This is a genomic window from Rhodococcus sp. T7, from assembly GCF_009872365.1.
Taxonomy (GTDB): domain Bacteria; phylum Actinomycetota; class Actinomycetes; order Mycobacteriales; family Mycobacteriaceae; genus Rhodococcus_F.
Genome location: NZ_WXYH01000333.1, coordinates 112,654 through 169,888 on the forward strand (window position 1 = coordinate 112,654; position 57,235 = coordinate 169,888).

Annotated in this window: 52 protein-coding genes (2 of these 52 running past the window's edge); 37 read left to right on the plus strand and 15 right to left on the minus strand. The window is 67.5% G+C overall.

Annotated features, from left to right (window positions below; translation table 11 throughout):
* The 6 genes from MLGJGCBP_RS29840 to MLGJGCBP_RS29865 all read right to left on the minus strand — a co-directional run.
* Positions 1–1,494, minus strand: the start of a protein-coding gene (locus MLGJGCBP_RS29840; RefSeq protein WP_160100103.1) for a protein kinase domain-containing protein. Its footprint begins 1,800 nt before the window's first position; the window shows 1,494 of its 3,294 coding nt (coding positions 1–1,494); the start codon lies at positions 1,492–1,494; its stop codon lies off the left edge, out of view.
* 164 nt (positions 1,495–1,658) lie between these two features.
* Positions 1,659–2,393: an SDR family NAD(P)-dependent oxidoreductase gene (locus MLGJGCBP_RS29845; protein WP_160100105.1), complete on the minus strand. Its 735-nt coding sequence runs from the start codon at positions 2,391–2,393 to the stop codon at positions 1,659–1,661.
* A complete protein-coding gene (locus MLGJGCBP_RS29850) occupies positions 2,393–3,235 on the minus strand; it encodes an alpha/beta fold hydrolase (RefSeq protein WP_160100107.1) in 843 nt (280 codons plus the stop codon). The genes MLGJGCBP_RS29845 and MLGJGCBP_RS29850 overlap by 1 nt, the downstream gene beginning before the upstream one ends.
* A gap of 47 nt (positions 3,236–3,282) precedes the next feature.
* Positions 3,283–5,187 (minus strand): flavin-containing monooxygenase, encoded by a 1,905-nt coding sequence (locus tag MLGJGCBP_RS29855; protein ID WP_160100109.1) that lies wholly within the window; start codon positions 5,185–5,187, stop codon positions 3,283–3,285.
* 49 nt (positions 5,188–5,236) lie between these two features.
* Positions 5,237–6,043, minus strand: coding sequence for an alpha/beta fold hydrolase (locus MLGJGCBP_RS29860; protein ID WP_160100111.1), 807 nt, complete (start codon positions 6,041–6,043; stop codon positions 5,237–5,239).
* Entirely contained in the window at positions 6,036–6,929 is an 894-nt protein-coding gene (locus MLGJGCBP_RS29865; RefSeq protein ID WP_236581461.1) for an ABC transporter ATP-binding protein, read from the minus strand. The genes MLGJGCBP_RS29860 and MLGJGCBP_RS29865 overlap by 8 nt, the downstream gene beginning before the upstream one ends.
* Before the next feature lie 326 nt (positions 6,930–7,255).
* Here MLGJGCBP_RS29865 and MLGJGCBP_RS29870 point away from each other — a divergent pair, with 326 nt between their 5' ends.
* From MLGJGCBP_RS29870 to MLGJGCBP_RS29935, 14 genes are all read left to right on the plus strand, one after another.
* Positions 7,256–8,086: an SDR family NAD(P)-dependent oxidoreductase gene (locus MLGJGCBP_RS29870; protein WP_160100115.1), complete on the plus strand. Its 831-nt coding sequence runs from the start codon at positions 7,256–7,258 to the stop codon at positions 8,084–8,086.
* A 41-nt stretch (positions 8,087–8,127) separates the two neighbouring features.
* Positions 8,128–8,997, plus strand: a complete 870-nt coding sequence (locus tag MLGJGCBP_RS29875; RefSeq protein ID WP_087560445.1) for an ABC transporter permease — start codon at positions 8,128–8,130, stop codon at positions 8,995–8,997.
* Positions 8,998–9,235: 238 nt separating this feature from the next.
* Positions 9,236–10,138, plus strand: a complete 903-nt coding sequence (locus MLGJGCBP_RS29880) for a LysR family transcriptional regulator (protein ID WP_087560444.1) — start codon at positions 9,236–9,238, stop codon at positions 10,136–10,138.
* A 167-nt stretch (positions 10,139–10,305) separates the two neighbouring features.
* Positions 10,306–12,525, plus strand: coding sequence for an acetate--CoA ligase family protein (locus MLGJGCBP_RS29885; RefSeq protein ID WP_268960783.1), 2,220 nt, complete (start codon positions 10,306–10,308; stop codon positions 12,523–12,525).
* Between the two features lie 23 nt (positions 12,526–12,548).
* Positions 12,549–14,087 (plus strand): acyl-CoA carboxylase subunit beta, encoded by a 1,539-nt coding sequence (locus MLGJGCBP_RS29890; protein ID WP_087560442.1) that lies wholly within the window; start codon positions 12,549–12,551, stop codon positions 14,085–14,087.
* Between the two features lie 10 nt (positions 14,088–14,097).
* Positions 14,098–15,474, plus strand: coding sequence for an acetyl-CoA carboxylase biotin carboxylase subunit (locus tag MLGJGCBP_RS29895; protein ID WP_160100119.1), 1,377 nt, complete (start codon positions 14,098–14,100; stop codon positions 15,472–15,474).
* Between the two features lies 1 nt (position 15,475).
* Complete coding sequence (locus MLGJGCBP_RS29900; RefSeq protein WP_124391633.1) at positions 15,476–15,697, plus strand: biotin/lipoyl-binding carrier protein; 222 nt, start codon at positions 15,476–15,478, stop codon at positions 15,695–15,697.
* 20 nt (positions 15,698–15,717) lie between these two features.
* A complete protein-coding gene (locus MLGJGCBP_RS29905; protein WP_160100209.1) occupies positions 15,718–16,716 on the plus strand; it encodes an NADPH:quinone oxidoreductase family protein in 999 nt (332 codons plus the stop codon).
* A 144-nt stretch (positions 16,717–16,860) separates the two neighbouring features.
* Positions 16,861–17,907, plus strand: a complete 1,047-nt coding sequence (locus MLGJGCBP_RS29910; protein WP_160100121.1) for an ABC transporter substrate-binding protein — start codon at positions 16,861–16,863, stop codon at positions 17,905–17,907.
* An 8-nt stretch (positions 17,908–17,915) separates the two neighbouring features.
* Positions 17,916–18,977 carry a phosphotransferase family protein gene (locus MLGJGCBP_RS29915; protein ID WP_160100123.1) on the plus strand — a complete coding sequence of 354 codons (1,062 nt, stop codon included), beginning with the start codon at positions 17,916–17,918 and terminating at the stop codon, positions 18,975–18,977.
* Positions 18,978–20,207: an acyl-CoA dehydrogenase family protein gene (locus tag MLGJGCBP_RS29920; protein WP_160100125.1), complete on the plus strand. Its 1,230-nt coding sequence runs from the start codon at positions 18,978–18,980 to the stop codon at positions 20,205–20,207.
* 206 nt (positions 20,208–20,413) lie between these two features.
* Positions 20,414–21,430 (plus strand): PDR/VanB family oxidoreductase, encoded by a 1,017-nt coding sequence (locus MLGJGCBP_RS29925; RefSeq protein WP_160100127.1) that lies wholly within the window; start codon positions 20,414–20,416, stop codon positions 21,428–21,430.
* A 10-nt stretch (positions 21,431–21,440) separates the two neighbouring features.
* On the plus strand, positions 21,441–22,658 hold the full coding sequence (locus tag MLGJGCBP_RS29930) for a cytochrome P450 (protein WP_236581445.1): 1,218 nt from the start codon (positions 21,441–21,443) through the stop codon (positions 22,656–22,658).
* Positions 22,659–22,699: 41 nt separating this feature from the next.
* Complete coding sequence (locus MLGJGCBP_RS29935) at positions 22,700–25,381, plus strand: helix-turn-helix transcriptional regulator (RefSeq protein WP_160100131.1); 2,682 nt, start codon at positions 22,700–22,702, stop codon at positions 25,379–25,381.
* On the opposite strand, the gene MLGJGCBP_RS29940 is transcribed toward MLGJGCBP_RS29935, so the two are convergent.
* Entirely contained in the window at positions 25,368–26,024 is a 657-nt protein-coding gene (locus MLGJGCBP_RS29940) for a histidine phosphatase family protein (protein ID WP_160100133.1), read from the minus strand. The two genes, MLGJGCBP_RS29935 and MLGJGCBP_RS29940, sit on opposite strands and share 14 nt — an antisense overlap.
* Before the next feature lie 119 nt (positions 26,025–26,143).
* Here MLGJGCBP_RS29940 and MLGJGCBP_RS29945 point away from each other — a divergent pair, with 119 nt between their 5' ends.
* The 8 genes from MLGJGCBP_RS29945 (at position 26,144) to MLGJGCBP_RS29980 (ending at position 34,089) form a co-directional block, all read left to right on the plus strand.
* Positions 26,144–27,145, plus strand: a complete 1,002-nt coding sequence (locus MLGJGCBP_RS29945; RefSeq protein ID WP_201453232.1) for a LysR family transcriptional regulator — start codon at positions 26,144–26,146, stop codon at positions 27,143–27,145.
* A gap of 188 nt (positions 27,146–27,333) precedes the next feature.
* Entirely contained in the window at positions 27,334–28,647 is a 1,314-nt protein-coding gene (locus tag MLGJGCBP_RS29950) for an MFS transporter (RefSeq protein WP_160100135.1), read from the plus strand.
* Positions 28,644–29,834 (plus strand): CaiB/BaiF CoA transferase family protein, encoded by a 1,191-nt coding sequence (locus MLGJGCBP_RS29955; RefSeq protein ID WP_201453233.1) that lies wholly within the window; start codon positions 28,644–28,646, stop codon positions 29,832–29,834. The genes MLGJGCBP_RS29950 and MLGJGCBP_RS29955 overlap by 4 nt, the downstream gene beginning before the upstream one ends.
* 46 nt (positions 29,835–29,880) lie before the next feature.
* On the plus strand, positions 29,881–31,029 hold the full coding sequence (locus tag MLGJGCBP_RS29960) for an acyl-CoA dehydrogenase family protein (protein WP_160100137.1): 1,149 nt from the start codon (positions 29,881–29,883) through the stop codon (positions 31,027–31,029).
* A 61-nt stretch (positions 31,030–31,090) separates the two neighbouring features.
* Entirely contained in the window at positions 31,091–31,855 is a 765-nt protein-coding gene (locus tag MLGJGCBP_RS29965) for an SDR family NAD(P)-dependent oxidoreductase (protein ID WP_160100139.1), read from the plus strand.
* Positions 31,852–32,631 (plus strand): crotonase/enoyl-CoA hydratase family protein, encoded by a 780-nt coding sequence (locus MLGJGCBP_RS29970; protein ID WP_160100141.1) that lies wholly within the window; start codon positions 31,852–31,854, stop codon positions 32,629–32,631. The genes MLGJGCBP_RS29965 and MLGJGCBP_RS29970 overlap by 4 nt, the downstream gene beginning before the upstream one ends.
* Positions 32,632–32,661: 30 nt before the next feature.
* Positions 32,662–33,825, plus strand: coding sequence for a thiolase family protein (locus MLGJGCBP_RS29975; RefSeq protein ID WP_160100143.1), 1,164 nt, complete (start codon positions 32,662–32,664; stop codon positions 33,823–33,825).
* Positions 33,826–33,849: 24 nt separating this feature from the next.
* Positions 33,850–34,089 carry a hypothetical protein gene (locus tag MLGJGCBP_RS29980; protein ID WP_160100145.1) on the plus strand — a complete coding sequence of 80 codons (240 nt, stop codon included), beginning with the start codon at positions 33,850–33,852 and terminating at the stop codon, positions 34,087–34,089.
* A gap of 20 nt (positions 34,090–34,109) precedes the next feature.
* Here the strand turns inward: MLGJGCBP_RS29980 and MLGJGCBP_RS29985 are convergent, their stop codons facing one another.
* Both MLGJGCBP_RS29985 and MLGJGCBP_RS29990 read right to left on the minus strand, forming a co-directional pair.
* A complete protein-coding gene (locus MLGJGCBP_RS29985) occupies positions 34,110–34,721 on the minus strand; it encodes a TetR/AcrR family transcriptional regulator (protein ID WP_012689589.1) in 612 nt (203 codons plus the stop codon).
* Between the two features lie 161 nt (positions 34,722–34,882).
* Positions 34,883–35,833, minus strand: a complete 951-nt coding sequence (locus tag MLGJGCBP_RS29990; RefSeq protein WP_160100147.1) for a hypothetical protein — start codon at positions 35,831–35,833, stop codon at positions 34,883–34,885.
* 153 nt (positions 35,834–35,986) lie between these two features.
* Here MLGJGCBP_RS29990 and MLGJGCBP_RS29995 point away from each other — a divergent pair, with 153 nt between their 5' ends.
* The 7 genes from MLGJGCBP_RS29995 to MLGJGCBP_RS30025 all read left to right on the plus strand — a co-directional run bounded on the left by MLGJGCBP_RS29995 (position 35,987) and on the right by MLGJGCBP_RS30025 (position 43,000).
* Positions 35,987–37,138, plus strand: coding sequence for an acyl-CoA dehydrogenase family protein (locus MLGJGCBP_RS29995; RefSeq protein WP_160100149.1), 1,152 nt, complete (start codon positions 35,987–35,989; stop codon positions 37,136–37,138).
* Positions 37,139–37,251: 113 nt separating this feature from the next.
* Positions 37,252–38,046: an enoyl-CoA hydratase-related protein gene (locus MLGJGCBP_RS30000; protein WP_160100151.1), complete on the plus strand. Its 795-nt coding sequence runs from the start codon at positions 37,252–37,254 to the stop codon at positions 38,044–38,046.
* Positions 38,047–38,075: 29 nt separating this feature from the next.
* A complete protein-coding gene (locus MLGJGCBP_RS30005; protein WP_160100153.1) occupies positions 38,076–38,810 on the plus strand; it encodes an SDR family NAD(P)-dependent oxidoreductase in 735 nt (244 codons plus the stop codon).
* 25 nt (positions 38,811–38,835) lie between these two features.
* Positions 38,836–40,497, plus strand: coding sequence for a class I adenylate-forming enzyme family protein (locus MLGJGCBP_RS30010; protein ID WP_160100155.1), 1,662 nt, complete (start codon positions 38,836–38,838; stop codon positions 40,495–40,497).
* An 11-nt stretch (positions 40,498–40,508) separates the two neighbouring features.
* Positions 40,509–41,651 (plus strand): acyl-CoA dehydrogenase family protein, encoded by a 1,143-nt coding sequence (locus tag MLGJGCBP_RS30015; RefSeq protein ID WP_160100157.1) that lies wholly within the window; start codon positions 40,509–40,511, stop codon positions 41,649–41,651.
* 90 nt (positions 41,652–41,741) lie between these two features.
* Complete coding sequence (locus MLGJGCBP_RS30020) at positions 41,742–42,404, plus strand: TetR/AcrR family transcriptional regulator (RefSeq protein WP_160100159.1); 663 nt, start codon at positions 41,742–41,744, stop codon at positions 42,402–42,404.
* Complete coding sequence (locus tag MLGJGCBP_RS30025; RefSeq protein WP_160100161.1) at positions 42,401–43,000, plus strand: hypothetical protein; 600 nt, start codon at positions 42,401–42,403, stop codon at positions 42,998–43,000. The genes MLGJGCBP_RS30020 and MLGJGCBP_RS30025 overlap by 4 nt, the downstream gene beginning before the upstream one ends.
* Here MLGJGCBP_RS30025 and MLGJGCBP_RS30030 read toward each other — a convergent pair.
* Entirely contained in the window at positions 42,997–43,230 is a 234-nt protein-coding gene (locus MLGJGCBP_RS30030; protein ID WP_087560418.1) for a hypothetical protein, read from the minus strand. The two genes, MLGJGCBP_RS30025 and MLGJGCBP_RS30030, sit on opposite strands and share 4 nt — an antisense overlap.
* A 256-nt stretch (positions 43,231–43,486) precedes the next feature.
* Here MLGJGCBP_RS30030 and MLGJGCBP_RS30035 point away from each other — a divergent pair, with 256 nt between their 5' ends.
* Together MLGJGCBP_RS30035 and MLGJGCBP_RS30040 are read left to right on the plus strand one after the other, a co-directional pair.
* The gene (locus tag MLGJGCBP_RS30035) at positions 43,487–45,028 is read left to right on the plus strand and encodes a GAF domain-containing sensor histidine kinase (RefSeq protein ID WP_160100163.1); all 1,542 of its coding nucleotides are present in this window, start codon (positions 43,487–43,489) and stop codon (positions 45,026–45,028) included.
* A 64-nt stretch (positions 45,029–45,092) separates the two neighbouring features.
* Positions 45,093–45,512 carry a LytR/AlgR family response regulator transcription factor gene (locus MLGJGCBP_RS30040; protein ID WP_160100165.1) on the plus strand — a complete coding sequence of 140 codons (420 nt, stop codon included), beginning with the start codon at positions 45,093–45,095 and terminating at the stop codon, positions 45,510–45,512.
* On the opposite strand, the gene MLGJGCBP_RS30045 is transcribed toward MLGJGCBP_RS30040, so the two are convergent.
* Positions 45,490–46,167: a response regulator gene (locus MLGJGCBP_RS30045; protein ID WP_160100167.1), complete on the minus strand. Its 678-nt coding sequence runs from the start codon at positions 46,165–46,167 to the stop codon at positions 45,490–45,492. The two genes, MLGJGCBP_RS30040 and MLGJGCBP_RS30045, sit on opposite strands and share 23 nt — an antisense overlap.
* A gap of 288 nt (positions 46,168–46,455) precedes the next feature.
* Here MLGJGCBP_RS30045 and MLGJGCBP_RS30050 point away from each other — a divergent pair, with 288 nt between their 5' ends.
* Positions 46,456–46,749 (plus strand): hypothetical protein, encoded by a 294-nt coding sequence (locus MLGJGCBP_RS30050; RefSeq protein WP_160100169.1) that lies wholly within the window; start codon positions 46,456–46,458, stop codon positions 46,747–46,749.
* A gap of 58 nt (positions 46,750–46,807) precedes the next feature.
* Here the strand turns inward: MLGJGCBP_RS30050 and MLGJGCBP_RS30055 are convergent, their stop codons facing one another.
* Positions 46,808–47,113, minus strand: a complete 306-nt coding sequence (locus tag MLGJGCBP_RS30055; RefSeq protein ID WP_087560413.1) for a WhiB family transcriptional regulator — start codon at positions 47,111–47,113, stop codon at positions 46,808–46,810.
* 200 nt (positions 47,114–47,313) lie between these two features.
* The gene (locus MLGJGCBP_RS30060) at positions 47,314–48,171 is read right to left on the minus strand and encodes an SGNH/GDSL hydrolase family protein (protein ID WP_160100215.1); all 858 of its coding nucleotides are present in this window, start codon (positions 48,169–48,171) and stop codon (positions 47,314–47,316) included.
* Between the two features lie 153 nt (positions 48,172–48,324).
* Between MLGJGCBP_RS30060 and MLGJGCBP_RS30065 the strand changes: the two genes are divergently transcribed.
* Positions 48,325–49,185, plus strand: coding sequence for an SDR family oxidoreductase (locus MLGJGCBP_RS30065; RefSeq protein ID WP_160100171.1), 861 nt, complete (start codon positions 48,325–48,327; stop codon positions 49,183–49,185).
* Between the two features lie 71 nt (positions 49,186–49,256).
* On the opposite strand, the gene MLGJGCBP_RS30070 is transcribed toward MLGJGCBP_RS30065, so the two are convergent.
* Positions 49,257–50,012 carry an IclR family transcriptional regulator gene (locus MLGJGCBP_RS30070; protein ID WP_124391604.1) on the minus strand — a complete coding sequence of 252 codons (756 nt, stop codon included), beginning with the start codon at positions 50,010–50,012 and terminating at the stop codon, positions 49,257–49,259.
* Positions 50,009–51,463 (minus strand): APC family permease, encoded by a 1,455-nt coding sequence (locus tag MLGJGCBP_RS30075; protein WP_201453235.1) that lies wholly within the window; start codon positions 51,461–51,463, stop codon positions 50,009–50,011. Before MLGJGCBP_RS30075 ends, MLGJGCBP_RS30070 begins: the two co-directional genes overlap by 4 nt.
* A gap of 417 nt (positions 51,464–51,880) precedes the next feature.
* Here MLGJGCBP_RS30075 and MLGJGCBP_RS30080 point away from each other — a divergent pair, with 417 nt between their 5' ends.
* The 4 genes from MLGJGCBP_RS30080 to MLGJGCBP_RS30095 form a co-directional block, all read left to right on the plus strand.
* Positions 51,881–53,386, plus strand: a complete 1,506-nt coding sequence (locus MLGJGCBP_RS30080; RefSeq protein ID WP_160100175.1) for an aldehyde dehydrogenase family protein — start codon at positions 51,881–51,883, stop codon at positions 53,384–53,386.
* Positions 53,387–53,555: 169 nt separating this feature from the next.
* On the plus strand, positions 53,556–55,046 hold the full coding sequence (locus MLGJGCBP_RS30085) for an APC family permease (RefSeq protein WP_160100177.1): 1,491 nt from the start codon (positions 53,556–53,558) through the stop codon (positions 55,044–55,046).
* Positions 55,043–56,989, plus strand: a complete 1,947-nt coding sequence (locus MLGJGCBP_RS30090) for a primary-amine oxidase (RefSeq protein ID WP_160100179.1) — start codon at positions 55,043–55,045, stop codon at positions 56,987–56,989. Before MLGJGCBP_RS30085 ends, MLGJGCBP_RS30090 begins: the two co-directional genes overlap by 4 nt.
* Before the next feature lie 5 nt (positions 56,990–56,994).
* Positions 56,995–57,235 carry the 5' portion of a hypothetical protein gene (locus MLGJGCBP_RS30095; RefSeq protein WP_160100181.1) on the plus strand. It continues 218 nt past the right edge of the window, so the window shows 241 of its 459 coding nt (coding positions 1–241); its start codon is at positions 56,995–56,997; its stop codon lies beyond the right edge, outside the window.

Genomic DNA, 57,235 nt, shown 5'->3' on the forward strand with positions numbered 1-57,235 from the left:
CCCGGGCAGGCTCTTCAGCGACGGCTCCTTGTCCGAATCCGGAAGTGTCAGTGGGCGAACGCGCAGGGCGGCTTCTCCCGCGACGTCCAATGTTTCGCGGCTGGTTGCGAGAATCCGCAGGCCGGGGCAGGTGCGCAGCACGGTCTCCGTCAGGTCTGCCGCCGCATCCACCACCTGCTCGCAGTTGTCGAGGACCAGCAGCATGTCGCGCGGCTCCAGGAACTCCACGAGGGTCTGCAGCGGTCTCGGTGACCGCTGCCGCAATCCGAGCCCGGCCGCCACGACTTCTCCCAGCAACGATCCGTCGCGCAGTTCGCCCAATTCGACCAGCCGGACCCCGTCGTCGAATGCCTTCCGGATGTTGGTCGCGACGCGCAGTGCCAGTCGGGTCTTGCCGACACCGCCGATTCCGGTCAACGTGACCAGCCGTGACGCCGAGAGCAGTTTCTTGGCCTCGGCGAGCTCTTTTCGCCGGCCGACGAAACTCGTCAGGTCCAGGGGAAGGCTTCCGTCGGTAGGCGATCCCGAGGAACCGGTGGATCGTCCTGTCGGCGGTCGTGCGGGGCGATCCGGAGGTCGGTCCGCGTCGGGGTCCGGGCCCAACGCCATCGCGTCGACGGGGACACCGCGGCGAAATTGGATGTCCTGCAGCGTTTCACCCAGTACCTCCGCGGACGGGCGCTCGTGCGCGTCTCGCGACATGGCCTGTTCCAGCATGGCGGCTACGTCGGCTTCGATTCCGGACTCACGCAGATCCGGCGCCGGGTGCGTGGTGATCCGCAGGAACTGCGCCACCACCTGTTCACCGCTCCTGCGCTCGAATGCCGCGTGCCCGGTCAGCGCGGCGAACAGTGTCGCCCCGAGGCCGTACACGTCCGAGGACGGACTCGGGGAGTCGCCCTCGAGGACCTCCGGGGCGGTGAACGCGGGTGATCCGGTGATTGTTCCGGTGGCGGTCTGGAATCCGCCGGTGATGTGCGCGATGCCGAAGTCCGTCAGCGCCGGTTCGTCGTAGTCGGTGAGCAGGATGTTGCTGGGTTTGACGTCGCGGTGCACGATGCCGAACCGGTGCGCCGTCTCGAGCGCGCCGGCGATCTTCACGCCCAGCCGCAACGTCTCGGTGACGGTGAGCGGGCCTTGCCGGCGAATCAGGGTGTCGAGGGAGTCCTGCGGATGGTAGGGCATCACCAGGAACGGCCGCCCGCTCGGCGTGACGCCGACCTCGAGCACACTTACGACGTTCGGGTGCCCGGTCAGCCTGCCCATCGCCCGCTGCTCACGGAGGAACCTGGCCCGGCTCTCGTCGTCGAGGTCGCCGCTGAGAACCTTCACCGCCACCGCGCGGTCCAGAGCGGACTGGGTGCAGCGGTACACCACGCCGAAGCCCCCACGCCCGATCTCCCGGGCATCGTCGAACCCGGCCGCGCGCAGTTCATCTGTCGTCGCGGTGTCGGTATCGCGCTGTGTGCGGAGCGGATCGCCGTCGGTTGCCACCGTGCTATCCGCCCCTGTGCCGCCCCGGGAACCGTGGTGTCATCCGCCTACCTCTCGACGACCCTTCCCAGAGTATCGCCGCCACTCGGGCCGCGGGACCGAGACGATCCGGAATTCGGTCACGCGGCCGTCGAGCAGGCGACTGGCGGTGGGTCCGGCGCCGCCTAACGGCGGATCGAACCCCCGTCGACGACGAGCGTCTGCCCGGTGACGAAGGAGGAGTCGGGGGAGAGGAAGAAGCGGGTCGGGCCGATGAAGTCCTCGACCGTCGCGGGGCGTTTGATCGCTCGCGTGTTGATGTTGGCTTCTTCACCTGCGGCGATCGACGTCGAGAGTGGGGTTAGCACCAAACCGGGGGCGATCACGTTGACCGTGATGTTCCTGGCTCCGAGTTCCGCGGCGAGGCTGCGGGCAAAGCCGATGACGCCGGCCTTGGAGGCCGCGTACGCCGCTGCGCTCGCCGGGGCCTTGAAGACCGTCCCGGACGAGAACAGGACGATTCTGCCGCCGTCCGCGACGATGTCGGCGACGCCCTGGACGAAATTGAGTGTTCCGTGAAGGTTGACCAGGAGCACCCGTTCCCACTCGGACTTCGGCATCTCCATGAAGGGGCCGAATGCGCCGATGCCCGCGCAGTGGACGATGCCGTCGATCGTGGCCCGGCCCTTCTCGGTCAGGGTCTTGCGGACCGTGTCGACCGCATCGTCGGTGGTGATGTCGCCCTGGAGGTACGTCACGCCGGGGGCAGGCGTTTCCGGCAGATCCCGATCGACGACGGTGATGTCCCACTCGCCGGCCAGATCGCCCGCCAACCCGGCGCCGATTCCGGACGATCCGCCGGTGAGAACGAGCGAACCCACGGTGGATGCTGCCGCGGCTGTGCCGCCCGGGGTCGGCATCAGTTCGTACCGCCGGTGCAGCTGTCGAGGAACTCGCCGATCACGGCCCACGTCTCCCGCGGGTGGGTGATGTTCGGGCAGTGCCGGTACGGCAGGACCATGGCGCGGGAATTCTGGAGTTCGGCCTGGAGGTGTTTGCTCCACCCGGCCTCGAGTAGCACGTCCTCGGAGCACTCCAGGAGCAGCACGGGGGTCTGAACGCCGGCAAGTGTGGCGGGGTAGGGATCGGCGGGGCGCTCCTTGCGCAACGCCTCGGGTACCGGCAGATGCGGAGCGCTCATGCACCCGAAGTGACCGGGCGCGACGGCCCACCTGTACCGGGCGTCCACCTGTTCGGCCCTGCCGGAGAAGTCGTCACACAGCAGGTCGACGAACGCCTCGATACCGGCAACCGAACCGTCGAAGTCGCGCAGTTTGCCCATGTCCGGTGCTTTCCAGGGGCCGCCGGTGCCACTGAGTGTGGTGACGGAGGCGATCCGGGATCGGTAGTCACCGTCGGCGAGCGCCCGCAGACCCACCGATCCACCGAACGAATTTCCGACCAGGTGCACCGGGCCGTCGATGCCGAGGTGGTCGAGCAACGCGAAGACGTGCCGGATCCGGAAAGCGAACGGTGAGACGTCCAGGCGAACGGACTTGGCGGATCCGCCGTAGCCGAGGAAGTCCGGGGCGATGACCCGGTACTTCTCTGCGGCCAGGGGCAGGACCTGCCCCCAGGTCACGTCGGCGCTGCCGCCCCAGGCGCCGTCGTGCAGGAACACGACGGGGACGCCGTCTTCCGGACCGCCTGTCAGGTAGCGGGTTTCGAGGTTGGCGACAATTGCCGTCGTCTCGGTGATCAAAATAGCCTCCGGTGAAATGAACGGTACGGATGATGACGTCGTGCGGGTCAGTGGATGTCGTAGTCCTCGTCGTGCACGGCGCTGGTGCGCTCGAAGTACTGCCGGGCCGGGAGTGGCCACATGATGGTGGACCGCCCGGCGGCATTCTGATACCAGCTGTGGGTCTTCGACCAGCCCCAGGTGCGCTTGGCGCTCTCCTTGGTGACCTCGTCGGTGTACTCGGTGAACACGTCCGGTCGCAGGGCCATCGAACGGTGGCCACCCTTCGCCAGCATCTGGACCGCGCTGATGATGTACGCGGCCTGGCACTCGAGGAAGAACACCAGGTTTCCGTGGATGACGGTGTTGGTGTTGGGGCCGTACATACAGAAGAAGTTGGGGTAGCCGGGCAGCGTGATGCCGAGGTAGGCGCTGGCGTCGATGCCCCACGTTTGATGCAGGTCCTGTCCGCCGATGCCCGTCACCGTCATGGGGACGAGGAATTCCGAAGCCTTGAAACCGGTTCCGAACAGAATGATGTCGGCGGGGACGTGCTCGTCGCCGATCCAGACACCGTCCTTGTCGATCCGTTGCACGGCCTGGCTCACCAGGCGGACGTTGTCCCGCTTGAGGGTGGCAACCCACGTGCCGTCGTCGCAGATGATCCTCTTCGCCGCGGGCGGGTAGTCGGGCATGATCTGCTCGAGCAGATCGAGTCGGTCGCCGGCCTGCTCGGTGAGGTAGTCGGTCAGCTCGACACGAAGGGCCTCGTTGGCCGCGGACACCGAGACCTCGGTCGGCGGAAAGTCCGGATCCACCGTTGCGGCCGGGAGGTTGCCGATGAGGCGGGGAAGGAAAATGGAGAAGCGGTAGTAGGCGCGGTAGTGCTTCAGATTCGTGAGGAGCCAGCGTTCGCCCGGGTCGATCTCCTGCCGGAGCACCGGCGTCGACCGCAACCAGGGAGCACTCCTCTGGAAGATCGTGACGTGCTCCGCTTCCTTCGCGACCGCCGGTGCGAATTGCAGTGCGCTGGCGCCGGTTCCGATCACGACGACGCGTTTGCCGGCGAAATCGATGCTGTGGTCCCATTGCGCGGAATGCATGACCGGGCCGGTGAAAGTGTCGAGGCCGTCGACGGCGGGGATCATCGGCCGGTTCAGTTGTCCCACAGCGCTGACGACGATCTGAGCTTCGGCTGAGCCGACGACGCCGTCGGACGTGCGGGTGTCGATCGTCCAGGTGCTGGTGCTCTCGTCCCACCGGGTCGCGGTCACCTCGGTGCCGAACGAAATATGCTCCAGGAGGCCGTTCTTCGCCGCGAAGTTGTACAGGTACTCGTGGATGGCCTGCTGGCGGCCGAAGTGCGTGACCCAGTCGTGCGGAACGAACGAGTACGTGTAGATGTGGCTGCGGACGTCGGTCCGGCAATCCGGGTAGCTGTTCTCGTACCACGTGCCACCGACATTCGTGCTCTTCTCTAGGATCGTGAAGGGCACACCCGCTTGCTTCAGTCGGAGTCCGGCCAGGAGACCGGAGAATCCGGCGCCGATGACCACGGCGCTCAGGCCGCTGTCGGGGGCGATCTCGTCGAGACTCCACTCCGGCCCGCGAGGATCGCTGTCGTCTGGTGTGAAGGCCACCGCGGCCAGAGCCTGGGCGTCCTCGATGTTGTCGTCCATCAACCAGGTGCACATCGACTCACGCAGGAAATCGTCCGGCAGCGCAGCCCAGTCCCGCTGAGAGGCGAGATACGGTGCGAGGCGCTTCAGGCAGAAGGCTCTGATCTCCGCGTCGGTCTCGGGTGCGAGTCCACTGGCAGGCAACGTCGCCCGGTCGGGCTTCCATTCCGTACGCAGTACGCCGGCGTCACCCGTGACGTGGGCCGTCAACATCAGGAGCGCGGGTGTGAGGGCCGAATCGAGGTGTGCGCGAAGCTCATCCTCTGTCATCGCGCGATCGAGCGTGAAATCCATGTCGTCTCCGTAGCAGTATGTGGAACCAGTGTGCACGTGGGCCGAGTGGCTACCAGCAGTCGAGGCCCTCGAGGAAAGGTCGCACCGTGGCGGCGACTTCGCGGGGGTTGTCGAAGGCGGCGAGGTGCCCGCCCTCGGCGAAACGCAGTTCGGCGCCCGGGATGGACGCGGCGAGTTGTTCGATCACCGCACGAGGGGTGCTTCGGTCGTCGTCGCCGCCGACCACGAGGGTCGGGGGCGGTGAATCGGTGTGAAACGCGCCGACCTCGGTCATGGCGTCGAAATAGGCGCCGATGGTGTTGCCGCCGGCGCTCCGGAACTGTCCGCGAGCTTTCCGAACCAACGGGTCTGCCTCGTTTCGCGATGCGTCGCCGAACCAGCGATGCATGGTCATCTCCTCGGCTTGCTCGAGGCCGTTCGGGGCACGAACCTCGGCCGCGCGGGCCGAAGTTCCGCGAATGGCCTCCTCATCATAGGCGCCCCGGGTGGCCATCAGGATCTGCGCGTCGACCCGGTTCGGGAAGCTGCCCGACACCGCCTGAGCGACCATGCCGCCCAAGGAAATTCCCAGCACCACGGAACTCTCGACGTTCTCGGCGTCCCACATCGCGGCAACGTCCCCGACAATGAGACCGAGAGTGATGGCAGATCCTCCGCGCGCAGTCATGCCGTGCCCGCGGAAATCCGGCGCGAGCAGACGGTAGTCGTCGCCGAGAGCCTCGGCCAAAGGCGCATACCAGGATCCGTCCAATGCCAGGGAGTGCAGGCACGTGATCAGGCGTGGCCCCAGGCCGAATTGCTGATAGGCAATGGTGGCGCCATCGGCGGTAGTCGCAGTCTGCAGAGTTTCAGTCATTCTGGTTTTCTTCCATCATCCGCTGTTCGGCGAGATCGACTTCGGCCCGGAGCCGGGAGGACATATCGTGGAAATAGGATTTGAAGAGATCGGAGGACCTGCGCATCTCCTGATGCCGCGGCCGCTCGAGTTCGATTTTCATGTCGACCACCATGCGGCCCGGCCTGCTGGCCATCAGGATGACGCGGTCGCTGAGCAGGATGGCCTCTTCGAGGTCGTGGGTGACGAAGATGACCGTCGGTCGCTCGGCCTCCCACAATCGGAGGAACTCCTCCTGCTGGATCGCGCGGGTCTGGGCGTCCAACGCTGCGAACGGCTCGTCCATCAGGAGGACCCCGGGGCTCTGGACCAGGGTGCGGGCGATCGCAACGCGCTGGCGCATGCCCTGCGAGAGGTGGAGAACATCCGAGTCGGCGAACTCGTGCAGACGAACGCGACGAAGCCATTCCTCGGCGCGCTCGCGTCGTTCCGCCTTGGGGACGCCCCGGACCTCCATGCCGAGTTCGACGTTGCTGCGGACCCGTCGCCACGGTAGGAGCGCATCACGCGCAAAGAGGAAAGCGGCGTCATTGCTGCCGGGCCTCACCTCCGCTCCGTCGATGCGAACGGTTCCACTGCGCGGCTTCAGGAGGTTGCCGACCATGCCGAGCGCCGTGGTCTTCCCGCAGCCGGACGGACCGACGATGCTGACGAACTCGGACGGCTCGATGCGGAGGTTGAAGTCGTCCAGCACGCGCACCGGTCGATTGCCGTGGAGGAACGCGTGGCGGACATTTTCGAACTCGACGGAGACCCCCTTGGCGGTAGTGGGCCTCGTCGTAGTTTCAGCTGGACCAGTCACAAGATTCTCACTCTCACTGTTTGACCGTAGGGATGAATCGGACACCGTCAATCCGATGATGTGTGTGCGGGGCCGACCGATCGCTGCCTCCCGTGCCGGACGATCTGCTGAATCGGCACAAAAATCCGCGGTGGATCCGGACTGCACGACCCTGTGGTGAATATCACCCTATCGGCCCATGAATCGTTGAACACGTCGGCGACGGTGTCAAGGAAAAGAGGCCCGCGCGGGGGCTATCGCCTTGATAGCGATTCAGTCATTGTCCACGGCCCCGAATGGCACGACGCTAACTCGAACGCACCTTGCCGGGAACGGCTCCCAGTGCGTCACAAGCTGCCCACACAGGGTGCGAATCACGAGGAGGACGTCAGGTGACCAGAGAAGCCGCCACCATCAACAAGGTCGGTCAGACCACTTTCGACTTCACGGACCAGGTCGTCATAGTGACGGGCGCTTCCGGAGGCATCGGGTCGGCGCTCGCCGACAAGTTCGCGGAAGCGGGAGCAGATCTGATCCTGCACGGGCGCAACGCCGAAACGCTCCAGGCGAGAGTCGAGAGTGTCGAAGCGCTCGGACGGAAGGCCGCCCTCGTCGCCGGCAACATCCGCGAGCCGAAGACTGCCGAAGATCTCGTCCGGACCGCCCTCGAACGGTTCGGTCGGATCGACGTCCTGATCAACAATGCCGGCGGCAACTTCGCATCGCGCCTCGAGGACCTGTCGGTCAATGCCTGGAACGCGACGATCGACACCAACCTCAGCGGGGCCTTCCACGCTGCCCGCGCATGCCTGCCGGTCTTCGAACGTCAGGGCGGCGGAAACGTCATCAACGTCGGATCCGGATCGGCCAACCACGCACACCCGCTCCGCGGCGCCTACGCGGCAGCCAAGGCGGGGCTCGCCTCGCTGACGAAGACGATGGCCTGGGAATGGGCGGATCGCGGCATCCGAGTCAACTGCGTCGAACCCGGCGCCACCCTGACACCCGCGTCTCGTTTCGCATCTCCCGAGACCGAGCAGAAGTTCGGTCGCTACCTCGCACTCGGACGCGTCGGAAGGCCTGAAGAGGTCGCCGATGCGTGCCTCTACCTGTGCTCCGACGCCGCAAGCTTCATCACGGGAACCGTCCTGCAGGTGACGGGCGGCCCCCACACCTCCTCGGCCGCCGACGTCGAACTCGTCCGAGGACCGCTCGATGCCTGACCTGCACAGCTGTCCAGAAGACTCGAAGGGAAGGTCCCGCCATGGAATCCATCACTGAAGCGCCCCGCACGATCGCGTCGATCGGCGGAGTCGCGAACAACGACGAACCGGCGGACATCGACAACACGATCCTCGTGGAGCGGCGTCGCGCGCGGCGCAACGAAAAGATCCTCGTCTGGTCGCTTCGGGTGGGTGCACTCGCACTCTTCGTCGCCGTCTGGGCCTATGTCTCCGGAAACATGATCGTCGACCCGATGATGATCTCCGCCCCTCTCGATGTCGCGCGCGCGTTCATCGCCCAGCTGAGCGACGGCGTCTTCTGGACCGACGTCACGGCGACGTTCAGCGGGGCGATGGTCGGGCTGGTGACCGGTGCGATCGCCGGCATCCTCGCGGGCGTCGTCTTCGCCCGCGTCCAGGTGCTCCACACCGCGGCCTCACCGTTCCTGACCTTGATGAACAGCCTTCCGCGTCCCGCGCTGGCACCGATCTTCATCCTCTGGTTCGGCCTGGGTTTCGGACCGAAGGCCCTCGTCGCCTTCAGCGTCGTGTTCTTCGTCCTGATGACCAGCACGATGGGTGCGATGAAGAGCATCGACCACGACATCGCTCAGCTGACCAAGTCGCTGGGCATGACGCGGACCCAGCGCTTCTTCAAGATCGAGATTCCCGCGGCTCTGCCGGCCATCGTCGGCGGCCTGAGGCTCGGCGCGGTCTACTCGGTGCTCGGCGCCGTCGTGTCGGAAATGGTCGGCGCCTACACCGGCCTGGGGCAGCGCCTCGTCGTCGTCACCAACAATTTCCAGGTTGCGGAAACCTTCGCGATCCTGATCGCCATGGGATTGCTGTCCATGGTCCTGGACGTCTCGATCTCCGGTCTGCAGAAACTGGTCACCAAGTGGACGAGATAGGTCGGTGAAGATCTCCGCTCACCTGCCGCGGGATACACCACGGGGACAACGATTCCCGTCGAGGACGGCTCCCTCTCGCGGGACTCGACGGGACTCCACGACCTGTTGAACCGACCGACCCGCGTCGGTCGGTTCGAGGTTTCGTGGCGATCGCCGCGAACAGCCCGACGCTGAGTTCGGAGAGCCCCCGGCGAGCTGTAATGTGGGCCACGTCGCATAGCAGCACCGAGGGAGACCGATGAGATTCGAGCAGTTGCGATATCTGGAAGCAGCGCTTCGGACCGGATCGTTCCGTCAAGCCGCCAAGGAACTCGACATCTCCCAGCCGACGATCACCAACCAGGTGCAGCGGCTCGAGGAGGACCTCGGCGTCGTGCTCGTGGTTCGTGGTGCCAAGGGGGTTCGGCCGACGTATGCGGCCGAACGGATCCTGCCGCACGTGGTCGCCGCCGTTCAGGCCGAACACCTGATGCGCGAGGAGGCCAGCGCCATCGGTGGCCTGAAACTCGGCACGGTCCGCCTGGGCACGGTGCCCGCGGGATCGCAGACGATCCTTCCCGGGGTGGTCAAGCGCCTGTTGAGCGACTTTCCCAATGTGCGTTTCGAGGTGGAGGAAGGTCCATCGCGAATGGTGAGCCGCGGCGTCCTCAGCGGCCATTTCGACGTGGGTCTGGTGACGCGTCTGGCCGGCATCGATCTGATTCCGGCAGAGCAGGCCCTGCTGCACCACGTCGACCTGATCTCCGGCCGGCTGGTGCTGGCGGTCCCGGAGAACCATCGCCTCGCCACCAAGGACGGCTTCGAGGCCTCCGACCTGGAGGGCGAGCCGCTGATCTTCCCGGCGGAGACCAGCATTCTCCGTACCGCCTTCGAGCAGCTACTCGACGGGATCGAGGCCAGGATCGTCTACGCCACCAACAACGCCGAAGCATCGCAGAACATGGTGCGCGCCGGCGTCGGGATCTGCATGGCCAACACACTTCTCAGCTCGACGGTGAGCGGCAACGGCGTCGCGCTCGTGCCCCTTCCTTTCGAGTGGGCGCATGCCCGCATCTCCGCGATCGTCAGAAACGACGAAGCGCGGACGTCTGCGGTGCAGGCATTTTTGGGCCTGTTGCGGGAATCTGCCAAGAACTTCTGACAGCGCCGTCGACCGGGACGCCGACTCGTCGGCGACGGCCCGATAGCGCACCCGTATCACCCCGCCAACGCTGCGGACCTTCCCAAGCCCTGTGCGGCTGACCACACTGAATACGTGCCGAGCGAGCGAGATCGCCGCCGGATCCGACGTTCAGTGAGGAACTTCAGGTGTCAGTCGATACAGCACAGCCATGCACCCGGGACGCAGTCGCCGAACTCATTTCCGTTGCACGGGAACGAGAATCGGCGATGTTCACAGAGGCGGAAGGTAAATCCCTGCTCTCCGCTCTCGGGATCGACACCCCCCGGGGCATCGAAATTGCTGTCGGCCAGTCGATTTCCGACGACCTTCGCGAGCCGTTGGTCGTCAAGGCCATCTCGTCCACGCTCGTCCACAAGTCCGACGCCGGCGGCGTGCGGGTGGGGGTGCGCCGCGACGAGATCGACGAGGTCGCTGCACGGATGGGCGAGCAACTGGCCGCCGCCGGGCACTGCTTGGAGGGCCTGCTCGTCGAGGAAATGGTGCCGTCCGGTCACGAAGTGATCGTCGGAGCGGTTCGGGCCCCGGGGCTGGGCTGGACCGTCATGGTGGGCCTCGGCGGCGTCTTGGTCGAGGTCTTCGAGGACGTTGCGTTCGGTCTCACACCGCTCGCGAACGACCAGATTCTCGACATGCTGCACGAACTGCGCGGCATGAAGGTGCTCGACGGAGCCCGCGGCGGCGAGAAGGCAGACATTCCGGCGTTGGTGACGCTGATCTCGCGGCTCGCCGGGCCGAACGGTCTGCTGCAGTCGCTGCCGGACGACGTGATCGAGATCGACCTGAACCCGGTCATCGTTTCCGGAACACGGGCAGTGGCCGTGGACGCGCGCTTCGTCGTCGGTCCGGTGGAAGACGCCGGACCCGCACCCGGGGACCGTGGTGACGACCGGGCCACGGATTTCACGCCGCTGTTCCATCCGCGCAGGATCGCCGTCCTCGGCGCGAGCGGTCAGCGGCCGAATCTCGCCAACCGGTTCATCCGGAACATTCTGAGCGGCGGCTTCGACGGCACCATCGTGCCGATCCACCCGACCGCGGACAGCATCGAAGGACTTCCCACGGCGCGGTCGCTGGCCGAGGTCGATCAACCGATCGACTACGCGTTCGTGGCGCTGCCCGCGAGCCGTGTCAGCGAGGCGCTGAGCCGAGGCGCCGGTCGAGTTCGGTTCGCCCAGGTGATCTCCAGTGGATTCGGTGAGGTCGAGGAAGGAAAGGATCTCGAGGAGACCCTGGTCCAGACCGTCCGCGACGCGGGCATTCGGCTGATCGGCCCGAACTGCCTGGGCACGCACGCCTCGGCCGGTCGGCTCTCGTTCGTGCCCGAAGCCCCCCTGACGCCCGGAACGACGGCCGTCGTCTCGCAGAGCGGAGGGCTGAGTGTCGACATCCTGCGCGTCGGATCGTTGCGCGGGATCGACTTTCACAGCGTGGTCAGCATCGGGAACGGCGCCGACGTCACCGCCGCCGAGCTCGTCGAATCCGCCCTGCGGAACGACGAGGTCCGGGTCATCGGCCTGTACCTCGAGTCGCTCGCCGCGGCACGCGAGGTCCTCGACGTGCTTGCCCGGGCCGAAATACGCAAGCCGGTAGTGCTTCTCGCCGGTGGCCGAACCAGCGAAGGCTCGCGGGCGGCGACCAGCCACACCGGCGCCCTCGCGGGAAATCACCGGCTGTGGCCCGCGATCGCGCGGCAGGCCGGAATGACCCTCGTCGATTCGCTCGAGGACTTCGCCACGGCCCTCCATGCCCTGTCCACACTCGACCTCACCGTCAAGCCGAACGGTCGCGATGCCGTTCTGTTCGGCAACGGCGGCGGAGCGAGTGTCCTCGGCGCCGACGCACTCGGGCGGCAGGGACTGGCCACACCGCCGCTCGCCGATTCCGTAGTCGAGGAACTGGACGGCCTGGGCCTGCCGCCGGGCAACGGACTGCGCAACCCGATCGACGTGCCCGCGGGGACGCTCGCCGTCAAGAACGGTGCGATCGCGAAGGACGTTCTCGCGGTGGTGCTCGCCGGTAGCGAGCCGGCAGTGCTGATCTCCCACCTCAACGTGGGCATCATCCAGCGCAACCTCGGTGAAACCCACGGCGACGTGACCGGCACCGTCATCGACTCGATCGCCGGTGCCCGCGACGAGGCCGCGTCGAACACCCACCAGCTTCTCGTGCTCAAGACGGACGGCAGCGCCGAGACGGAGGCATTGATCAAGACGTACGCGCACCGCGCCCGCACCCGCGGAATCCCGGTCTTCCCGGCCTTCGAGGACGCGGCCCTCGCCGCACGGGCGGTTCTCGAGCAGGGACAGCGGACATACCAGGCGTCACGCGACGCAGACGGAAGGTAGTAGAGATGTCACAGGACACAGTGATGGCTGAACCCACGCTCAGCCGCGAGCAGGAGCACGAAGAACGCCGCGCAGCCGCGCTGGCGATGGGTGGCCCGAAGAAGCTGGAACAGCGGCGCGCCGAGGGCAAACTCAACGCCCGCGAGCGGATCGCGTTGATGCTCGACCCCGGAACCTTCCGGGAGAGCGGGTTGTTCACGACCTCGGCCGTCGACGCCGATCGCGACAAGACACCCGCGGACGGCAAGGTGACCGGAACCGGCGAGGTCGACGGCAGGCGCGCAGCCGTCATCGCCTACGACTTCACCGTCAAGGGGTCGTCGAGCAGTCCGGTGAGCAACAAGAAGATGTCCCATTTCAAGGAACTCGTCGTCCAGGTCGGGATGCCGCTGGTCTACCTGTCCGAATCCACCGGGGTCCGGATGCCGGACGCGATGGGCGGGACCGGAATGGGCGCCGCCAACAGCAAGAAGCGGTTCCTCCGCCAGCGCGAAAGCCCCTGGGCATCAGCAGCATTCGGATACTGCTTCGGATCCGCGGCCTGGCACACCGTGTCCGCCGACTTCGCGGTCTTCCGCAAGGGGAGTGTCCTGGCGGTGTCGAGCCCCGGGCTGGTCAGCCGCGCCACCGGTCAGCAGGTCGACGCCCAGGAACTCGGAGGCTGGAAGGTCCACGCCGAGGTCACCGGCTACGCCGATGCCGTCGCCGACACCGACGAGGAAGCGATCGAACTGATCCGCCGGTTCCTCTCGTACCTGCCTTCGCACAACGGTGAGACACCGCCGGTCGCGCCGGTCCCGAGCGGATCGGGTGAGCGTGCCGCCGAACTCAACGACATCGTTCCCCAGACCCGCACCCAGACCTACGACGTACGCAAGGTGATCGAGATCGTCGCCGACACCGGTTCGGTGTTCCCGATCAAGGCACGCTACGGCAAGAGCCTGGACACCTCGCTGGTCCGGATCGGCGGACAGAGCGTCGGCATCATCGCCAACAACCCGATGTTCAAGGGCGGGGCGCTCGACGGTCCGGCGTGTGACAAGGCGACCAGCTTCCTGGTGCTCTGCGACTCCTACAACATTCCCGTCGTGTTCCTCGTCGATCAGCCGGGATTCCTGATCGGGCTGGAAGCCGAGCGGAACAAGATCGCCGGCAAGGTCATCAACTGGATGAACGCCTTGTCCCTGGTGACCGTGCCGAAGATCGCTGTCACGCTTCGCAAGAACTACGGCCAGGCCTACATCAACATGGGCGGCGGACTGACCGCCGACACGACGGCAGGCTGGTGGTCCACGGAGGTGAGCTTCATGGATCCCACGTCCGCGGTGTCGGTCGTCCACGGGGTCGACGCGGAATCCGACCCCGAGCTCTACGCGCAGCGGCTCGCCGAGATGGCCAAGGGGACTACCGCGTACGACGTGGCACGCGTCTTCGGCGTCGAACAGGTCATCGACCCCGCCGAGACCCGCGACTTCATCCTCGGCGCACTGAAAGACCACTACCGAGCCCGGACCAACGGCATCGGCGAGCACCTGCTGCGCGCCTGGCCCACGAGTTACTGAGGACGACGTGATGAACTCATTTCCAGATTGCCTGCTGGTCGCGAATCGCGGCGAGATCGCCCGGCGGATCATCTCGACCGCCAACAAGCTCGGTGTCCGCACCGTCGCGGTCTACCACAAGGTCGATGCGGACCTGCCCTACATCGGTGAGGCCGACCACGCCGTTCAGCTCGAGGGCGACACACCGGTGCAGGCGTACCTCGACGGTGCCCAGATCGTCCGAATCGCACAGCAAGCCGGTGCGACGGCCGTGCATCCGGGCTACGGATTCCTGGCCGAGAACGCCGACTTCGCCCGACTGGTGGCCCAGTCCGGACTGACGTGGGTCGGCCCGAGCGCCGAGGTCATCGAAGTGATGGGTGACAAGGTCGAGTCGCGCCGGGTCGTGGCTGCTGCCGGTGTGCCGATCAGCGGCGACGTCGGCGCAGCGCTCGAGACGGGCGACGAAGCCGTCGCCGAGGCCGGGCGTCTCGGATACCCGGTGATGGTCAAGGCATCCGCAGGCGGCGGCGGAATCGGCATGGCCGTCGCGCACGACGAAGACGGCCTGCGCAAGGCGTTCGAGAACACCAAGTCGATGGCGGCCCGGAGCTTCGGTTCCGATCGGGTTTTCGTCGAACGGTATGTGTCGTCCGCGCGGCACGTCGAGATCCAGATCCTGGGTCTGGAGGACGGTTCGATCGTCACTCTGGGAGAACGGGATTGCTCGACGCAACGACGTCACCAGAAGCTGATCGAGGAGAGCCCGGCCCCGCACCTGGATCCGGCCCTGCGAGAGCGCCTCGTCGAGAGTTCGATCGCGGCCGCCCGGGCCGTGGGCTATCGGAACGCGGGCACGGTGGAATTCCTGCTCGACGCCGTCAGCGGTGACTTCGTGTTCCTCGAGATGAACACCCGTATCCAGGTCGAGCACCCGATCACCGAACTGACCCACGGTGTCGATCTGGTCGAGCAGCAGCTGAGCATCGCGCAGTCGGGCACCACCACCCCGGGCTTCGCCCCCGTCCCGCGCGGTCATGCGATCGAATTGAGGATCTGCGCGGAAGACCCCAAACGGTTCTTCCCGCGCCCGGGGCCGATCGACGTGTGGCAGGAGCCGACGGGGCCCGGTATCCGGGTCGACGCGGGCTATACGGCCGGCACCGAGGTGACGCCGCACTTCGACTCGCTGCTGGCCAAGGTCTGCGCGTTCGGCGCGACCCGTGAGGAGGCGCACGCCCGCGCCCTCGCGGCCTGCAGGGAGTTCGTGATCGAGGGGCTCGTCACCAACAAGCCCTTCCTCGAAGACGTGCTCGGCTCGGAAGAGTTCACGAGCGGGCGTTACGACACCGGTGTGGTCGAGAAGATCCAGCAGAGACAAAAGAACTTGGCCAGAAGGAGTGCGTGAGATGTCAGAGACGATTCAGTCGGATATGGGTGCCAACGTGTGGAAGATCCTCGTCGCACCGGGTGACCGGGTGGAGGAGGAGTCGACGTTGATGATCCTCGAAGCCATGAAGATGGAGATCCCGATCCTCGCCGAAGATGCAGGCACGGTCGTGGCAGTCCACGTCGCCGAGGGCGACAGTGTCGCTTCCGGTCAGCCCCTCGTCGAATTCGAGACGGCATGAGCACATCGATTCCCCGTCGCATGAAGTCCTGGTCGGTCACCCAGCTCGGCGAGCCGATCGACGTCGTGCACCTCGTCGAAGGTGATGTTCCCGAACCCGGTGCCGGGCAGGTCCTCGTGCGGGTCCTGGCGGGCGCGGCCAACTTCCCGGACGTGCTCATGTGCCGGGGCAAGTACCAGGTGCGCCCCGACCTGGCCTTCACCCCCGGACGTGAAGTCTGCGGCGAGGTCGTCGCGGTCGGGCCGGACGTCGTGCGGGCCGCGGTCGGCGACCGGGTGCTGGGCCTGACCACCCTTCCCTACGGCGGATTCGCCGAGTACGCCCTGATGGACCAGAGCACGACCCATCAGGCGCCTGCGTCACTCGACGACGCGCAGGCCTCCTGCCTGTTCATCGGGTATCAGACCGGCTGGTTCGGGCTTCATCGGCTCGCCAGGATTCAGGAGGGGGAAACCCTCCTGGTTCACGCGGCCGCAGGCGGTGTCGGCAGCGCGGCCATCCAGCTCGGCAAGGCCGCGGGTGCCCGGGTCGTCGGTGTCGTGGGCGGCGAGGAGAAGGCCGCCTACGCCAGGCAACTCGGTGCCGATGTCGTCGTCGACCGCAGGCAGGAGGACTTCGTCGGGGTCGTCAAGGAATTCACCGACGGCAGAGGCGCCGACGTCATCTACGACCCGGTGGGCGGCGACGTCTACCAGCGTTCGACGAAATGCATTGCGTTCGAGGGGCGGATTCTCGTCGTCGGCTTCGCGGGCGGCGAGATCCAGACCGCGGCGCTCAACCACGCGCTGGTCAAGAACTACGCGATCCTGGGCATTCACTGGGGGCTCTACAACACGAAGAATCCCGGCGCGGTCGATCGATGCCACCAGGAACTGTGCGCGTTGGCGGACTCCGGAGCCATCGATCCCTTCGTCAGCCAGCGGGTCTCGATGGACGGGGTGCCTGCGGCCCTGCAGAGCCTGGGGGACGGAAAGACCGTCGGCCGAGTGGTGATGGAGCACAACGGGATCGGCCGCTAGCCAGTTTGTGGAAACCGGGGGCAGCACATCGTCAGGCCACCAGGCATGCACTAATCACTAGGAGTACGAATGTTTGGGTCGAAGCAAGGTGACTCGCCCTTCGGAGAACTGCGGGCACTGGACAGCAACATCTCGAGAAGGTCGATGTTGAAGTATCTCGGTATCGGCACGGCGGCGGTCGGCGCCACCTCGTTGCTGGCGGCCTGCGGGGGTGGACTGGGTGCCGGTGCCTCCGGCCGGGGCGCCCAGTTCAGCATCGCGTCATTTCCGGGTGACAGCTTCCTCCTCGATGCGGTGAATCTTGCCAACAACGACTTCGCGAGGAACAACCTCAATGTTCCGAAATTCATCACCCCGCAGAGCGGTGTGCAGGCGCTGCAACTCGTCTCCGCAGGCGCCGTCAACGGCTACACCTCCGACACCCTGCTGCTGATGGGCGCTCACGCCAACAGCACCCAGGGCAAGCGGCCGGTCATCATCGGTCTGAAGAACGTGGCCACCACCTACGGGATCGTCGTCGGCCCGAACGGCAATTGGCCCGGCGAAAACGCGACGTTCGAAGAGAAGATGCAGTCGCTGAAAGGCAAGTCGATCGGGGTGAGCGCCATCGGCGCGGGCGGTGATCTGCAACTGGGCCTCGCTCTGGAACTGGCCGGTATGCAGTCCTCGGACGTCACCCATCTGGCGACCGGCCCGTCTGCCTCGGCGATCCCGAACATGAAAGCCGGGCGACTCGACGGCTACGTCGCGGTCCAATGGAGCTCGGGGCAGTTCATCGCCCGGGAGACAGGCGGATCGGTGCTGCTCGACTTCGGCGGACCGTCGATGCCCGAGACATTGCGCAACCAGGCAGTGCTGTGCATTTCCACCAGCGAAAGTTTTGCCCAGGAGAACGAGGACGTACTGAAGAACTGGCTTCGAGCACAGTCGGAGGGCAGCGAATGGATGCTCTCCCACAAGGACGAAGCAGCGGAAATTCTGAACTCCGGCACCTTCGACGGCAACGCACCCGAAATCGCCAAGGCCTACATGGAGCACTACGCGCAGGAGGTGGCGCCGAAATTGCAACCGATGTTCAAGGCACCCAAGGATCAGGTCGACCACATGATCGACCTCGCCGTCCGCTTCGGAAACGCGAAGGAAGGCGCTGTCAGCTACGAGCAGATAGTCCCCGCCTTCGCGCGGGCGTGAGGTCTCACATGGACTACACACAGACGACGCGTCCCCAATCCCCGCCCGGGCTGGATCTCGATCGAATCACCGATTGGCTGGCCGGGGAGCGACCGGGCCTGGTGGCGGGGGAGCTGTCGGCCCGCCTGATCGAGGGTGGGAAGTCGAATCTGACCTACGATCTCACCGACGGTGACAAACAGTGGATCGTGCGTCGTGCGCCACTGGGCGAGGTCATGGCGACGGCTCACGACATGCGCCGGGAGTACCGAATGGCCGGGGCCCTTCGCACCACTGACGTCCCGGTGCCTGCGATGATCGCCTACTGCGACGACAAGGACGTTCTCGGCACCGACTTCTACCTCATGGAGCGCATCGACGGCGTGCCCTATCGGTACGCCGATGAGCTCAGGCCACTCGGTGCGACTCGAACCCGAGCCATCTCCGTCGAGCTGGTGCGCACACTGGCAAAGCTGCACCGGGTGGAACCGCGAGAGGTGGGCCTGAACGACTTCGGTCGCCCCGAGGGCTTCCTGGGCCGGCAGGTGAAACGCTGGAAGACGCAGCTGGACGCGTCCTACACCCGCGATCTTCCCGGCGCCGACGAGCTCTACACTGCACTCGTCGCGGCCGTCCCCTCGAAGTCGGCGGCCGGCATCGTCCACGGTGATTTCCGCTTGGACAACGTGCTCGTCGGCGCCGACGACCTGCCTGCCGCGGTTATCGACTGGGAACTGGCGACGCTGGGCGACCCGCTCCTGGACCTGGCCTTGATGCTCACCTATCAGCGGCGAGCGAAGATCGTGTCCGAACGGGATACGACGGAACCGGCCAAGTACGACGCGACGCTGGCACCCGGCTACCTCACCGAGAAGCAGATCATCGAACACTACGAAGCCGAGAGCGGCCGCGAACTGGAGGGATTCGGCTTCCACCTCGGTCTGGCCTGCTTCAAGCTCGCCTCGATCTCCGAGGGCGTCCGGTATCGACACATCAATCGTCAAACCGTGGGTGCGGGTTTCGAGGACAGCGGCAGCACTGTGCCGTTGCTGCTCGAACTCGGGCTCGACTCACTGAAGGAGTACAAATAGATGGAATTCTCGACAGACGCCCGGACCGACGAGTTGCGCAAGAAACTCGTCGACTTCATGTACGGGCACGTCTACCCGTCCGAGGCGGCGTACCTGGAGGAGCTGGACAGCCTCGAGGACCGCTTCGCGTGGTCGGAGTCTCCCATCCTGCAGAAGCTGAGAGCGGAGGCACGCAGCCGTGGGCTGTGGAACCTCTTCCTTCCCGGGGCCGAGGGTGCCGGGCTGACGAACGTGCAGTACGCGCCGCTCGCCGAGATCACCGGCCGCAGCAAGCTTCTCGCTCCCGCGGCGCTGAACTGTTCGGCCCCGGACACCGGCAACATGGAACTGCTGTCGATGTTCGGCACCGAGCAGCAGAAGAAGGAATGGCTCACTCCGTTGCTCGAGGCCGAGATCCGTTCGGCCTTCGCCATGACCGAACCCGACGTCGCGTCCTCGGACGCCACCAACATCTCCACGAGCATCGTTCGCGACGGCGGCGACTACGTGATCAACGGCCGCAAGTGGTACATCAGCGGTGCGATGAATCCCAACGCCAAGATCCTGATCGTGATGGGCAAGACGGATCCGACGGCAGACAGGCATCGCCAGCAGAGCATGATCCTGGTACCGCGGGACACCCCCGGCGTCCACATCACGCGCGCGATGAAGGTCTTGGGTTACGACGACCACCACAGCGGTGGACATGCCGAGATCGAGTTCACCGACGTGCGGGTTCCGGTTGCCAATCTCATCGGCAACGAGGGCGACGGCTTCGGGATCGCCCAGGCCGGGCTGGGACCCGGCCGGATCCATCACTGCATGCGCGCCATCGGTATCGCGGAGCGGGCGATCAAACTCATGTGCGAGCGGGCCGACGAACGCGTGGCGTTCGGCAAGCCGCTCAGCCAACAGGGCGTGATTCGCGACTGGATCGCCGAATCGCGGGTCCGTCTCGAGCAGTTGCGCCTGCTGGTCCTCAAGACGGCCTGGCTCATGGACACGGTGGGCAACAAGGGCGCCCACACCGAGATCCAGGCGATCAAGATCGCCACGCCGTCGACCGTCGAATGGATCATCGACAAGGCCATCCAGGTCCACGGCGCCGGCGGACTTTCCCAGGACTTCTTCCTCGCCCCGGCAGCCGCGTACGTCCGCACGCTACGGTTCGCGGACGGACCCGACGAGGTGCACAAGAACGCGCTGGCGCGCAATGAACTTCGCCGCCAGGCCGCACGACGCAGTGCCTGACCGCTCGGTCGGTTTCTGCTGAGTGCGTTCGGCTCCGCTCGCCCACGAAGCGAGTCGGTTTCGCCGTGACGGCCCACCCGTGTCCCCCTCACCTGTAACCCAGGTGCGGGGGACACTGTCGTGTGCAGGGCCCGTTCGGTGTGGCTATCGCCTTGATAGTGAGTGAGACATTGATCGCACCAGCAGGCGCCGCGCATGATCATGACGTGCCAAATCATCTTGCTCAGCATGGTGCCGACTCGTCCTCGCCCGCATCGCCGGTCACCCGGCGGCCCGGAAGCCAGACGCTCGAGGTCGCGCGGAAGGACGTCGTGGCGGACGGCGTCGTGAAACTGCGGCTCGAGGAGCCGACCGGTGGGCGGCTCCCGCATTGGACGCCCGGCGCGCACATCGACCTGGTCATGCCGACCGCGGACGGTGGTTCCCAGGTGCGGCAATACTCCTTGTGCGGCGACCGTTGGGATGCCTCCGCCTACGAGGTCGCCGTGTTGCGGGAGCCGAACTCCAAGGGCGGATCGCAGTTCATTCACGAGAATCTGGCTGTCGGGGACATGCTCAGTGTCGGCACCCCTCGGAACAATTTCGGTCTGGCTCCGGCGAGTCGGTACGAATTCATCGCCGGCGGCATCGGGATCACCCCGATCATGACGATGATCGCCGCAGCCGAGAAGCTGGGAATCGACTGGCACCTGCTCTACGGCGGACGGTCGCGTCGATCCATGGCCTTCCTCTCAGAACTGGCTCGTTACGGAAACCGCGTCACGGTGTGGCCGCAGGACGAATCGGGTCATCTGCAGCTCGATTTCCTCGACAAGCCGGCAGACGGGGCCAAGGTCTACTGCTGCGGACCCGAGCCACTGCTGGCGGCGGTCGAAGCCGCGTCCACGAACTGGCCCGGGTGGGCCGTCCGGTTCGAGCGGTTCGTTGCGCCTTCCCAGCCGCCACCGGTCCGCACCGAACCCTTCACGATCGAACTGTCCCACTCCGACAGGACCGTCACCGTCGGTACCGAACAGACCGTTCTCGAGGCCCTGGACGCCGCCGGCGTCCCCGTGTTGTCCTCGTGCAACGAGGGAGTCTGCGGCACATGCGAAGTCGGCGTCGTGGCCGGTGTTCCGGATCATCGGGATTCACTCCTGAGCGATGCGGAGCGCGCCAAGGGGGACCGGATGTTCGTCTGTGTGTCACGTTCGATCACCGAACGACTCGTGCTGGATCTATAGGAGGTTGACAGTGTCGATTACGGATATCACCGGACGGCAGGGTTCGACAGCCGCGTCCCTCGACGACGACCCGTTCTCGTCGGAAACCCTCGAGAACCCGCTGCCGTTCCAGGAGCGACTGCGTGAATCCGGGCCCGTCGTCTTCCTGCCCCGGTACAACGTCCACGCCGTCGGGCGTTACGACGAGGTTCACAGCGCACTCTCGAACTGGCAGGGCATGACTTCCGGTTCCGGAGTCGGCCTGAACGAGCCCTGGCGGGCCCGGGGACTGCTTCAGACCGACCCACCCGAGCACGACGCGCCCCGCGAGGTGTTGCAGACGATCCTGTCCGCACGAGCATTGCGTGCGATGAAGGACGCCTGCACACGACAGGCCGAGACGCTGATCGACAACCTGCTGGTCGGCACGGCTGCCGGGGACGCGATCGAGATCGACGGGTACAACGACATCGCGGCCGTGTTTCCGGTGAACTTCTTTCCCGACGCGTCCGGTATCGACGAGGAGCAGCGGGAGAATCTCGTTCCCTACGCGGATCACATCTTCAATGCCCTGGGGCCGCGAAACGAGCGGGTCCTGCAGGGCGAATGCCGGAGCGAGGCGCTGGCGGAATGGGCCACGGCGAAGTGTGCCCGGGAGTCACTGAAGCCCGAAGGGTTCGGCAGCGAGATCTGGGCCGCCGCCGACCGCGGCGACATCATGCGCGAACTGGCGCCGCTCCTCACGCGTTCGCTGTTGTCGGCAGGTGTGGACACGACCGTCTACGGTCTCTCCGCGATGCTCTACGGATTCGCCACACATCCCGATCAATGGGCAGCACTTCGAGAGAACCCCAACCTCGCCCGAGTCGCATTCGACGAGGCGCTGCGATGGGAGTCGCCGGTCCAGATGTTGTTCCGCAAGACATCGGCCGACGTCGAGATCTCCGGGACCGTCATCCCGGCCGAGACGAGGGTGCTGCTGTGCTACGCCGCCGCGAACCGTGACCCGCGCCGGTGGGACAACCCTGACCGGTTCGACCTCTCGCGTGATCCCTCGGGGCACGTCGCCTTCGGGATGGGGATCCACCAGTGCGTGGGCCAGCACGCGGCGCGTCTGCAGGCCGAATGCCTGCTCGAGGTTCTCGTGACCCGCGTGAAGTGCATCGAACTTGCGGCACCCGTGCGTCGCTATCACAACAACACACTGCGGGGATGGAAGGCCATGCCGCTTCGGCTGGGTCTCGCCTAGATGATGCGAACGAGTTCGTGTTCGACTGCGCCATAGAGCGATTGAGTGCCGGTGTCGGTTCGACGTACCTGATTCTCGGTGAGGCCGGCACCGGCAAGACACACCTCCTGCGGAGCACGCTCGACGCGGCCCGCGGGCGCGGATGGACGTGCCTGTACGCCGTGGCGCACGAGTACGACCGCGACATCCCGTACGCGACGGTGCGCACTGTCGTGGGAGTCCTCGGCCACAGCACGGCGCCGAGCGACCCGAACAGTGTGACGGCGCTGTTGCAGTCGATGACGGATTCGTCGCCGGTGGTGGTGGTCGTGGACGACGCGCACCTGGCGGACGAGGACAGCCTCGTCGCCGTGACCCTCGCCGCCCGGCATCTGGCGGGCCGCCCGCTCCTCGTGATCTTCGCCTCGCGGACTCGGCCGTGGACGACCGGCGAACGTCTGGTCGCGACGATCGGCCACCTCGTGAGCGAACAGGCACAGACGGTTCTCGAGCTTCGACCGGTGGAGGGGCAGGCCCTCGGCGAACTGGTCGAGTCGGTGCTCGGCGCCGCGCCCGACGAGCGACTGACCGGTTATCTGACCGAGCGGACGCGGGGAAACGCGCTGCTGGTCCGGGAAACGGTGAACGCGTTGCGCACTGCGGGTGCGGTCCGGATCGAACAGGGAATCGGCTACCTGGTCGACGATTCCCCGCCCCGGTTCCCGTGCCCTGCGGCGTTGCTCCACCGGCTGTTTCCTGGGGATCACGCCGTCCGTGCACTGGGTCGTCTGGTCTCGGTGTTCGGACGGGTGGATCTGGACTACCTTCCTCTCCTCGCCGAACTCGCCGAGAGGTCGCCGGGCGAGGTCCGGGCCGTCTTCGACTCACTGGTCGCGAGCGGTGCGCTGGTGGCAACGGGGTCCGGATGGTACGAATTCGGCCACCCACTGATCGGTGAGCTGCTGTACGACGAAATCGGTCCGGCCGAGCGCCGCCGCGTCCATGCTGCGATCGCCGCGCGGATCGAGGGCACAGACCACGAGCTGGGCATGCCGGCCCTCGAGCGCGCCCGGCACGTCACCGAGGGTGCGGCGCGCGGCGACATCGCCGCGGTCACGGAGGCGTTGCACGCCGCAGATCGAGCGCTGCGCACGTCGCCGCGCGCGGCCGCTCGCTGGTACGGCCGGGCGCTGGACCTGTTGCCACGCGCGGACGCCGCCGCCGGCGAGATCCTCGGCAGGCAGTCCGCGGCGTACTGGAAGGGTGCACGGCCGGCCCTGGCCATCGAAGCCGGCAGACAAGCGCTCGGCGTCCTCGCGGCGGGCCGTTCCCGCGACCGCACCGTGGCGACGGTCGTGCACTGCCACAACGCGATGGGCGATCCGCAGCGTGCTCTGGACCTGCTGGTCGCCGAGGCGGGGCAGGCGAGAGACTCGACGCCCTCCCTGGCACAGCGCGCGGCGATGTCGGCGCGCCTCGGCGATACGGATCAGGCGCGCGTCCTGGCCGCGGCGGCGTGGTCACAGGTGCGCGACTCGACTCCGGCGGACCAGGTGGTCGCCTACACGTACCTCGGTCAGGTCGAAGCCTCCGTCGGTACGTTCCCGAATCTGCTCGAGGCCGTCGACCGGCTCGAGATCCTGGGAACCGGCGAGCGCGAACTCCCGGTGGGCACGCGCACCGGTGCGTTGGAGTCGGCGGCGGTCCACGCCGCAACGGCAGGCGCGACCGGTCGTGCGAACGCGCTGCTGACGAAGGCGGGTGACGCCGCCGGACTCGCCGGATTCGGAAACCTGGGCGGGCAAGCCGTCCTGGCTCGCGCGCTCGCCGAGTTCACGACCGGAGACTGGGCCGCGGCTTCCGAGACGATCGCCCGGGAGGCAGTCCATCTCGAATTCTCGGGTATGCGCAGTACTCTGGTTCGGCTGCGATGTGTGGAGGTGCAGATCCTCACGGGCCGTGGCGATTTCCGGCGTGCGGTGTCCGTGCTGGCCGCGACGAAACCGCCGGCCTCCTGCCGGATCGACTTCGCGGTCTGGCAGGCAGTGCAGGCGTCGGTCGAGGTGTCGAGGTCCCGGTTCGAGGACGCCATCCCGATCCTGGAGCGACTGCGGTCGGAAGCGGGAGCCCGCGGCTGGAACGAGGTCGGGACCATCATCCACGCGAGTCTGGTCGAGGGCTACCTTGCTCGGGGAGAGGTCGAGGCCGCAGGGCGCGTCGCGGACGAGTTCTGCCGCCTCGCGGAGGACATCGGTTCGCCCACGGCCCGGATGGCGTCCGGCATCGGTCATGCCCTCAGCTTCGGTGACGTGGGCCGCGCACGCGACGTGCTTCTCGAGGCCGAGGAGCAGAGCCTGCACTACATCGCGGCGCAGGCCCACCATGCGCTGGGCGTCGTCGGCCGGGACGGCGCCGACCACCTCGAGGCCGCGTGGGCGTTGTTCAAGAAGATGGGCGCGACGCTGTGGCTGAAGCGGGTCGAAGCCGCCGGCAGGTCACGCGGTCTCGTCCTCGACAGACGTGTCGACAAGGCGGGCGCACCCGGACCACTCACCGATGTGGAGCGTCACCTCGTCACGCTGGTCCGAGACGGCCTCAGCAACCGGCAGATCGCCGAGGTTCTCCACTACAGCAGCAAGACCGTCGAGGCCTACCTCACCCGCCTCTACAAGAAGACCGGCTACAACTCGCGGGTCGAGCTGATCGTGGCCCATGAGCGGGCGGACAGTTTCACCGGTAGGTGACCCAGGGGTCCGGGAGATGACCGTGCTCGTTGAACGCCACGAGGGACGTCCCCGACGAGCCGATCACGACCTTGGTGACGCCGGAATTGACCGCGACCCTGTTCAGGGCGAGCCATTGCGGGAAGCCGCCCCCGAGCAGCCGGGCAGTCACCCAGGCAATCGCGCCGGCGCTAGAGAAGACGACACCGGTCTGCCCGCGTTCGAGCCCACCGGCAACGCGGTCGAGGGACGCGTCGACCCGGGCCGTGAACGCACCGAACGTCTCGGCGTAGTCGGCGTCGTGGTCGCCGGACGACCACCGTGTGGACGCCCGCTCGAGCAGTCGCTGGAAGGCGCGCGAATCCGTCTTCGCCCGCGGATCGTGCTCACCGTTCGCAGCCAGCAGGGCGCTCGCGTCGAACTCGTCCCAACCCGGATCGACGTCGGGGTGCGTCGTGTGCCAGGCGGCTGCCGCGCTTGCCTCCTGAGCCGTCTCTCGTTGGCGTTTCATGTTTCCGGTGACTGTCCGGGCGGGCGCGATGCCGCGACGATTCAGTTCGGTGCCGAGGGCGCGACTCTGTTCTCGGCCGCGCGGCGACAGGCGGTCGTAGTCGTCGGTGCCGAAGGATGCTTGTCCGTGACGGACCAGAAGAACAACACTCATGCGGCGGAGGCTAGTTCACCCGGCCACCGGCGGCATACCCTTCTCGGCCGGTCGCCGCACACTCTCGGGAGATCCCTATCGACTGCTCGCCACGGTCCCGGTACCTCTAGATTCAGAGCATGGACATGCGGCAGATGGAGTACTTCCTCGCTGTAGTCGACTGTGGCGGCGTCACCCGCGCCGCAGCGCAGTTGCGCGTGGCGCAGCCTTCGCTGTCGCAGGCGGTGCGCAAGCTCGAGAAGGACCTGGGCGTCGAGTTGTTCCATCGCGTCGGCCGCGGCCTCGTGCTGTCCCCGGCCGGCGAGGCGCTCGTCGGCCCGGCACGCACCATCCTGCGGGAGGTGGAATCGGCCGAAAACACCGTGCGCGACGTCGGGGCGATGCGCGGCGGCCGAATCGACATCGCCTCGCTCTCGGACCTGTCCTCGGATCCGCTGTCGGTGTGGGTCGCCAAGTTCCGCCGGCAGTACCCCGACGTGCGATTCCACATCGAAGATCGGGACGAGACCGCCGATATCGTGTCGCTGGTCCGGTCGGGCGCGTGCGAGCTGGGCGTTCTCGCGCTGCCGCTGCCGACCGAGGACCTCGTCGGGGAGGAGCTCATCGATCAGCAGCTCGTGCTGGTGTGTCCGCCCGGCACCGACGCCCGGTGGCCCGACCCGGTGCCGATCCAGTCGTTGACCCGCATTCCGTTCGTCATGGGCGAAAAAGGCACGGCGACGCGGGATTTCATCGACCGCTCGCTACGGTTGCACGGTGTCGAACCCGACGTCGCGGTGGAGGTGCGTCAGCGTGGCGCCGTGCTGCCGATCGTTCTCGCGGGCGGCGGGGTGTCGATCGTGGCCCTGCGCAGCGGACTCGACGCGATGCTGCGCGGCGGGGTGGTGCGTGAACTCTCGCCGCGGCTCACCCGCCGCATGGGTGTGGTCCGTCGTCCCGGCCGGATGACCCAGGCGTCCACGGAGTTCCTCGCTTGCGCCCGCGCGTCTTTCGAGGAGTTCGCCGCGTCCATCGCCGTGCACATGTCCTCCGGTGTTTCCCTCGTCGAGGCCGCGCAGCTGACGCGGGCCGAGTCCGACCGCCGGATTCGCGACGACAACGCGCGTGCCACGAACTCATAGGCAATTGCAGTATTTCTCCTACTTTTCTGGTCTTTGACCTGATCGATGCTCGGGACTTGAATGGTGTGTACCTGATCACACCGTTGCGACGGGATCCGGATCGATCACCTAGAAGGTCGTTCGAGATCCGTCCGGACTGGTTCATGCCATGCAGACACGTCGCGACGGTTCGTTCCCGAAGAGGCCCTATGACTCAGATATCGACGCCGACAACCGAATCGTCCCGGCGTACCAGATCGGCGCTGACCCGCCGCGCCTGGATGATTACCGGACTGCTCGTCGTGTTCATGCTCATCAATTTCGCGGACAAGTCCGTCATCGCGTTCGCCGGCGTCCAGATCCAGAAGGATCTGGGCCTGACGCCGCAACAGTTCGGCATGATCCAGAGCAGCTTCTTCTGGCTGTTCGCCGCCGGCGCCCTGTTCTTCGGCTGGCTGTCGTCCAAGGTGAGTATCCGATGGCTGCTGGCCGGACTGATGCTGCTCTGGGTGACCACCATGGTGCCCCTGACCGGCACCGTGACCTTCGGCGTCCTGGTGGCCTGCCGGCTCGTCCTCGGGTTCGCCGAAGGCCCGGCCTTCGCCCTCGCCAACCACGCCGTCCACTCCTGGTTCCCGCCGGAGGAGCGTGCCCTGCCGAGCAGCTTCGTCACCGCCGGATCCTCGCTCGGCGTCCTCATCGCTGCCCCCGTATTGACCTGGATCATCGTCCGCTGGGACTGGCACGCCGCGTTCTACCTCCTGATCACGGTCGGTCTGGTCTGGGTGGTCGCCTGGATCCTCCTCGGACGAGGCGCACCCACCGAGACCGCCGAGTCGGCCAAGGCAACCGTCGTCGACACCGTCGACGCCCCGTACCGGACGATCCTGCGCACCGGGACCGTGATCGGGATCGCGCTGTTGATGTTCTGCTCGTACTGGTCCACCACGCTCAAGGTGTCCTGGCTCCCCGTCTACCTCGAAGACGGCCTCGGCTACGACACCCTGACCACGGGTCGGCTGGTCATGCTTCCCTACGGACTCGCGGCGGTCGGTGCGATCGCCGCCGGGTGGTTCTCGAATCGCCTCGTCTCCCGCGGCGTCTCCCGGAAGGTTGCGCGCGGCTACCTGTCGGCCGGCCTGATCGCAGGCGCCGGCATCACCATGGTCGGGTTCACCATCGTGTCGGCCGGACTGCTGCAGATCCTGCTCGTGTCCCTGGCCTTCTCGCTCAACACCGCGGCGTACGGCGTGGCGTTGACGGCAATCGCCGACGTCGTGCAGTCCCGCAAACGCGGCATGGTCCTCGGTGGCCTCGGCGCGGTGTCGAGTATCTCCGGCATGATCGCACCACTCGTACTCGGCTTTTCGGTCGGCCGGGCGGCCGACAAGATCTCCGGCTACGGCACCGGCTTCCTGATCAGCGGGATCCTGATGATCGTCGGTAGCGCGATCGCGGTGTTCCTGGTCAACCCCGAACGGGACATCACCCTCATCCGCAAGCGTGCCGAGGAGACCGCATGATCGACAAGCCCCTCGACGGCGTCCGCGTCATCGACTTCGGTCAATTCATCGCTGCCCCCGCCGCCACCCAGGTCCTGGTGGACCTCGGCGCCGACGTGATCAAGGTCGAACCGGTGCACGGCGAGTCGGCACGCGGAATCGGCGTGCACGGTAAAGCCATGGTGGAGAACTACAACCGCGGCAAGCGGGCAATCGCGCTCGACCTCAAGGACCCGCGCGGTCAGGAGATCGCCCGCCGGCTGATCGCCGACGCCGACATCGTGGTGCAGAATCTGCGCCCCGGGGTGATGGACAAACTCGGTCTGGGCGCGGAGGAGATGCGCACCGCGCATCCGCACCTCGTGTACGCGACGGTGAGCGGGTTCGGTTTGCACGGACCGTCCAGGAATCGTGCGGGTCTCGACATCGCCGCGCAGGCGGAGAGCGGCCTGATGTGGGTGACCGGCGAGCACGACGGCGAGCCGCAGAAGGTCGGTGCCCAGATCGTCGACGCCGCCACCGGCTACGTCTGTGCCCAGGCAATCCTCGGCGCCTACATCCGGCGCCTGCGCACCGGCGAGGGCGACACCGTCGAGGTGTCGCTGCTCGAGGTCGCGATTCATCTGCAGGCCCCGAACTGGGGTGCCTACCTCGCCACCGGCAACGAACCACGGCGAATGGGCAACGGTCAGCCGACGGTCGCCCCGGCCGCCGACATCATGCCCACCAGCGACGGCAGCGTCGTCGTCTCCGCCTACTCCGAGGTCCACTTCCGTCGTCTGTGCCGACTGCTGGGCCGGGAGGAACTCGCCGACGACGCCAGGTTCGCCGACAACGAGAGCCGGGTCCGCAACCGCGTCGCCCTGCTCACCGAGTTGCGCGCTGCGTTCGCGACCATGACGAGCGACGAGGCGATGGACGTGCTCGCCGCCAACGGTGTCGTCGCCGGGCGGATCAACACGTACCCCGAGGCGATGCGCAGCCCCGACGTCCAGGCCTCCGGGCTCTTCATCGAGGTCAGCCGCCCCGACGGCGTGCCTGCGACGGCTCTCGGCACGCCGTGGCACCTCGAGAGCGTCCCGAAGCTGCCCACGGCGGGTGCGCCCGACCTCGGGCAGCACACCGCCGAACTGATCGCCGAACTCGGCTACCCGACCGACGCGCTCGATGCGCTGGCCGCCGACGGCGTCGTCGCACTCGGCCGCTGACATCCGTCGACGGCGCTTGCCGTCGACCCATTTCGAAGGAATCACCATGCAACGCACCATCTTCACCGACGACCACGATGCCTTCCGCGACGTCGTCCGCCAGTTCATCGCCAAGGAGATCGTCCCGAACCTGCCCGACTGGGAGGCGGCCGGCTGCATCCCCCGCGACTTCTACACCAAGACAGCGGCACTCGGGATCAACGGACTGCAGGTGCCCGAGCAATACGGCGGCGGCGGCATCGACAGCTTCCTGTTCAACACCGTCGTCTACGAGGAGATCGGTTACGCGGCCGCCTCTCTCGGCGGCTTCCAGGTGCACTTGAACACCGTGCTCCCGTACTTTCTCGAATACGCCGATGAGGAACAACGCGACCGCTGGTTCCCCGGCTTCGCCGACGGTGCACTCGTCAGCGCGATCGCGATGACCGAACCCGGAATCGGATCCGATCTCGCCGGTGTCACCACCACCGCCATCCGCGACGGCGACGACTACGTCCTCAACGGGAACAAGACGTTCATCACCGGCGGCATCAACGCCGACCTCGTGATCGTGGTCGCGAGGACCTCGAAGGATCCCGAGAATCGCCGCAACGGTCTGTCGCTGCTGGTGGTCGAGTCCGGCATGCCCGGGTTCATCCGCGGTCGCAACCTGCACAAGATCGGGATGAAGTCGAGCGACACCGCCGAGCTCACCTTCGACAACGTCCGGGTGCCCGCGGCCAACCTTCTCGGTGAGGAAGGCGCCGCCTTCAAGATGCTGGCGCACAACCTGCCGCAGGAGCGGCTGTCGATCGCGATCACCGCGCAGGCCACGGCCACCGCCGCGGTCGACCTGGCGATCGCGTACGCCAAGGAGCGGATGGTGTTCGGTAAGCCGCTCGCCGGCTTCCAGAACACGAAGTTCGTTCTCGCTGAGTGCGCGACTGAGTTGCAGGCCGGGCAGGCCCTGATCGACCAGGCACTGATCGCTTTGGACGCAGGCACTCTCACTCCCGCCGACGCGGCCAAGGTGAAGCTGTTCTGCACCGAGGTGCAGGCCCGGGTCATCGACAAGTGCCTGCAGGTGCACGGTGGCTACGGCTACATGACCGAGTACCCGATCGCGCGACTGTACGCCGATGCCCGCGTCACCCGGATATTCGGCGGCACCAGCGAAGTCATGAAGAGCGTCATCTCGAAGTCGATGGGGCTCTAGCATCTCGCACTCCACACCATTCCGGGCACCACTGGAGCCCGGCCACATCGAAGGTTCATCCATGCAGATCAAGGACATCAACGCCGTCGTCACGGGCGGTGCCTCCGGACTCGGACTCGCCACCGCCACCCGGCTGGTCGAGTCCGGCGCCACCGTCACCCTGCTCGATCTCCCCGGTTCGCCGGGGGCGGAGCAGGCCGAGGCGCTCGGGCCCGCGGCGCGGTTCGTGCCGACCGACGTGACCGACGGCGGCGCGGTGGCCGCGGCTTTCGCCGCCGCTGCCGAGCGCGGCCCGGTGCGGGCCGTCGTGCACTGCGCAGGTCGCGGACGACCGATGCGCGTGCTCACCAAGGACCGCAAGGCTGCCGACCTGGAGCCTTTCGAATCGGTGATCCGGCTCAACGTGATCGGGACGTTCAACGTGCTGCGGTTCGCGGCCGAGGCGATGGCTGCGAACGAGTTGCTGGGCGGTGACCGCGGCGTGTGTGTCCTGACCGCATCCGTCGCCGCGTACGAGGGTCAGATCGGGCAGATCAACTACGCGACGTCCAAGGCGGGCATCGTGGGGATGACACTGCCCGCCGCCCGCGACCTCGCGGGTGTCGGGATCCGGGTGTGCACCATCGCGCCCGGTGTGTTCGCGACGCCGCTCCTTCTCAATGCACGCGACGACATCCGGGACGCGCTGGCGGCGTCGGTTCCGCATCCGCAGCGGCTCGGCGAGCCCTCCGAGTTCGCCGCGCTGGCCGAGCACATCATCGAGAACGGCATGCTCAACGGCGAGACGATCCGCCTCGACGGTGCGATCCGGATGGCACCGAGGTGACCGCAGAGGCGCCCACGCCGGTCGTGCTGACGGAACGGGTGGGGCCGGTGCTGGTCATCACGCTGAACCGGCCGCAGGCCCGCAACGCGGTGGACCGTGCGGTCGCGGAGGCCGTCGCCGGGGCGGTTCGACTGCTGGACTCCGATCCGCAGCTGAGAGTGGGTGTGCTCACCGGGGCCGGCGGATACTTCTGCGCAGGAATGGATCTCAAGGCTTTCCTGCGGGGTGAGAGCCCGCGCGTCGAGGGTCGTGGATTCGCCGGGCTGGTGGAGGCGCCGCCCGCCAAGCCCCTGATCGCCGCCGTCGACGGTCCCGCGCTCGCGGGCGGTTTCGAGATCGTCCTGGCGGCGGACCTCGTCGTCGCCGCGCCGACCGCAACGTTCGGCCTGCCCGAGGTCCGCCGCGGCCTGGTCGCTGCCGCGGGCGGGTTGACCCGGCTGCCCGCACGGTTGCCGCGAGCGGTGGCGCTGGAGATGGTGCTCACCGGCAAGACCGTGACCGCCGCGCAATTGCACCCGCTGGGGCTGGTCAACCGGCTGGCCCCCGAGGGCGAGGTGTTGTCGGCGGCACTCGAACTGGCCGCGGAGATCGCCGGCAACGGACCGCTCGCAGTCCGGGCCAGCAAGCGGGTCATTGACGAGTCGCCCGGCTGGCCGCGCGCGGAGATGTTCGAGCGGACCCGGCAGATCGTGATGCCGGTCTTCGACTCGAACGACGCCCGCGAGGGCGCCGCCGCCTTCACCGAACGCCGCGCCCCGGTCTGGACCGCGACGTGATCACCGAGAACGAGAGAACAGGAACACACCATGCGTGATGCAGTCATCGTCGAAGCCGTACGGAGCCCCATCGGCCGCCGCAAGGGCGGCCTCGCGGAGGTCCACCCCGTCGACCTGTCCGCGACCGTGCTGACTGCGCTGCTCGACCGGGCCGGGGTCGACGCCGCGTCGGTCGACGACGTCGTGTGGGGATGCGTCGGACAGGTCGGTGAGCAGGCCGGCAACATTGCACGCAACGCGGTGCTGGCCGCCGGATGGCCCGAGTCGGTTCCCGGCACCACGATCGAGCGGCAGTGCGGATCGAGCCAGCAGGCACTGCATTTCGCCGCCGCGGGAGTGATCGCCGGCCAGTACGACGTCGTCGTCGCGGGCGGCGTCGAGTCGATGACCCGCATCCCGATGGGATCGGCGCGGCGCGTCGGCCTCGGTGACCCCAACAGCGAGGCGATTCGGCGACGCTACGACGGCATCGAGTTCAACCAGGGCCGCGGCGCCGAGATCCTGGCCGACCGGTACGAACTGAGCCGCGGCTGGCTCGACGAGTACAGCCTGCGCTCACACCAGCGGGCCGCCGCGGCCGTCGACGAAGGCCGATTCGCCGGCGAGATCGTGCCGGTGACCCTGCCGGACGGAACGAAACTCGACGCCGACGAGGGGATCCGCCGAACCACGACGCTCGAGAAGCTCGCCGAGTTGAAGCCTGCCTTCGGCGAGGACGGCCGCGTCACCGCGGGCAACGCCTCGCAGATCTCCGACGGCGCCGCGGCCCTGCTGGTGATGTCCGGCGACCGGGCCCGCGACCTCGGGCTGACCCCGCTGGCCCGGGTACACACCGCAACCGTCGTCGGCGACGACCCGGTCGCGATGCTGGCCGGACCCATCCCCGCCACCGCGCGGGTGCTCGAACGCGCAGGTCTGACCCTCGACGACATCGGGGCCTTCGAGGTCAACGAGGCGTTCGCCAGCGTCGTCGGCGCCTGGCTGCGGGCGACCGGGGCACCGGAGGACCAGGTCAACGCGCTCGGCGGGGCGATCGCTCTCGGGCATCCGCTCGGCGGATCCGGGGCCCGCCTCGCCACCACCCTCGTGCACCACCTGCGCGCCGAGGGCGTCCGCTACGGGCTGCAGACGATGTGCGAAGGCGGCGGCATGGCCAATGCCACCATCTTCGAAAACCTCGCCGTCACGGTCTGACCCGTGGCTACCGGAGTGGAGAGGGTGGACGCAGCCATACTCGAGTTCGCGTGCCGGTGGCTGCCCTACGGTGGTCCACCGCCCGACGAGATCTGGATCGGGTTCGGTATGACGACACCCGGATTCGACCGGCGACTGTCCAAGATCCTGGAGAGTGTCGCGGCACGCGAAGTGCCTGCCGAAGTCCGAGCGCGGCTGCGCACCCAACTGTCCGAGCGGGCACGACGGTGGACGATTCGATCGAGATCCACCCTGTCGTCGTAGCACGACCGGTGACGTCTCGCTCAGGCGCGGCGCAGCCCGTCGAACGTCAGCTCGACGACGGCGTCGGCGAGGTCGGCGACGGTCCCGCCGGTGCGGGGGCGGTACCACTCGATCAGCGAGTTGACCGTGCCGAACACGAGCCGGCTGGTGAGTGCGGGATCGATTCCGGGCCGCAGGTCGCCCTCTTCCGCCGCCGCGACCACGAGGTCGCTGACGAAGGCGTCGAACTCGCGGCGGCGGGCGAGCGCGCGACGCTCCACCGCGGTGTTGCCCCGGACGCGGAGCAGGAGCGTGACGTAGGGGAGTTCGGCGGCGAGGACCTCGACACTGCGGCGGACGAGGTACTCGAGGCGGTCGATGTACCGGCCGCTCGTCGCCTTCTCCTCGGTGGTGACCGCGAAGAGAGCGTTGAGTGCGCGCGACAGCGCCAGTTCGAGGAGCTCAGACTTCCCGGACACGTGGTGATAGATCGACGACTTCGTGATTCCCAGGCGCTGGGCCAGCACCTCCATGCTGGTGCCGTCGTAGCCCTTGTCGTTGAAGACCTTGACCGCCACAGCGAGCAGCGAGTCGAGGTCGTAGCCGGGGCGTCCGGGCGATCCGGTCTTCCGTGCGGGGCGTGCCGTAGTCATGCGCGCAATCCTTCCAGGTGCAGAACTCCACCGCATCGGTGCGCCGCCGTCCACAGGAGCCGACCGAAGGTTCGGTTCAGCTGAGAATACCGTGGCCGGCCCAGCAGTGGTGAACCACGTGAACGGGCCGAGCCGCTACACGAACCGCGGCCTGACCCGGCTCATCGGCCCAGCGCCTGGGTGCGGCCTTCCTTCCGGGCCTTCGCGAGGCCGCGGCGGGCCATGAATCCGTTGGCCAGGAGCAGGATCGTCTTGTTCGGCGGCGCAGTGAACCCGCCCTGCGTGTGCGGTGCGTACACCGCCTCGGTGCCGGTGACCTCGATCCAGCCGGTGTTCTGACGGGACTCGAGGCCGACGAGCTGGGGCCGGTACGCGTGGGCGAGCAGGCCGGCGCGGCGGCCGCCCTGCGGCACCCCCGCGGGGACCCTCAGACGCACACCCTCGTGGCTCGCCGAGTGCACATCCACCGGCACGACGGTCGGATAGCCGTCCGCCTCGCGGTAGGCGAGCAGCACGTGCGGCAGCTTCCGGGCGCGCTGACCGGTCTTCACCGCATCCACCCGTGGTCCGGTGCCCTTCTTCGGCGGCTTCTGTGGCGCCGCGTCGGCGTCGGGGCGCGGTGCGCCGTACACCTCGGGCTCACCTGTTATGCGCAGGTCGGGCCAGGCGGTCACCCGTGTCACCGCGACCGTCACCAGTACCCGGTCGGTGTAGTAGGCGCTGAGCCAGCGGTCCCAGAATCGGCCACGCCGCGGCGCTCCCACATAGGGGGCCGAGCGCTCGCCGAGTGCGTCGAGGAGGTCCCGGTCGGGGCTGGGATCGAACGTCGCGTCGCCCTGCACGAGCACGTAGCGCCGGCTGGTGCAGTCGCCGATCCCGTGTTCGCGTGCATGGAAGGCGAGCGCCACCCGCGGTTCCGCCTTGATGCGCTCGAGCTTGCGGCCGAAACCCAGCGAGGTGGTGAATCCGACGGTGCCCTGCTCGCGGTCGCGCAGCCCGAACGGCGCCACCGCGGCCACCACCGCGCCGCCCGCGGGCGTGACGTACGCGAACCCGCTGGTGAGGTCGTCGCGGATGACCTCGTCGACGTCGTCCGACCAGGTGACCGGCATGTCCCGAGCCTACCCAGGCGACCTGTCGCCGGACCATACCTTTGCGCTCCGCGAGGGTTGACGCCTCCACCGAAATGAATAATGCTTCATTTGTTATGAGCAATCGCTCAAATCTAATGATCATGCATTCACTGCGGCATCGAGGAGCATTCCATGGATCTGACACTGACCGAGGAGCAGAAGGAGTTCCGGCAGTTGGCCCGCGACTTCCTGAACAAGGAGGTCGTCCCGCACCGCGCCGAATGGGACCGCGCCGAGTCGGTAGACACCGCGATCGTCGGGAAACTCGCCGACATCGGCTTCTTCGGCATGACCATTCCCGAGGAATATGGCGGGCTGGGCGGCGACTACATCACGTACTGCCTCGGGATGGAGGAACTCGGCCGGGCTGACTCCGCGGTCCGGGGCATCGTGTCGGTGTCGATGGGACTGGTGGGGAAGGTGATCCTCTCGCACGGCACCGAGGAGCAGAAGCACGAATGGCTGCCCCGCATCGCGTCCGGTGAGGCGCTCGCCTGTTTCGGGCTCACCGAGCCCGACAACGGGTCCGACCCCGGCCACCTGAAGACCAAGGCGGTGCGCAGCGGCGATGAGTACGTCATCAACGGTTCCAAGATCTTCATCACCAACGGCACGTGGGCCAAGGTGTGCCTGGTGTTCGCGCGCACCGGAGGTCCGGGGCCCAAGGGTGTCTCGGCCTTCCTCGTCCCGACGGACACCCCTGGCTTCGAATCCCGCGAGATCCACGGGAAGCTCGGACTCCGCGGGCAGGCGACCGCCGAGTTGTCGTTCACCGACGTGCGGGTGCCGGCGAGTTGCCTCCTCGGATCGGAGGGGCAGGGCTTCTCCATCGCGATGCACTCGCTGGACAAGGGCCGCGTCTCGGTGGGCGCCGGATGCGTGGGGATCATCCAGGGCTGCCTCGAGGCGGCCGTCGACTACGCCCGGGAGCGCACGCAGTTCGACCGTCCGCTCGCGTCGTTCCAACTCGTGCAGGACCTGATCGCCGACATGTCCGTCGACGCCGACGCCGGGCGGCTGCTCACCTGGCGGGCGGCCGATCTGATCGAGCGCGGGGAGCCGTTCGGGACGGCCGCGTCGAAGGCGAAGTACTTTTGCAGCGAGGCCGCGGTTCGTGCCGCCAACCATGCGATCCAGCTGTTCGGCGGTTACGGCTACGTCGACGAGTACCCCGTCGCCAAGTACATGCGCGATGCACGGGTGATGACGCTGTACGAGGGCACGAGCCAGATCCAGAAGTTGCTGATCGGCCGGGCGGAGACCGGGATCAGCGCCTTCCTCTAGCGGTCGTGACCCTTGACACACTCCGGTAGTGAATGTATGTTCATTCTTATCGAATAATGGTTCACAAAGTTTGAACCGAAACTCATCACAGCCTTTCCGAGGAAGGAATTACCGTGACCGTTTACGAAGACATCACCTACGAGGTCGACGGCCCGGCGGCGATCGTCACGATCAACCGCCCCGCCCGCTACAACGCATTTCGCGGTAAGACCGTCGAGGAACTGATCAAGGCCTTCCGCTCGGCATGGGCCGACGACGCGGTGCAGGCGATCATCCTCACCGGTGCGGGGGAGAAGGCGTTCTGCACGGGCGGCGACGTGAAGCAGCGGGCGGAGACCGGCGACTACGGCCCCACCGAGAGCGGCATGTTCGAGATCGGCAACCTGCACAAACTGATCCGCGACGTCCCCAAGCCCGTCATCGCGGCGGTCAACGGCATCGCCGTCGGCGGCGGCCACGTGCTCCACGTGCTCTGCGACCTCACCATCGCGTCCGAGACCGCGAAGTTCGGCCAGGCGGGACCGCGGGTGGGCTCCTTCGACGCGGGCTTCGGCTCGGCGTTCCTGGCGCGCGTCGTCGGCGAGAAGCGGGCCCGCGAGATCTGGTACCTCTGCCGTCAGTACGACGCCGTCACCGCCGAACGCTGGGGACTGGTCAACTGGATCGTCCCCGCGGACCGGTTGCTCGACGAGGCGAAGGCCGTCGCCGCGGAGATCGCGGAGAAGAGCCCCACCACCCTGCGCTTCCTGAAGCAGTCGTTCAACGCCGACACCGACCATCAGGCCGGACTGAGCAACCTCGCGATGTCTGCGCTCGACCTGTTCACGCATTCACCCGAGGGGCTCGAGGGGGCGACGGCGTTCGCAGAGAAGCGCAAGCCCGAGTTCAACAAGTACGTCAACGCCTGAGTCCGACACACACGGGAAGGGGAAACATCATGAGTAACAACATCGCAGTGGTCACAGGCGCAGGATCCGGCATCGGCCGTGCCATCGCGCTCGCGCTCGCCGAGCAGGGCGATCGGGTGGTCGTCGCCGACCTCGACCTGCAGGCCGCGGAGAAGACCGCGGCCGAGAGGCCCGACCGGCTCTTTCCGATGACCGTCGACGTCGCCGACCGGACGCAGGTCGACGCCCTGCGCGACCGGGTCACGGCCGAGGTGGGGGTCGCGAACATCCTCGTCAACGCGGCGGGATGGGACCGCACCGACCAGTTCCTCAACGCCACCACCGAATTCGCCGAGAAGGTCGTCGCCATCAACTACCTCGGCCCTGTACACATGTGCAGCGCCTTCCTCCCCGGCATGGTAGAGGCGGGTAGCGGTGGGCGGGTCATCAACCTCGCGAGCGATGCCGGCCGTGTCGGCAGCGCGGGGGAGAGCATCTACGCGGGTGCGAAGGGCGGCGTGATCGCCCTGTCGAAGTCGCTGGCCCGGGAGATGGCCCGGCACGGGATCAACGTCAACTGCGTGTGCCCCGGCCCGACCGACACACCGCTGTTCCAGGCGCAGGCGGAGAAGCTGAAAGAGGCTCTGGTCAAGGCCATTCCGTTCCGCAGGCTCGCGCGCCCGGAAGAGGTTGCGGCGCCGGTCGTGTTCTTCGCGTCCGAATCCGCCTCGTTCATCACCGGCCAGGTGATCAGCGTCAGCGGTGGCCTCACCATGGCCGGCTGACCGGCACCGGGACGGAGGACTCATCATGACGTACACATACGATGCCCACGCTTATCGTCAGTACTTCGAGCACGACTTCACCTACCTGAACGGCTTCCGGCGCAACACGCACCGGTACGCCGATCGACTCGCGATGCAGTCCCCGTCGACCGGCGAGAGCTGGACGTACGCCGAACTCGGCGACCGGGTCGACCGGCTCGCCACCGGACTCGCCCGCGCTGGTGTCGCTCCCGGCGACGTCGTGGCCTACCAGTTGTTCAACGGCCCGGAGTTCGCCCAGCTGTACCTGGCCGGGCAGGCCTGCGGGGCGGTCGGATCGCCGATGAACTTCCGGCTCGCGTCCGGCGAGACGGCGTACATCCTCGACGCCAACCGTCCCACGGTGTTCGTCTACGACACCGAGATCGGCGAGATGGTGCGGGACGCGCTCGCGCGCTCCACCCACAAGCCCGCGCTCGTCGTCGCCGTCGGTCCGGGAGAGCCCCTGCCGGGGAACGGCTTCGAGGTGATCCGGTTCGACGACCTCGTCGCCGAATCGGCGTCGCCACCGGAGGTGACTCGCACGGTGTGGGACGAGACCACCCGGCTGTTCACGTCGGGAACCACCGGCATGCCGAAGGGCGTCCCGCTCAACAGCATGATCGAGATCTTCAGCGCCCACGACGTGATCATGCACTTCCCGTTGACGGCGGAAGACAAGACGCTGAACATGACGCCGTGGTTCCACCGGGGTGGGCTGTACTGTGCCGGACCGAATCCCACGTTCTATCTCGGTGCGTCGCTGGTGTCGCTGCGCAGCTTCGACGCCGACGTCACGCTCGACCACGTCGAGGAGTACGGGCTGACGTTCCTGATCGGCGCCCCGACCAACCTGGCGATGCTCGCGCGTGCCCAGGAGGAGAAGCCCCGCGACCTGTCCACCCTGAAGGGCATCGTCACGATGGGTGCGCCCCTCGAGCGGGAGGCGGCACTGCACTACCAGAAGGTGCTGAATCCGCGCATCTTCAACGGCTACGGCAGCACGGAAGGTTTCTGGAACACCTTCCTGCGGCCCACCGATCTGCCGGACATGGCAGGGACCGCGGGGCGGGCCTGCATCGACGACGACGTCGCCGTGGTCAAGTTGTTCGACGACCGCCTCGCCGACGCCCACGAGACGGTCGCGAGGGACGGAACAGAGATCGGTGAGGTCGTCGTCCGTTCCCCGAAGGGCGCCAACGCCTATTTCGATGCTCCGGAGCAGGAGAAGCAGAAGTTCCGGAACGGCTGGCTGCACGTCGGCGACCTCGCGACCTGGGACGAGAAGGAGTTCGTGACGATCGTCGGACGCAAGGACGACATGCTCCTGTCCGGCGGCGAGAACGTCCACCCGGTGCAGATCGAGGAAGCGCTGAACGAGCACGCGTCAGTGACGGATTCGCTCGTCGTCGGTGTTCCGGACGACAAGTGGGGGCAGGTCGTCGTGGCCTACGTCGTCGCCACCGCACCGGTCCCGTCCGCCGACGAACTGGACGACTTCTGCCGCAGGCACCCGATGCTGTCGCAGTTCAAGCGGCCCCGTGCGTACCGCTTCGTGGAATCGCTCCCCGTATCGGCAACGGGAAAGAAGCTGCACTACAAGGCAACCGACACCGCACGCAGGGAGTTCGAGAGCGGGGCCTTCGTCACCCCGGGCGCCCGCGGATAGGAGAGAGCACCATGACCATCGAATACGAATCCGAGCATCACCAGTTCCGGGACAGCATCCGCAGCTTCGTTCGCGAGCGGATCGTCCCGCGGCACGAGCAGTGGGAGAGCGAAAGCTGCCTCGACCCGGCACTGTTCACCGACGCGGGTAAGCAGGGCCTGCTCGGTTTCCCGGTCCCCGAGGCGTACGGGGGTCCCGGCGTCGAGGACTTCCGCTACAACGCGATCGTCATCGACGAGGTCAACCGGGTGGGTGCCGCCGCCGCGGGCATCGCGTTCTCCCTCCAGAACGACGTCGTGCTGCCGTACCTGACGGACATGACGACCGAGGAACAGAAGGCCCGGTGGCTTCCGGGAACCGTCACCGGGGAGACCGTGCTCGGGATCGCGATGACCGAGCCCTGCACCGGCAGCGACCTCACCGGCATCCGCACCACGGCCGTGCGGGACGGCGACCACTATGTGGTGAACGGCAGCAAGACGTTCATCTCCAACGGCCAGAACGGCACGCTCTTCGTCGTCGCCGTGCGCACGTCGCCGGACAAGCACAAGGGATTGTCGCTGCTCGTCGTCGAGTCGGACACGCCCGGGTTCTCCCGTGGCCGCAACCTGGAGAAGATCGGGCTGCACGCCCAGGACACCAGCGAGCTGACGTTCACCGACATGCGCGTTCCGGTGGCCAACCTGCTGGGGGAGGAGGGACAGGGTTTCTATCAACTCGTCCACAACCTGCCGCAGGAGCGGCTGTCCCTGTCCGTCGGCGCCGTCGCGGCCGCCGAGGGTGTCCTCGAGCAGACCCTGGCGTACGTGAAGGAGCGCAGCGCCTTCGGGCAACCGATCGCCGGATTCCAGAACACCCAGTTCGTTCTCGCGGAACTGGCCACGGAACTCGACCTGGCCCGCACCTACCTCGACGACTGCATCCGGCAGCACGTCCGCGGGGAGCTGACCGCGGCCCGTGCGGCGCGGCTCAAGTGGTGGACCACCGAACTGCAGGTCCGCGTCGCCGACCGGTGCCTGCAACTCCACGGCGGATACGGCTACATGCGCGAATATGCGGTGGCACGCGCGTTCGTGGACGCGCGGATCCAGACCATCTACGGCGGCACCACCGAGATCATGAAGACGATCGTCGCGAAGGATCTCGGTATCTGACACGGACCGGACTGTGGTTCCGGTCCCCGCGCGGGATACTGTGAATACCCATTCACCGCAGGTTCCGCCACCAAGGAGAGGTCATCTGTCATGGCGAAGGACACGTCCGCCCTTCCACTCGACGAGGCGGTCCGCGCCGTCCGCGTCAGCTCGCGTCGACGTCAGGTGCTCGACGCCGCCGTCACGGTGATGCAGCGGACCGGGTTCCATCAGATGTCCATGCAGGCGCTCGCCGACGAGGCGCAGGTGAGCGTGGGGCTGATCTACAAGTACTTCGGCGGCAAGGAGGAGATCCTCCTCGCCACGATCGTCGACATCCTCGACGCGTTCCGCGATCAGCTCGAGCCCGCGATGGACGCCGCGGGAACCGACCCCATCGAGCGGCTGGCCGCCGGGTTCCGGCGGTTCGTCGAGATCGTCGACGAGAATCTGGACGCCGTCGTGCTGACCTACCGGGAGAGCCGGACCCTCGACCAGGACGGGCGCGAGCGGATCAAGGAACTCGAGGTGGCGACGTCCAAGCCGCTCCACGACGCCCTCGAGGCCGCGATCGCCTCCGGGATCGCGAGCGACCTCGACGTCGACCTGACGACATTCGACATGATGATGCTGGCGCACGGGTGGGCGCTCAAGCACTGGCATTTCGCGTCCCGCTACACCGTCGACCAATACATCACGGCGCAAACACGATTCATTCTCCGCACCGTCTTGTCGGATCGGAGCGCCGCAGCGTACCGGCACCTGACCGAATGACGCGATGGCGTTTCGACGGTGAGATCACCGGCCTGGGCACCGGGTCGGGTGTCCGCATCGTCGTCGGCCACTGGCCGCGATCGCCGCTGGGGGAGTTCACCGACGTGATGGTCGAACACGCCGACGGCCTGCGGGTACTCCTCGCTCCGTCGGACGCCGTCCGCGATTTCGTCACTGCGACGTACACCTTCGACCGGACGGTGATCACGCCCGTCCACTACACGCGGTCCGGCGACAGAAGGACGGTCCGGGCAGGCGACCTGCATGTGCGGTTCGAGGTCGGGGCCCGCACCCCGCTCGGACACCTGCTGAACCTGGTGCCGCGGACCGTCGCGAGCGCGCCGTGGTTCTGCGCGGTCAGCGACCCGATCGCCCGCGTCGTACTCAGCGGTGTGCGCACCCGTGGCACCGCGGGCAACGGGCGTCGCGAATTCTACGGCGCCATCGACCAGCGGCGGCTCGCCGGAATCTCCGCCACCTGGTGCGGCGAGAACCTCGGCGCCCTGACACCGGTCGACCCGCCGGTCCGGTTCGGATTCGGCTCGACCCCGCGGACCCCGGCGGTCACGTCGATCGTCACGACGATCGACGACTAGTCGAAGAGCGTGGGGGACTCTCCCGGCTGATCGCGGGCGGGCGGTTGGACTTCGCCCGCCGGGCTCGTCGCCTTGTGCACCACGGACAGCGTCGTCGTCCGGACCGACAGTCGATGTCCGTCGGGATGCTGCAGCGAAGCCATGCCCTTGCTGACCTCGATGACCAGCCAGGGGCCGGCGTGACCGGACGCCTGCACCAGATCACCCACCTGTATCTGTACGGCTACCACCGCGTCCTCCCAAGGTCTACTGCATCGGCCTGTGCCCAGCGTAGCGACATCGGCCGGTGTCAGCCGACTGACGGGAGCAACCCGTCGAGACGGGGAGGGTCACCTCGATATGATGCACATCGAGGTCTGTCCGAGAACTCCACGACTGATCCGAGCAAGCACGATGACGCGACAGTGGTCACGGCGGTCAATCGGAGCGCTGTCGCGGCGCGACGCCGCGTCCCCGTTCGGGGCTGTCGATGCGGACACGCGAGAAATGCCTGCGCGTCTGATAGCGCTCCTGGTGCGCCCGACCACCCCGCCGCTGTGGCTGGGCATCGTGGTCGCCGCCACCGTGATCACCGTGGAAACCGTTGTGGTGCACCAGCTCGACACGGTCGCGCCGCAGAACGCCTTCGGTGCGGTGTTCCTGCTCGGAGTCCTGGTGGTCTCGGCTCGCTGGGGATTCGTGCTGTCGGTGATGACGACGTTGGTGAGCGCAGTCGTCTACGTCTACTTCCACCTCCAGGTGGCGGGGTCCCTGCTTCCGACCAAACCCGGCGACTGGGTGGCCGTCCTGGTCTTCCTGCCCGTCGCGCTGGTGGCCAACCTGATGGCCGGTCAGGCCAGGTTGCGCACCGCCGAGGCGGTCCTGCGTCGGCGCGAGGCCGAGGCCAGCCGCGACGAACTCGGGATCCTCGCCGCGCATCAGGCCGCACTGCGCCGGGTGGCGACACTGGCAGCGCGTGGAGTGAGCCCACCGGAAGTGTTCACCGCGGTCGCCGAGGAACTCGCGCTCTGGCTGCACGTGGTCAACGCCGTGCTTCTTCGCGACGACGGGGACGGCACGGGGACGTTGGTCGCCGTGCGATACGAGCCGGGGATCACCGGGATGTCCGACACCGGGGACAAAATTCCGATGGAGGGCGACGACGTCGGGGCGATCGTTCTCCGCACCGGCCGTGCCGCCAGGATCGACAACCACGAACACGTCGGCGGGGAAGTCGCGACCCGCATTCGCGAAGGCGGCTTCGGATCGATCGTGGGAGTCCCGATCGTCGTGGACTCCCGGGTGTGGGGTGCGGCGATCGTCGGATCGTGGCGCGCCGAGCCGCTGCCATCGGACACCGAGGCGCGACTCGGCGACTTCGCCGATCTTGTCGCGACCGCGATCGCGAATGCGGTGACTCGTGCCGAACTGCTCGCCTCACGCGCGAGGATCGTCGCGGCCTCCGACGAGGCCCGGCGTCGCCTGGAACGCGATCTTCACGACGGGGCTCAGCAGCGACTGGTGTCGCTGGGGCTCGAGGTGCGGATGACGGAGGCATCGGTGCCTGCCGAATGGGTGGACGTGAAGGAGCAACTGTCGGCCGTCGCCTCGGGGCTGAAGGGGGTGTCGGAGGATCTGCGCGAACTCTCGCACGGAATCCACCCGGCGATCCTGTCGAAGGGAGGACTGGGATCGGCGGTGCGGACGCTGGCACGTCGCTCCGCCGTCCCCGTCACCCTCGACGTCGCAATCGACGACCGCTTCGCGGAATCGGTGGAGGTAGCCGCCTACTACGTGGTCGCCGAGGCGCTCACCAACGCCGCCAAGCACGCGCGAGCCTCCGAGGTGCACGTGTCCCTGGGAACGGAGGACGGCATCCTCCACCTCGTGATCCGGGACGCCGGCGTCGGCGGCGCCTCGTCCGCCGCGGGCTCCGGGCTCCTCGGATTGCAGGACCGGGTCGAGGCCCTCGGCGGCCACCTGCGGATCACGAGTCCGCCGGGTCACGGCACCACTTTGGACATCACCATCCCGGTAGCCGGCGAGTGAACGACGGGCACCCGCGGTATTTACCTGCTAGCGGGAATGCGTAGCCGGCGGTATCGGGTCGACGATGGAGGGCATGGTGTTGCAGCCCGGTCGTCCACGATGCCTGATCGTCGATGACAGCCCCTGTTTTCTGGACACTGCCCGGCGACTGCTCGAGCAGCAGGGCATCCCCGTGGTCGGCACGGTGTCGAACAGCGCCGACGCGATGCGGACGGCCGCGGAACTGCAGCCCGACATCATTCTGGTCGACGTCGAACTCGGCGCGGAGAGCGGATTCGACCTCGCGCGGCGACTCGACGAGTCGTTCGCAGCGGCGGTGATCCTGATTTCCACGCACGCCGAGCAAGACCTGGCCGACCTGATCGCCGGCAGTCCCGCGGTGGGATTCGTGTCGAAGACCGAGCTGTCGTCGGACGCCGTCCGGAACCTGCTCCGCGCTGACCGGGATCGCGTGGCGCCGGTCAGCGAGCCTCGAGAAAGGTGACGACCGCGAGAACCCGTCGGTGATCGTCGCCGGTCTCCGGGAGATTTAGTTTGGTCAGGATGCTGCGCACATGCTTCTCGACGGTTCCCTCGGTGACCCACAGTCGGCGGGCGATGCCGGCGTTGGACCGTCCTTCTGCCATGAGGGCCAGAACCTCCCGCTCTCGCGCGCTGAGTGCCGCGAGTGGGTCATTGCGCCGACGGGCGGAGACCAACTCCTGCACCAGCGCCGGGTCGACGACGGACGCTCCCGCGGCGATGCGCTGCAGGGTGTCGATGAAGTCGTCCACGTCGGTGATGCGGCTCTTGAGCAGGTAGCCGATTCCCCGGCCGCTGGCCAGTAGTTCCATCGCGTGCTCGACATCGGCGTGCGCCGACAGCACCAGGATGCCGACGTCGGGGAACTCTTCGCGTATCTCCCGGGCAGCGTCGAGGCCCTCGGTGGTGTTGGTCGGTGGCATCCGGATGTCGACCACCACCAGGTCGGGCGTTCGCGTCCGGACCAGTTCGAGGAGGGTGGTTGCGTCGCCGGTCTGTTCCAGGACATCGAAGCCGGAGCGGGTGAGCAGACTCGCCACACCCTCGCGGAGCAGGACGTCGTCCTCGGCCAGCATCACCCGTATCCGGGTCTTCGCCGGAGGGTGGGATTCGGCCATCGTCGACCTCGAGTTTCCCCGTCGTCCGTGAGAAAGCGCCCGATCACCGTCGAAGTGATCGATTTCGAGGTTACGTCATCGGCACCGGCCGACACGCCACAATGCCGCCTTGCACACGCCGGCCGGTAATGGAATTGCAGCTAGCAGGAAGACCGAGATTACGGCTGGTAGCACCCGCAACCACCTGCTGGCTGTGGCGACTCCGGAACGTGTTCGGACGAAAATTTACATCAATGGTCGATCGATCATCAACCCGATCACAGCTCCAGAAAACGAAAGGTGAGAACAATGTACAAGCTCGCAATCCGCGCGGCCATCGCCGCAGCCGCAATCGCACCCCTGATCGCCCTCGGCGCCGGAACTGCCTCCGCGGCAACAGCAACCGACAACGTTGCCACGCCCGTCGCGCGGGTCGTGCCGGATGCGGGGCCCGTCACCGACGTGCCGCAGTCGGGCTTCCCCTGGGGCTGGCCGGGAACCTACGGTCCCGAACGAGTGGAGTCCGGCCCGTTCGGTGGCGGTTTCGGTCGCTTCGGCGGTTTCGGACACTTCGGTGGCTTCGGTGGCCACGGCATGTTCTAGCTCGCGGTCGAATGCGTCTCGGCCACATGCACGTTCGACACCACTCGGCGGGGGCCGGTCAGCGCCGCGCGCCGGAGCGGGTTCGGCGAGCGTGGCGTCGGCGATCGGCCTCGGTCATTCCACCCCAGATTCCGTAAGGTTCGTCCGCGGTGAGGGCGTGGTCGCGGCACCGGGCGAGCACCGGGCAGGTCTCGCAGATCTGGCGGGCGTTCGCCTCGCGGCGGGCCCTGGCTTGACCGCGTTCACCGTCGGGGGAGAAGAACACCGACGATGCGACTCCGCGGCATGCGGCCACCTCGCGCCACTCCTCGTGGTGGGGTGCGGCCACGGGGGCCCGTATTCCTGACGTTTCTGCCAACAGCACTGCGGTCCTTCCGTTCCCGGCCCGTGGACGATCCACGTGTCGGGAAACAGATATCGTTTTTCTTCATGTGAGTGCCGGTATCGGTTACGTCCGTTGCCGGATAACAAACCGTACGACCCGTTTGAAGGATATACCGGATGGGCCCCGGGTGTGCCACCAGGTCGGGCGGCCGGCAGTGCGCGCCTGCCGACGCCCGCTGGTCAGGGGAGGGCCGCGACGACGAGCGAGGCCATCGCTCTGTGCCCTTCGTTGGTGGGGTGCAGGGGCATCGTGAACGACTGGGGGACGAGACCCTCGAACCAGCGCCGATCGGACCCGGCGCACGCATCGTGCCCCACCGCGGCGGCGGCCACGTCGACGAACCGGGCGTCGTTCGCGCGTGCCGCATCGGCGAGAACGGAGTTCATTCTCGCGAAGAACTGCACGACGAAGGCGGCGTCGGCATCGCTCGTGGGGACGTAGGGCCAGCAGCCGCGGTCGCCGAAGATGCCGCCGTGTCCCACCAGGAGCACAGTTGCTGCGGGGGACTTCGCGGCGATGGCGGCCAGGGTCGCGGACACCTTCGGGCCGAGCACGGTGAGGGCGTCGTTCATGCGCCGGGCCGTGGTGGCGTCGGAGCGGCATTTCGCGTCGAATCCCGGGGCGGGCGTGTAGCAGGGCTCGACCAGCGACGACCACGCGATGTCGTTTCCGCCGATGCTGACGGTGACGAGCGTCGTGTCCGGCGCGAGCGCCCCGATCTGCGGTGGCTGCGGTCCGGTGACGGTGAATTGCGGTGTTGTCGTGATGTTCTCGGTCTTCGCGCCCGCGCACGCCCGGCTGACGTACGACGCAGCACTCAGGGTGTCGGCGACGATCTGCGGGTACGCGTCGGACGTGCGGAAGCACCCGTCCCGAATCGACAGCAGATCCTGAGGCGACCCGGTGGCTCGCGAATCCCCCAACGCGACGTACCGGACGGCGGAATCCGGCGCCGCGTCGGCCACGGCCGGATGCGACCACGGGAGCGCCAGCGCCACCACGCACGCGCCGAGGACCGAGGACAGGCCCGACTTCACGGGAACGCTTCGAGAACGACCGGATGGTGCGGGCCCGGCGGGTTTTTCGTCATCACTCATCTTATTTCCGTCCGCCGGATATCGCCTCACGTCGACGGACTCGCGGAAATTCGGGCTACCGACGTAACTCAGATACTGCTAGTCTCCGAAACCATGGGAATCTTCAGCGGACGGAATTACCCCGAGATCGACCTGGACGGCGCGGTCGTCGTCGTGACCGGGGGAGGGAGGGGCATCGGACGCGCCACTGCGGAACTTTTCACGGCCCGGGGTGCGACCGTGTGCATCGGTGACCTCGATCGTGCGGTCGCCGACGAGGCCGCGGCGGCGATCGGCGCCCGCGCGTACACGGTGGACGTCGCTTCCGTGGAGTCGTGGCGGCGGTTCGTTGACGACGTGCTGGCGGACTGCGGCCGCATCGACGTGCTGATCAACAACGCCGGCGTCATGCCGCTCGGCGGGTTCCTCGACGAATCCGGCGAGACCAGCCGGATGACGATGAACGTCAACGTGTGGGGACCGCTGCACGGCATGCGCACGGTGCTGCCCGGCATGGTCGAGCGCGGGCGCGGCCACATCGTGAACGTCGCATCCATGGCCGGCAAACTGCCCGTGCCGGGGATGGCCGTCTACAACGCCAGCAAGTTCGGGGCGGTCGGGCTCTCCGCCGCCGTCCGCGCCGAGTTCGCTCCGGCCGGCGTCAGCGTGAGCACCATCCTTCCCAGCGCGGTCCGCACCGGGCTGTCGTCGGGGGTGCCGCTGGGCGGTGGGATGCCGACCGTCGACCCCGAGGACGTGGCGGACGCCATCGTCCGGACGCTCGACCATCGTCGCGCCGAAACCGCGGTGCCCCGCTACCTCGCCGGGTGGGACCTGATCTACGCCGTCGTCCCGGAGCGCCTTCTCGACCTCGGCCGCCGACTCGTCGACGACCGGCGGGCGCTCACCGCCGTCGACTCCGTCGGACGGGCCGACTACGACCGCCGCCTCGCCCGCCAATCGCAGTCGACGTGAGTGCCAAAGAGTGCCGCGGCACTCTTTGCCACTCACCTGCGGCGTGATCGAAGCGCCGGTATCAGGTGACGTCAGGCCATCAGCGGGGCGAGCCGTTCCGCGTGCTCCCGCAGTGACGGGACGTGCCGCAGCATGAGGTGTTCGTGATCGACGTGCCCCGACAGCGCCAGACTGCCGACGAGCGCCCCCGCTCCGGACCGGACGGGGACGGCGACGCACGCCGACGCGTCCCGCAGCTCCGCGAGTTGGGTGGCGAACCCCTGGCTCCGGATCAGGTCCAGATTCGCGAGCAGTTCACTCCGCACGACGATCGTGCGGGCCGTCAGCGCCCGCGGCTCCCAACGGGGAATCACGGATTCGAGTTCCGACTTCTCCGCGAGGAGAAGCTTCCCGACCGCACACGCGTACAGGTGCTGGTTGAGGAACGACTCGTCCTCCGGCGGCGGGTATTCGGGGTCGGCATCGGCGGTGCGAACGGCGACGTTGGTGTAGTAGAAGAGGTGGACCCCGAAGCGCACCGACAGTCGCAGCTCGGCGAGGACCGCCCGCGCCGCCGCACACACGGTGGGCACCACGGCTGCGTCGACGAGGACCCCGATCTTCTGGCCCAGGGCGAACCCCGACAGGTCGGGGAGCCGCACCACATAGCCCTCGCCGACGAGGATGTTGAGCAGCCGGTACGTGGTCGCCGACGGCATCGACAGGCGGGCCGCGATGTCTTTCGCCGTCACACCCGAACCGGCGCGGGCCACTTCCTCGAGCACCCGCAGCGCGCTGGTGACGGCCTTCGGCTGCCGCCCCGACAGGGCCCGGTCGTCGGCGTTCACCGGCGGACCTCCCACGGGCGGTAGCGGCCCAGCAGGTCGTCGGCGACGGCCTCGTCGTACACACCCATCCGTTCTCCGATTCCGGGGGATCGCCGGGCGCGGATCGCGAACACCGCGGCGCCGAGAAGCATCAAAAGCACGTAGACGGCGGTCGCCGCGCCCGCGACGTACGTCCGCGAGAACGCCGCCCACCCGACCAGCGCCACCATCGCCGTCGCCGCCAGCGCGCCGATGACCAGGGGGAGCCGGGTCAGTTCGCCGATCCGCCGGAGGAACGCGGGCGTCGCGACGCACAGCAGCACGTACGCGAGGACGTAGCCGTGGGCGGACACGGCGAGCAGCCCGATCAGGACGTCGCGGCTGGAACCGCTGACGAACAGGTAGAGGACGGGGACGGCGACGATCACCGGCATCGCGACCGCCAGCGCCACGTGCGGGGTGTGGAACCGGTGGTGCGTCCGGCCGAACACGGTCGGAACCACCCCTTCGCGGCCCATCGCGAACAGTGTTCGCGACAGTGCGGTCGTCGAACCGAGGACGCAGGCGAACCAGGAGGCGGTGATGCCGAGTTCCATGACGATCGACAGCGCGGACGAACCGGCGCCGGACGGGTCGGGCAACGTGAGGACGATCGGCAGCGAGTCGACACCCTGCCGGACCGGCTCCGGCAATTGCAGGGCGGCCGCGAACACGTACAGGACGCCCAGCGCGATCGGGGTCCACCGGATGGCGCGCGGAACGGTGACGAACGGGTTGCGGGCCTCCCGCGCCACCGTGCCCGCACTCTCGAATCCGACGAACGACGTGATCGCGAGCAGTACGGCGAACCCGACCGCGGACCCCGATTTCGCGCCGCCCGCGGACGGGGTCGCGCCCTCCCGGACCGATTGGACGAACGCGACCACGAGCGCGGCCGAGGCGGCGACGATGGCGAAGACCTCGATGGCGAGCATGATCCGCGCCGACAACTGCACCCCCCGGATCATCAGCATCAGGGCGAGCAGTCCGACGATCGCCGCGAGGACCGCGATGAGCGTCGACCCCGCCGGAAGCCCGACTCGGCCGAGCAGCGCCGCGAGGTAACTCGCCGCGCCGAGCGTGCTCGCCATGGCGGCGGCCGCGTAGCCGACGAGCAGCGACCAGCCGCCGGCGAAACCGGGCACCGCCCCGAGTCCCTTCACGATGTAGCTGTAGAGACCGCTGACCGCCACCATCCGGGTGGCGAACTGGCCGACGCAGTAGCCGACCGCCGTCATCAGAATCGCCGCGGCGACGAACACCGCGATGGTCGCCCGGCCGGCGTCGGGGATGACGAGCGCGGGCAGCGTGACCATCACGGCCGACGGTGCGACCGCGGACACGGACTGCCCGAGCACCTGGACGAAACTCAGGCGCGCGCGCTCGAGACCGGCGACCGGTGATCTACTTCTGATTCTCGGTGTACCGGACACCACGCACCTGCTCTCCACACTTTCTCGCCTGCCCGCGCGTGATCGACGCCGGGCTGCATGAGTTGCACGCTAGCGCAGGAGTCGAGCGGGATGCGCGGATCGGAATTAATTTTCGGTCACCTCGAATGAGAATGGCCGGGGAATTCGTTCCCGATTCCGGAGCCTGCGCCTGCGCGCGGGGCGGGTCAGCTGCACCGAGCCGGAAAGCTGGAATGAGAATCGCCGCCGCCGCGGCCGGAAAAGTCGAATGAGAATGCCGCAGGCGCGGATTCCCATCCGGATTTAGTAGTGACCGGCGACACATCCGGGGTTTATCGTGGATTCAGGCGCAGCACACGACGCGAAATCTTCCGCCAAAAGTGTTCTGCCGAAGCCGGATTCATTCACAGTTCCGTTCACCCCATCGAAGAGGACATGATGACTGCAGTCGTTCACACCCCCGCCGCCCTCGACCCCCGGGTCGTCGACTTCGTTTCGTCCCCGAAGCGCATGTTCGTCGACGGCCGCTGGGTGGACTCGGCGTCGGGGCGGACGTTCGAGACGGTCGATCCCGGCACCGGACAGGTGATCACGACCGTGCCGCACGCCGGCATCGAAGACGTGGACCGGGCGGTGGCTGCGGCCCGGCGGGCGTTCGAATCCGGGCCCTGGCGCACGCTCACCCCGGCCGAACGCCAGCGGATCCTCTGGAAGATCGGCGAGGGAATCCTCGCCCGCGCGGATCAGTTCGCGCAGCTCGAGTCGATCGACAACGGCAAGTCCGTGGCGGTGGCCAAGGCCGTCGACGTGACGTGGGCGGCGGAGATCTTCTTCTACTACGCCGGCTGGGCCACCAAGATCGAGGGCCGCACCATCCCGGTGTCGGTGCCGTGGGCGCCCGGAGCCCGCTTCCACGCCTTCACCACCCGCGAACCGGTCGGCGTGTGCGCGCAGATCATCCCGTGGAACTTTCCGCTGGTGATGGCCGCGTTCAAGGTGGCGCCCGCGCTGACCTCCGCGAACACCATGATCCTCAAGCCCGCGGAGCAGACCCCGCTCACCGCGCTGCTCCTCGCCGAGGTGATCGCCGAGGCCGGCGTCCCCGACGGCGTGTTCAACGTGCTCACGGGTTTCGGTGACATCGGCGCGGCGCTGTCGAGCCACGACGACGTCGACAAGGTCGCGTTCACCGGCTCCACCGAGGTCGGAAAGAAGATCGTCAACGCCGCGTCGGGGAACCTCAAGAAGGTGTCCCTCGAACTCGGTGGCAAGAGCCCGCAGGTCGTGTTCTCCGATGCCGACCTCGAGACCGCGATCCCGGGCGTGGCGAGCGGGTTCCTGTTCAACGACGGCCAGGCCTGCACGGCCGGAACCCGGCTGCTCGTCGAGGACAGCATCTTCGACGAATTCACCTCCGGGGTAGCCGATTTCGCGAAGTCGCAGAAGATCGGTCCCGGACTAGACCCGGCCAACGACATCGGCCCGCTGATCTCCCAGGAACAACTGGGCAAGGTCACCGGCTACATCGACGCCGGACTCGCTGACGGCGCCCGCGCCCTCTCCGGCGGCCGGCGGCACGGCGACACCGGTTTCTACGTCGAGCCCACCCTGCTGGTCGACGTGAACCGCGACTTCAGCGTGTACCAGGAGGAGATCTTCGGACCGGTCGCCGTCGCGGTGCCGTTCAACCGGGAGGAAGGCGTCCGGGCGGCCGCCAACGACACCCCCTACGGCCTCGCCGCCAGCGTGTGGACCCGGGACGTGTCCCGCGCCCACGAGGTGGCCGCCGAGATCAAGGCCGGCACCGTGTGGGTGAACTGCCACAATGCGTTCGACACGGCGCTGCCGTTCGGCGGCTACAAGCAGTCCGGGTGGGGACGCGAACTCGGTGAGGGCGCCATCGCCGAATACACCCAGAGCAAGTCCGTCAACATCGCGCTCTAGAGGCCGTGACCGGAGGCGAATGAGAACAGCCCTGCGTGCGTTCTCATTTGCCGTCGACGAACCGTGACACTTCGGCAACCGCGCCGACAACCCGCAGCCGCATGCTCGTTCCGGAGCTCATCGCGGAGCATCCACGCAGACCCTCTCCTCGTGAAAGTCGAAGGAAGCCATGACAACCAACGCCTCACCGCAGTCGAGTGCAGTCAGCGACGGCGCGTCTCGCAGACTGGCAGGCACCCTCGGTCCGGGTGCCATCGTGTTCATGGTCGTCGCAGCGGCGGCCCCGTTGACCGTGATCGCCGGCACCGTCCCGCTGGGGATCTCGGCGGGCAACGGCGCCGCCTACCCCGCGTCGTACCTCGTCTGCACGGTGGTGCTGCTGTTCTTCGCCGTCGGATTCACCGCGATGGCCAAGCACCTCCCCGGCGCCGGCGCGTTCTACACCTACATCACGCAGGGCCTGGGCAGGCACGCCGGTCTCGGCTCCGCGTTCCTCGCGCTGCTGTCGTACACCGCCGTCCAGGGCGCGGTCTACGGATACATCGGGGCCGCCGTCAACGATTTCGTCACCGCACACGGTGGTCCCGCACTTCCCTGGTACGTGTGGGCCCTGGCCGTGACCGCCGTCGTCGCGATCCTCGGGTACCGGCACATCGACCTGTCCGGCAAGGTGCTCGGCGTCCTGCTCGTCTGCGAGGTCGGCATCGTCCTCGTCATCGACGCCTCGGTCATCCTTCGCGGCGGCGGTGACGAGGGATTCTCGACGGCGGCATTCCACCCGGGCGAGTTCTTCTCCGGGGCACCCGGCATCGCCCTGATCTTCGCCATCGCCGGGTACATCGGATTCGAGGCCACCGCCGTCTTCCGCGACGAGGCCCGCGACCCGGGCCGCACCATTCCCCGCGCCACCTACCTGGCGTTGCTGGTCATCGGCGGCTTCTACGCACTGTCGAGCTGGGCGATGGTCAGCGCGTGGGGCGACGAGGGCGCGGTGGCCATCGCCACCGAGAACCCCGAAGGCATGATCACCGAGACCGCCACCCGCTACGTCGGCGCGATCGCCGGCGACCTCGTCCAGATCTTCCTGATCACGAGCCTGTTCGCCGCGCTGCTGTCCTTCCACAACGTGCTCTCCCGGTACATCTTCTCGCTCGGCAACAGCGCGGCCCTGCCCGCAGGCTGCGGCCGCTCGCACGACAAGCACGCGTCGCCGTACGTCGCGTCGGTCGTGCAGACGGTCTCCGCCCTGGTCCTGATCGTCGCGTCCGCCGTCGCCGGACTCGACCCGGTGGCCGAGGTGTTCGCCTGGTTCGCCGGGGTGTCCTCGGTCGGCATCGTCGCCCTGATGACCCTGACGTCCGTGGCCGTTCTCGTCTACTTCGGCCGGACCCGGGTGGACCGGCGGCTGTGGAACACGGTGATCGCACCGCTGCTCGGACTCGTCGGCCTGGCCGGGCTCCTGATCATGACCGTCGCCAACCTTCCCCTCCTCGTCGGCGGGTCCAGCACACTCGCCGCCGTCATCGGGGTCCTGCTCGTCGGAACCTTCGCCGGCGGAGCAACAGTCGCAGTACTCCGGCCCCACGCCGCACGACAGAACACCGCACTACCGCAGCACCACACGAACGACACCATCATCGACAAGGAGATCGCACGATGAGTACCGCCACCACCGAGACCCCGGCCACCGTGAGGTCCGCCGCCCCGGATCACCCGCTCACCCCGCTGTCCGCGGACGAGATCCGCTCGGCGAAAGCACTCCTCACCGACGAGGGCCTGATCGGCGAGAACGTGCGCTTCGTGTTCGTCGCGCTCGCCGAGCCGCACAAGTCCACGGTCCTCGCGTTCACCCCCGGCGACCCGATCGAGCGGCGCGCCCGGATCCTGCTGCTCGACCGGTCCACCGGCATCGGCACCGACCTCGTCGTGTCGGTGACGGAGAACCGCGTGATCAGCTCGACCACCGTCGATTCCGCCACCGACGGTCACGTCCCGATCCTCGACGAGGAGTTCGAGGACATCGAAGCGTTCCTGCTCGGCAGCGCCGACTGGCTCGCCGCGATGGCGAAGCGCGCCATCGAACCGTCGAAGGTCCGGGCGGTTCCCCTGTCGGCCGGTGTGTTCGGTCACGAGGACGAGGTCGGGCACCGCATCGTCCGCGTCCTCGCCTTCCATCAGGAGGACAAGGCGGACCTGCCGTGGGCGCACCCCATCGACGGGGTGGTGGCCTACGTCGACCTCACCGAGCGTCGCGTGGTGAAGGTGGTCGACGAGATCGAGCTGCCGGTGCCCGCCGAGCGCGGCGAATGGGACGCCGAACCGCACGCGACACCCACCCGCACCGATCTCAAGCCGATCGAGATCACGCAGCCCGAGGGTGCCAGCTTCTCCGTCGACGGCAACGAGATCACCTGGGCCGACTGGAAGTTCCGCTTCGGCTTCGACGTGCGCGAGGGACTGACGCTGCACCAGCTCTCGTTCGACGACGGGGGAGTCGAACGCCCCGTGATCTACCGTGCGTCGATCGCGGAGATGGTGGTCCCGTACGCCGACCCGTCGCCGGTTCGGTACTGGCAGAACTACTTCGACCAGGGGGAGTACCTGTTCGGTCGGTACACGAACTCGCTCGAACTCGGCTGCGACTGCCTCGGTGAGATCCAGTACTTCGACGTCACCATCGCCGACGAGTCCGGCGACCCGCGGGTGATGAAGAACGCGATCTGCCTCCACGAAGAGGACTACGGCGTCCTGTGGAAGCACACCGACATGTTCAACGGCATGACCGAGACCCGCCGCTCGCGTCGCCTCGTCATCTCGTTCTTCCTCACCATCGGCAACTACGACTACGGGTTCTACTGGTACCTCTACCTGGACGGCACCATCGAACTCGAAGCGAAGGCCACCGGAATCGTCTTCACCTCCGCGTACCGCGGTGCGGACGGATTCTCCACCCAGATGGCTCCCGGACTTGGTGCCCCGTTCCATCAGCACCTCTTCTCCGCCCGCCTCGACATGGCCGTCGACGGCAACGTGAACACCGTCGAGGAAGTGGACGCCGTGCCCGTCCCGATGGGTCCGGAGAACCCGTGGGGCAACGCCTTCCGTTGCCAGAAGACGAAGCTGACCACCGAATCCGAGGGGCAGCGCACCGCCGACAACCTCAAGGCCCGCGTCTGGCACATCACCAATCCCACCAAGCAGAACAGGCTCGGACAGGACGTCGGGTACGCCCTGCACCCCGAGGGACAACCGGTGCTCCTGGCCGACCCGTCGAGTTCGATCGCCGCCCGCGCCGCGTTCGCGACCAAGCACCTGTGGGTGACCCAGTACGACGAGTCCGAGCGCTATCCCGCAGGCGACTTCGTCAACCAGCACCCGGGCCAGGCCGGTCTGCCGGCCTTCGTGGCGGGCAACCGGGACATCGACGGCGAAGACCTGGTGCTGTGGCACACGTTCGGGCTGACGCACTTTCCCCGGCCCGAGGACTGGCCGGTCATGCCCGTCGACTACGCCGGGTTCAAGCTCAAGCCCGTGGGGTTCTTCGACCGCAATCCCGCGCTCGACCTGCCGGCGAGCACCGCGAAGCACTGCTGCGAGGGCTAGACGTCGTGACCACTGTCTTCACTACGGCCTTCTTTACGGCCGTCCGCCGCACCAGCCACTGGTGGCGGCGGGCGGCCGCGGCCCTCGCGGTCGCCACGGCGGGACTCCACGCCGCGACGCTCGGTGAGCATGCGGCAGCGTCGCCGATGGTCGGGCTGGTGACTGTCGCGATGATCCTCGGTTGCCTGTACTGCGCGGGGCACCTGTGGATGCGGGGTTCGCAGCGGGACTGGGGGCTGGTCGCGC

What these genes read in the sequence shown, in the direction of transcription:
- MLGJGCBP_RS29845 (WP_160100105.1), bottom strand. Translation starts at nt 2,393, where the DNA reads ATGCCGACCCCGGGCGGCACAGCCGCGGCAGCATCCACCGTGGGTTCG.
- MLGJGCBP_RS29855 (WP_160100109.1), bottom strand. Translation starts at nt 5,187, where the DNA reads ATGGATTTCACGCTCGATCGCGCGATGACAGAGGATGAGCTTCGCGCA.
- MLGJGCBP_RS29860 (WP_160100111.1), bottom strand. Translation starts at nt 6,043, where the DNA reads ATGACTGAAACTCTGCAGACTGCGACTACCGCCGATGGCGCCACCATT.
- MLGJGCBP_RS29875 (WP_087560445.1), top strand. Translation starts at nt 8,128, where the DNA reads ATGGAATCCATCACTGAAGCGCCCCGCACGATCGCGTCGATCGGCGGA.
- MLGJGCBP_RS29880 (WP_087560444.1), top strand. Translation starts at nt 9,236, where the DNA reads ATGAGATTCGAGCAGTTGCGATATCTGGAAGCAGCGCTTCGGACCGGA.
- MLGJGCBP_RS29890 (WP_087560442.1), top strand. Translation starts at nt 12,549, where the DNA reads ATGGCTGAACCCACGCTCAGCCGCGAGCAGGAGCACGAAGAACGCCGC.
- MLGJGCBP_RS29895 (WP_160100119.1), top strand. Translation starts at nt 14,098, where the DNA reads ATGAACTCATTTCCAGATTGCCTGCTGGTCGCGAATCGCGGCGAGATC.
- MLGJGCBP_RS29900 (WP_124391633.1), top strand. Translation starts at nt 15,476, where the DNA reads ATGTCAGAGACGATTCAGTCGGATATGGGTGCCAACGTGTGGAAGATC.
- MLGJGCBP_RS29905 (WP_160100209.1), top strand. Translation starts at nt 15,718, where the DNA reads ATGAAGTCCTGGTCGGTCACCCAGCTCGGCGAGCCGATCGACGTCGTG.
- MLGJGCBP_RS29910 (WP_160100121.1), top strand. Translation starts at nt 16,861, where the DNA reads ATGTTGAAGTATCTCGGTATCGGCACGGCGGCGGTCGGCGCCACCTCG.
- MLGJGCBP_RS29915 (WP_160100123.1), top strand. Translation starts at nt 17,916, where the DNA reads ATGGACTACACACAGACGACGCGTCCCCAATCCCCGCCCGGGCTGGAT.
- MLGJGCBP_RS29920 (WP_160100125.1), top strand. Translation starts at nt 18,978, where the DNA reads ATGGAATTCTCGACAGACGCCCGGACCGACGAGTTGCGCAAGAAACTC.
- MLGJGCBP_RS29940 (WP_160100133.1), bottom strand. Translation starts at nt 26,024, where the DNA reads ATGAGTGTTGTTCTTCTGGTCCGTCACGGACAAGCATCCTTCGGCACC.
- MLGJGCBP_RS29945 (WP_201453232.1), top strand. Translation starts at nt 26,144, where the DNA reads ATGGACATGCGGCAGATGGAGTACTTCCTCGCTGTAGTCGACTGTGGC.
- MLGJGCBP_RS29950 (WP_160100135.1), top strand. Translation starts at nt 27,334, where the DNA reads ATGACTCAGATATCGACGCCGACAACCGAATCGTCCCGGCGTACCAGA.
- MLGJGCBP_RS29955 (WP_201453233.1), top strand. Translation starts at nt 28,644, where the DNA reads ATGATCGACAAGCCCCTCGACGGCGTCCGCGTCATCGACTTCGGTCAA.
- MLGJGCBP_RS29960 (WP_160100137.1), top strand. Translation starts at nt 29,881, where the DNA reads ATGCAACGCACCATCTTCACCGACGACCACGATGCCTTCCGCGACGTC.
- MLGJGCBP_RS29965 (WP_160100139.1), top strand. Translation starts at nt 31,091, where the DNA reads ATGCAGATCAAGGACATCAACGCCGTCGTCACGGGCGGTGCCTCCGGA.
- MLGJGCBP_RS29975 (WP_160100143.1), top strand. Translation starts at nt 32,662, where the DNA reads ATGCGTGATGCAGTCATCGTCGAAGCCGTACGGAGCCCCATCGGCCGC.
- MLGJGCBP_RS29985 (WP_012689589.1), bottom strand. Translation starts at nt 34,721, where the DNA reads ATGACTACGGCACGCCCCGCACGGAAGACCGGATCGCCCGGACGCCCC.
- MLGJGCBP_RS29990 (WP_160100147.1), bottom strand. Translation starts at nt 35,833, where the DNA reads ATGCCGGTCACCTGGTCGGACGACGTCGACGAGGTCATCCGCGACGAC.
- MLGJGCBP_RS29995 (WP_160100149.1), top strand. Translation starts at nt 35,987, where the DNA reads ATGGATCTGACACTGACCGAGGAGCAGAAGGAGTTCCGGCAGTTGGCC.
- MLGJGCBP_RS30005 (WP_160100153.1), top strand. Translation starts at nt 38,076, where the DNA reads ATGAGTAACAACATCGCAGTGGTCACAGGCGCAGGATCCGGCATCGGC.
- MLGJGCBP_RS30010 (WP_160100155.1), top strand. Translation starts at nt 38,836, where the DNA reads ATGACGTACACATACGATGCCCACGCTTATCGTCAGTACTTCGAGCAC.
- MLGJGCBP_RS30015 (WP_160100157.1), top strand. Translation starts at nt 40,509, where the DNA reads ATGACCATCGAATACGAATCCGAGCATCACCAGTTCCGGGACAGCATC.
- MLGJGCBP_RS30020 (WP_160100159.1), top strand. Translation starts at nt 41,742, where the DNA reads ATGGCGAAGGACACGTCCGCCCTTCCACTCGACGAGGCGGTCCGCGCC.
- MLGJGCBP_RS30025 (WP_160100161.1), top strand. Translation starts at nt 42,401, where the DNA reads ATGACGCGATGGCGTTTCGACGGTGAGATCACCGGCCTGGGCACCGGG.
- MLGJGCBP_RS30035 (WP_160100163.1), top strand. Translation starts at nt 43,487, where the DNA reads ATGCCTGCGCGTCTGATAGCGCTCCTGGTGCGCCCGACCACCCCGCCG.
- MLGJGCBP_RS30040 (WP_160100165.1), top strand. Translation starts at nt 45,093, where the DNA reads ATGGAGGGCATGGTGTTGCAGCCCGGTCGTCCACGATGCCTGATCGTC.
- MLGJGCBP_RS30045 (WP_160100167.1), bottom strand. Translation starts at nt 46,167, where the DNA reads ATGGCCGAATCCCACCCTCCGGCGAAGACCCGGATACGGGTGATGCTG.
- MLGJGCBP_RS30050 (WP_160100169.1), top strand. Translation starts at nt 46,456, where the DNA reads ATGTACAAGCTCGCAATCCGCGCGGCCATCGCCGCAGCCGCAATCGCA.
- MLGJGCBP_RS30065 (WP_160100171.1), top strand. Translation starts at nt 48,325, where the DNA reads ATGGGAATCTTCAGCGGACGGAATTACCCCGAGATCGACCTGGACGGC.
- MLGJGCBP_RS30080 (WP_160100175.1), top strand. Translation starts at nt 51,881, where the DNA reads ATGACTGCAGTCGTTCACACCCCCGCCGCCCTCGACCCCCGGGTCGTC.
- MLGJGCBP_RS30085 (WP_160100177.1), top strand. Translation starts at nt 53,556, where the DNA reads ATGACAACCAACGCCTCACCGCAGTCGAGTGCAGTCAGCGACGGCGCG.
- MLGJGCBP_RS30090 (WP_160100179.1), top strand. Translation starts at nt 55,043, where the DNA reads ATGAGTACCGCCACCACCGAGACCCCGGCCACCGTGAGGTCCGCCGCC.